Below are 57,548 nucleotides of genomic sequence, written 5' to 3'. Positions count from 1 at the left end.
CGGCCATGAGCCAAATCATTCGTTTTTCCATACGTTCTATAGTGTAGCACTGTATTCATAAAGAGGTTGTATCTTCTTAAAAAATCTGTAAAATACCCATACCTGATTGATTCAGGTAGAGCTACACATATATTCCGCGGTAGCTCAGCGGTAGAGCAGTCGGCTGTTAACCGATTGGTCGCAGGTTCGAATCCTGCCCGCGGAGCAAAGTAGGATGAGAGGTGCCGAAAGGCACCTTTTGTCTTTCATTAGAGCCACTATTTGCAAGTTCGAAACTCTGGTTTACTGCAGGTACCCATTTTTGCAGATATTCGAACGCTGGAGTGTACTCAACTTCGATGTTGCCTCTTTCTAGTGTGACTTTGTTGAAGGCGTAACTTAACAGCAGGCGACGATCATCGTCTGTAACGTGTTGACTCTCGTAGATCTCTCGGGTTTTTGTAGCCAAGACATGGATTGAGAAACCAGCGTCGTAATACTTTGACTTATCGTTGCTAAGACGAGTCAGTTCGTTCAAGATCGCTTTTCTTTCTGCATCCCATTCAGCTTTAATACCGTCATATCGTTCTGTGCCGATACGTCCATCTAAGCGGTCCGTGTAAGCTGTGTCGACTCTTAGGTCGCCACGGCGTAGGTTTTCTTCCAGCTGGCGTTTACTGGTTTCGTAAGCATGTATTTCCTCCTCAGCGTCCTCTTTTAACGCTTGGTTGAGGATGTCGAGCACCTTTTGGTTCTTAGGTGCTACTTTTAGCACTTTCTCGATGATCTTCTTGTCTAACTCTTCTTCTCGTAAGTACTTGGATGATGCTCCTAGAGGGCTCTTACAATGCTTACAAGAGCCATAGACGTGTCCTTTCTGTCTTTCCCAACTCACCAAGAAGCCGCAAGTGGCACAAGTGACCTTCGCTTTGTATAGCAGTGGATGAGTTCGGTAGTATGGGCTAGCAGTACCTCGACCTAGCTTCTCCTGAACCTTGTTGAAGAGCTCCAGAGTGATCAGTGGTTCATGAGCTCCTTTGAATATCTTGTCGTTCCAACGCATGTCTCCGTAATAGAATGGGTCTGAGAGAAAGTCATGAACTCGTGTCTTGCTCAGCTTGTTCCCGTTTCGATTACGGAGACCTATCAGATTAATTCGTTTTGTTAGTTCGACGACAGAGAAGTTCCCGGTGGCATACATCTCAAACATTTTCTTAACCAGCGGGGCTGTGTTGTCGTCAATAACGTGCACCTTCTTACCTTGCTCCCCGACGGTTCGGTATCCAAGCGGTGGTTTGGTGGGGAGGTGGCCGGCAGCAATCTTGGCAGCCTGACCTTTACGAACCTCCTCAGATAGATTGTCGGTGTAGAACTTAGCGATAGCTACTTTCATGTTCCAAACGAGGTTCTCGTGCGCTTTGGTTTGCTTACTGAGAATGAAGCCTTCTTTGGCAAAGTGGACGGTCCGGGTTTCAGTTGAGCGCACCCAGTCGTCAATTACACCTGCATCTTTAGGGGTCCTAGTGAGTCGGTCGATCTTTTCACAAATGATCGTGTGTATTTTCTTCTGGTTGGTGTACGCAAGCATTGCTTGGAAGGTCTTACGACCGCTTTGACTCGTCGCAGACTCAGCAATAGAAAACTCTTTGCAGACCTTAAAACCATTTTTCTCAGCGTATTTACGAAGTAGGTCCAGCTGGGCTGGTAAGGAGTAGCCAGTTTCTTCTTGTTCTTTTGATGATACTCGTGCGTAGATTACTGCTTTTTCCATAGTTACTTATTTAGTTTATCAATTATTTTTAGGTCTTTCTTTGTCTGTTTATTAATTTCCTGTTGAGCACTAAGTTTTTTCTTAGGTTTAAACTTGAAGTCAATATTGTTCCAGCGGAAGTATGATAAAAGCATTTGTTCGACGAGGGCAGCGCAGGTTATCTTCTTTTCAATGGCCATGCCCTTTAGTTTCTGGTGTATATCCTCGTGAACCCTTATTAATCGAGATCGTACCATAGTTTTTGTATAAAACGTTACATTTTTAAATTAGGGTTTTGTTCCCCTCATACTATGTAAAAGGGGAGGTTTATGTTCTATTGACCAACCTTATCTTCTATTTACCCTCTAACTTTGATAGAAGCAGGAAGATTAGTGACGTGCAGATGAGGTCCCCCGTTGACAACCCTAAAGTCAGAGCGGGGGATTGGCATCTGCACACCACCTCCAAGTTACTTTTTTAGAGAGGAGCCACTTACCACCTCTGGTCAATGTGCATTAGCCTTCACTAGCTTGTTTGATCTTCTGGTCAAGCTGATGAAGTAGGCGATAATACTTGACGAGATCGTTTAGTAGAACAGCTGCTTCAGAAGGACTAAGTTCTAGCCCACACTCTTTAGCTGCGATGTCTCTAAACGACTCTTTGGTGCCATGTTTAATAGCCATGTCACAAAAATAACAAAAGCCTGGTCCTGTTATGACCTGGCTTTTTTGTAGTCTTTTCCACTTCTTTTAAGATGACTGACCCTGTTTTGACCCTGTTTTAAAGTAGTTAGTCGGCAATTTCAGTATTGTACTTTTCGTTGATGCGGTACCCTGAACCCCACTCACCGATAATCAATTTATCTTCCAATTTGAGTTCTTCTATGAACCTATTGTTGATGTGTCTCACAGCGTCTTCAACATCATAATCATTATCGCTTCCATCGGGCGTCAAATCATTTGTAAGATCAGATGTTTTTGTTTCTCCGTATTTGAATAAGTGAAGGATCAGATTAAGTCTGCGCATTTTGTATTTCACAATAAGCCCCGGTTCATTCTTGAAGTAAATACCTTTAAGACTTCTACTTGCTACAAGTGTGTTTGTGGGCGTCGATGCTAGTTTGTTTGCGCCGTCCTCTTCAGTGCTGTTAGACAGTGCAGAGATAAAGGGGTGATAATCGAAAAAAGTATTGAGTACGACTTTTGAGCCTTGGATATACGGTCCTTTAAATTTAGGTCCAAATGATGGCCTTTCCATTACACTTTTTCCAGACCAACCAATGTCGGCCAATGTTCTTATTCGTGTTAAACAGTCTTCAATAAACTGCAAAATTTTGTCTAAGTCCTCTTCTGAAAGTTCCGTATGAGTGAGTTCTGTAACAGATACCTCTTTTTTGTGGTGTGAAAGTCTTGGGTTGCTGACCCTGCTTAGTGTCTTTAGAAGAAGATATGTTTTGTCACGTAAAATGGGGTTCAGATGAAGTTCTGCAGCCTCCTTTATTATTTTTACTTTGTCTGTTTCGATGTTTTTTGTCACTTCTGATACAATACTCGAACAACTAAATATTTCAATGACCTAACCCGCAGTCGTGAGATAGCGGCATGGTCGAAAAACGATAGACACAAGAGAACCCGTTATTAAGGGCGTGTCTATCGTTACCAGTGGAAACGCTGGTAGAAGTTTCCGTAAGGAGCTTTCCTTAGTAGCGGGCTTTGTTGTGCCTGCTGCCAGAGTAAACTAGTCACTTTTTAATATGAAAGACCAGCAAGAAAAGCCGGTTAAGACCCAGGAGCAGATAGGCAAAGAGGTAAAACGGCATAGAAACTTCCAGGCATCTGTAGTAGCGTTGATCACTATTTTTATTATCGGTAAGATATTTCCTTTAGGGGTGCTCGGATATGTTATAGGAACCCTCCTATTACAACGCTTCTTTTTTGCGATTGATATTGTCGAAGCTATCAAGCGTAATAATCCAGACATTGGTCCAAAGAGACAATCAAAAAACGGAGGCAATAGTGTTGATGGTAATGGATCTGATGAGCCTAGAACTCAGAGTAAAGTTTTTAAATACCTGTTCATATTTATTGGGGTTTGGGCGTTGATTGGTTTAGTTATTAGTTTCTTTGACGCTGTCTCTGGGACTTAAGAGGTTTGATATGACAAAAGTGATCTGTCCCAAATGTGGTGGAAATGAGGCAACGAGTGTAGAAGACATGTGTGATCTCATGGATATATCCAATGAGGTCCAGAAACAGTGGATGTGTGACTCGTGCCAACATTTCTTTGATGGGAAAGCAGAGCACTGGTACGACAATCAAGATCTTTCAGAACTAACGTTGAGTCAACTGGCGGACATTATTATGGAGGATTGGGGTGATAGTGTGTCTCGAAGTGCCTACCCGTATGTGACGGCGATGATGGAGATAGAGACTATGGCTGACAGCTACGGGTCTGACTCCGCAAGGTCAATTGTTGCGTATTTTTTATCTAATGCTGAAGGGTGGGAGTCAGAGATAGCTGGTCGGGTAAAAGAAGAGTTCAAACTACGTCTAGAAAAGTAAAGATATGGGATACATATCATTCAGCTATTGCAACAATTGTGGGCACTGTCTAAGGTCCGGGACAGGCATCCCGATTGCGCTTAATGAGAAGGGGGAGTTAGCATCTCTTGAGAGGAGAGCTCCTTTTGATGGCGTTTTCTCTACCGAAAAGATCTGTAAGCACTGCAAGACAGATGTAAAGACGTATCGCTTCAGAACAGACTTTGACGAGCTGTGGGAGCAGGTCCAAGCCTTAAAGGCTTATGAGTATGTGTGCGAGCAGGATCTTGAAGATGTCGGCATTTGGTATGACGCTGTACCGTATCTAGAAAAAAGGGGGATACTTGGTCCAGAGGAGCAACATCACTACTTTTTCAAACATCGCAAGGTGTTGCTTACTGATGAGTTCAAGAAGGATGATCTGGTCCCGAAATTTGTATATAAAGCAGATGAGTCGTGCATACATTGCGGCAATAAGGACTTTTGTGAGAGTGGAGACACCTGTCCTTTTTGTGAAAATGGTGTTTTTGAGTACGATGAAGACGGTGATATGCACTATCAATAGTGTTTTAAATTACAACATAAATGTGAGTAAGTTGTGTCTGTACAAGCAGCTTGCATAAAGTCTAGTACCACGACAAGGGGCAAAAATGTAAATGTGCTAATTTAAGCATTCTGGGCTTATTTATCAACCTATTTTAGGTGTTTGACTGGTAGGGGATAAGTTTTGTGCGTGAGGGACCTTTTGGGTGTAAAGTTAAGGTATGTTAAAAAAGCATACCCCCCTTGCTCAGAGTAGGGAAGTGGTTAAGAAGATGGCAGAGACCATTGTGAGCATGTTTAAGGAGTTTAAGGTGCCAGTTGAGGTGGTGGAGGCGGTTGATGGGTTTAGTAGTTACCATTTCTACCTTCAACCAAAGAAGCCGATGCGGATGAAAGCCTTCGCTAGCTTTGTGGAGGACCTCAGGTATGAACTAAGTAATGACGGCGTAGAGATCCAGGCTCCGGTCCCTAACAAGAAGCTGGTTGGTATAACGGTACCTAAGAAGGAAGACTTACCAGCCATACCCTTTAGCGATGCACTCAAGTGGGAAGAGTTCAGAGAAAGTGGCCCTCTAGTGGTGCCACTCGGTATTGATGAGTTTGGTAATCGACACTTAATGAACATTGCCCGGATGCCACACATCCTGGCTGCCGGGACCACTGGTTCGGGTAAGTCTGTCTTGCTTCACTCACTCATTAACGCACTGATTGAGAAGAACACACCCGAGCAGGTCCGTTTTATGTTCATTGATCCTAAGCTGGTTGAGCTTACTTTATATGATGGATTGCCACACTCGCTCACTAAGCCTGTTACACAGGCCAAGAAGGCTGTCCAGGCGCTTTCCTGGGCGGTAAAGGAGATGGAGCGGCGATATGACATTCTGGAAGCAGAAGGAGTAATGAACATTTCTGTCTACCACAAGGATGTGTACCAGCCTGCTAAAGAAAGCTGGGAAAAAGCAGGAGCTAAGGAAGCGGATCGTGCTGAGCTGCCTGAAGCCCTCCCATTTATTCTGATCATTGTAGACGAGCTCAATGACATTATGCAGACATATCCTGCCGAGTTTGAAGCTTGTGTGGTCCGCTTAGCACAAATGAGTAGAGCAGTCGGTATTCACCTTATTTTGACCACCCAGCGACCATCCACCAGTGTTATTACAGGATCTATTAAGGCCAATATCCCAGCTCGTATCGCTATGATGGTGGCTTGTCAGGTGGACTCACGAACCATTCTAGATGTCGGTGGAGCAGAGAAGTTGCGAGGCGAGGGGGATATGCTCTTACAATCTCCCGAAGACTTCAGACCACAACGCATTCAGGGACTCTATATTTCAGAGGATGAGATCATCGACCGGGTCAAAGTTTGGAAGAAGTATGATGAAGGGGAACTGGACACCTTAGACTTCGATCATTACAACGGAAATGATGCGATATTCAACGCCATGGTGGGTGGAGATGGAGAAGAAGATGATCTGTATGAAGATGCTAAAGCGGCAGTGATTAAGGCAGGTAAAGCTTCTACGTCGTATATACAACGTAGTTTACGTATTGGGTACTCCCGAGCGGCTCGATTGCTGGATCTTCTAGAGGATAGTGGGGTGATAGGTCCACAGGATGGATCGAAGCCACGGAATGTATTAGTGGACCCTGAATAACATGAAGGTTTACTTAGATATCGACGGTACTCTTATACATGAGGACTTAACAGAAAATTACGGTAAACCAGCAGCTGGTCTTGAAGACTTTATTTTGGCCTTACAAACACATGAGCTTTATTGGCTTACAACTCACTGTAGAGAAGGTGATCCGACAAGAGCGCAGGAGATAGTAAAGCGAGTTACTTCGCCTGACATACACCGGCTTATTGACGACATTAAAGGCACAGTCTGGGATGTAAACAAAACCGAAGGGATAGATTGGGACTATGACCTCATTTGGTTTGATAATGAAATCTTTCCTGAAGAACGTGCCCGTTTTGATAGCGTGGAGTTAGACCAGCAGTTTATAGAAGTTGATCTCAGGTCCAATCCAAACCAGTTGGTCGAGATAACCCGTGACATTTTAATTTGAAAACACCCCTTAAAATGGTACTCTTTTAGCTATGTCACTCCCAAATATCATTGATAACAATCGTCGCGTAATGCTAGATGCTTTTCTTGAAGCAAGTAAGCAGCACGATCATCTTTCCATTGCGACTGGTTATTGGGATATTGAGGGGATGAAACTAGTGATAGATGCTCTGAAAGACTATAAACAGGTGCGTATTCTCATAGGGAGAGAACCGTTACTCAAGCGCGATAATAAAAAGGATATTGAGGAACCTGAGCTTGATTATCCTGATGAGGACTTTTTCCAGGATCTACAACGCATTGATCCAACTCCAGAGTTACGAGAGGTGGTGTTTCATCTGAAGAGTTTGATTGATGAAGGGAAGGTTCAAGTTCGTGTCTATCGAAAGAGTTTTTTGCATGCTAAATGCTATATCTTTGGTACATATGAGTCGCCAGAAGCGGTGGGGATAATTGGCTCATCAAACTTCACGAGAAATGGCCTCACAGACAACGCAGAACTGAACGCACTTGAGACTGATTACCGTGTAGTCACATATAAGCCTAATAGTCCTGAGCAGGAAACAGGTCATTTATCATGGTTTGATGAGATGTGGTCAGATGAAAAAACAGAAGATTGGACTGGTGCATTTATTGAGCTGGTCCGCACTTCTCCGGTTGGGGATCTCACACCCAGCCCATACGAGATGTACATTAAAACCCTACTGACTTTATATTCGGAAGAAATTGCTGATAATGTTGAACTCTCGGCCGACGTAGAAAAAGTGCTCTATGCGTTTCAACAGCGAAATGCTCAATTACTAATAAATAAGCTAGAAAAGCATGGTTTGGCCATGCTTTCAGACTCAGTAGGTCTTGGTAAAACTATCACCGGTGGGGCAGTGATTAAGCATTATGTCGAGCAAGGTTTTCGGCGTATCAATGTAATCGTTCCCAAGAGACTGGAGTCGCAGTGGAGGGAAGAGTTGGCTGATCATCATGGGTTAGTGAACGGTTACGAGTTGATATCGATGCAAAATCCCGATGCGATCGAGAAAGCTCGTGTGATTGATAAGTATGCGCCTGTAGACCTCTTTGTGATTGATGAAGCGCACAACCTTCGAAATAACGCCAGTAAACGGCATCAGCAGATACTAGAGTGGCTGGCTGCCAATCCAGACAGCAAGGTGCTTCTGTTGACGGCTACGCCAATTAATAACCAGCTTGAAGACTTTGTTAACCAGGTCCAGCTTGCAGCAAAAGGGAAACTGACTTCATTTCCTGTTGTATTTAAAACGACCAAGAAAAATGAAGTGATCGACTTCTACGATGCTGTTAGTCGACTTTCAACTGAGATAAAAAAGTCAGAAAAAGACAGCCAAGAGCCTGATTGGGACCGGATACATCGAGTGATGAGACAGGGGTTGAGGCAGTTTTTGGTGCGTTCAACTAGAGCGGGTATTGAAAAAGAGTTCGGTGGTCTGTTAGGAAACGATGGTGTGCTTCGAACATTCCCTAAGAGTGAGGTTGTACCCTCTCCTTACGAGTATGGTGGTGAGCGAGATCGGGTGGTATATGAGACTCTGCAAAAGTGTGTAGAACATTTCGAGGGAGTGTCGGTGACCAATCTTGACCACGACCGTTTTCTGGAAGTGACCCAAAGAACACAGCATCCATTAGATATTGTGAAAGGAGACCAATCACTAATAGTAGAGGGAGAAGGAGTTCCTGACACATTTGTGTCACTCTTCCGCTCTCTTCTTACTCTTGGCTTCACTCCGTATCGATCAGAGACATACAAGCATCAGTTTTATGCTAAAGACATTGAGGTGGTGAAGTCATACGACCTCAATGAGCGAGAGAGTTTTAAGTTAATGAGTGCACTTAGTATCCACAATATGCTGCGGGTGAGTCTCCTAAAGAGGTTAGAGTCTTCTCCGTATGCATTACGTCGTTCGCTAGAGGCATACATCGGTAAGATTGATCTCTTCGAAGAGTGGCTCACCAAGGGGTACATTCTTACCTTCAAGCAAATTTATGACATTGTGAAGGATCAGGGTGATGATGTTGAGGCCGATGCAGCAGTAGAGCTGGATACTGATCATGTTGAAGCAGACGATAATGTATTCAATATCCCAGCAATCCGCACAGACCTTAATCGCGATCGAAAGATAATCGAAGCCCTCATCTCTGTTTGTAAACTACTTGAGGAACAAGACGATAAACTCCAGGCATTTGTTTCTTTGATAAATGGTTTACGGGAAGAAAAATTAAATGGTGGTAAGGTGCTTGTTTTTAGTTTTTATGCAGACACGATTGCGTATCTTCAGGACAAATTGCCAACTATTCTAGGTGAGGACTTTGCTAAGAAGGCGGCATTTATCTCAGGAGCTAACATAAAAGAAATTGAAGATCTTACTAAGAGGTTTGCGCCTAGAGCAAAGAAAGCGGAAGTCTCCCCGGAGGATGAGTTGCAATACCTATTTGCTACAGATGTACTTTCTGAGGGTCAAAACTTGCAGGACTCTGGTATTATCATAAACTTTGATCTCCACTGGAACCCGGTCCGCATGATCCAGCGTAACGGCCGTATTAATCGTTTGGGTTCTCCGCATGAAAAGGTTTGGATCTACAATCTAAATCCTGCCGCACAGCTAGAAGCTTATTTGAAACTAGTAAAACGTCTTGAAGGAAAAGTCGAACGTATTCGTCGTTCCATAGGAACTGACCAGTCCGTCTTGGGGGAGAAAGAAAACCCAATTGAGTACGTCGAGAACTTATACTCTGAAAAAGCCACTGAGTATGCTGAAACTTTGGAGGATGATGATGACTTTTTGTCTGAAGATGAGTATGTAAATGACTTGAGGGCGTTTAGTAAAAACGCAACAGAAGAAGCCTTCCGACAAATGGAACGTATACCTCGAGGTAAATGGGGTTATTTTCCTAGCCATGCACGAAATGATCATGATTGCCCGACAGTACTTTCTCTTACCGAAGTATACACGCAAAATGGTACTGACGAGCTGCGTGCAAACATTTTTGTGGCATCAGATGGTGACGTGTCAGATCCGGTTGAGACGCTAGAGGCCCTTACATATCTGCGTACAACTAGTGAAGAAAACAGCCGTCAGATAGATACTATTACTGCAGACAGGGGAGCTGTACGTCGGCTGGTAGAAGCACAGGCTTCAAATGAAGCTGTTTCAGTATCAACCCCAGGTAAGCTCAAACCATCCCAAGTTAAGGTGCTTGATGAGCTGGCTCGTGTTTTGCCTGGTTTGCAGTTCCAGTCAGTTGTTCAGAACATTATGACGATCCAATCTAAGACAAAATGGAATAAGTTGTTTACAGCTGCAAATCGAGACATTAAGGAAAGTGGTCAGCTGCTGCCTCAAACAATTAACGCTTTGAAGGAGGCGTATGAAGAACAGTCATCTGCTGCTCATACACCTGAAGACCTAACGGTAGAGTCTTCTGAAGCATTATTATTTTATGCAAAATAATACTTTTGAAAAAATTGATGCTGCGCTAAGTAAATTAAGTAGCGAAAGAACCATAGAGGCTGGATTGGGAGTCGCTCGTGAGGTATTGATGTTGGCTGACGTGAATGGAGTTAAGACAGATGACCCCTCAAGTAGTGATTATGTACTACTTACAGCACTTAAATTGCCCAATGCCGAGCGTTATGATCATTGGTTTCAGGCTCATCCTAAGTTCAAGAGTAATCGTGCATGCTTTGCCCTTAATGACACAAAAGAAGGTCCTCTCGAAGCAAAGTTGTATGCACTTAAGAAGAAGTCAAAGCTCTACGTGTCTGGCGCGGTGCATTTTACGCCAAACTATGAAGACGCCTTATTTACAAGACAGGACCCTGCTTCGAAGATAGGAGTGGACTTTTTCTTAACTCCAGAAAATGATGCGTTGCTGATAGTATTGTCTAACAATAAGTCTCTTCGTATTGTTGAACTGAAAGATCAGCTCTCAAATACGCAAAAAGACATCTTCTCCAAATGGGAAGGAGTAGCCAATTTGGGTCGTGAAGCCCTCCATCTAACTATTTGGGATAGTTTCAAGCTAAAAAGCATTAACGAAGCTTTTTATAAGGGTATTGCCAACAGTTTTAAACATCTGGTCTCTCATCTAGAGGAGGGTGGTAAAAGTTCTGACGAAGCTCGCCATTTTGCTAATCGTCTACACGGTCGTTTGCTCTTTTGTTGGTTTCTAGACAAAAAAGGTTTTATCTCGAGAGACGTCAATTATTTTGATACTACACACACGGATGCCAGTTCGTACTATAAGGAAAAACTCGAGCTGCTCTTCTTTGGTGTTTTAAATACTCCACAGAATGATCGTGAGCGTCCGCATCCTGACCTTAAGACACCGTACTTAAACGGAGGACTCTTTGAAGATCGCCCAGATGATTGGAGGGGAAGTGACATTCCTTTCCCAAAGGGTTTTTTTGTTAATCTCTATGAACATTTCAGCGAGTTTAATTTCACAACAGATGAGTCAACTCCTGACTATGAGCAAATTGCGATTGATCCTGAAATGCTCGGACGTATCTTTGAAAACTTGTTAGCTGAGATTAATGAAGAAACAGGAGAGCAGGCTCGAAAAGCGAAAGGTGCCTTCTATACACCAAGAGAGATTGTGGCTTATATGTGTCGAGAGAGTGTCAGGGCATACTTGTGTACTGCACTAGAGGCTGGAGATAAGGCTAAAAACTCTATAGATAGATTGCTTGATACTCCTGATAGTGATTGGGCAAAGTCAGGAACAAACAGTAAGCGGGACGTGGTAGAGCCTGTGCTGCGAGAGAAGATTGTAAAGGCGCTGGATGGTATGAAAGTGCTTGATCCTGCTTGTGGGTCTGGGGCTTTTCCAATTGGTATGCTGCATCTTCTGGTCCAGATATACGAACGACTCGATGCTCGTTTTGATCCGTATCGGACCAAGCTTGGTATTATGGAGCGTAACATTTACGGAGTAGACATCGAGCCACTTGCTATTGAGATCGCTCGACTTCGAAGTTTTCTTGCTCTTGTGGTTGATCAAGAGTATGTTGAAAAGAAACCAAATGGTGGTGTGGACACCTTGCCAAACCTAGAGTTTAAATTCGTCTGTGCCAATACACTTTTACCTCTGAGTGAAGAAGCGGCTTTGGATGATGGTGGTAAATATGAGACCTTGTTAGAGATCAAGAAAGAGTATTTTAAGGCAACTCCTAAGCAACGTGAAAAGCTTGAGACAAAATACTCAACTCTTCGTAAACAAGGGACTATGTTTGGCTCACAGCTTAACGACCAGCTTCATACTTATGATCCGTTCAGTAATGAGCATCCTGCCAGCTTCTATGACCAGTTGCTTATGCATGATGTGGAAGCTAAGTTTGATGTAGTTATAGGGAACCCACCATACGTTAGTATTTGGAAAATAAAGCCAGAACAGAAAGATAAATATCAAAATATATACACTACAGCGAAAGGTCATTATGACCTATACGTTCTTTTCTATGAGCGAGCTTTTGGCCTTTTGGCAGTAAATGGCATCATATCGTATATAACAAGTAACAAGTGGCTTGCGCAATCGTACGGTAAGCAATTAAGGGCACTTTTGCTTGGAAAGAGAATATTAAGATTACTAGACTTCTCAGCCCATCAAGTGTTTGACTCTGCTACAGTGGACACACAGATAAGTATTATATCTAATGCTGACGATGATGCTGAAGGAGGAGGTGAGTTTGAAGCGTATGTCCACAAGACGAAAAAATTACCCAATCTATACTCGTTACCATTCAGTACTGTTAGCAAGGAGGTTTTTAAAATACATCCAGATTACAATTTCAAACTTGATTTAGATGACGGCAAGGTCCAGATAATCCAAAAGATCATTAAATCAACGATCAAGTTTGAAAATGCATTTTATGTATCAAAGGGGGCAGAGATACATAACACAAAACTCAAAATTGGTAAGGGTGACTTTATACACGATGTTTATGCAGACGGATATAAGCAGTACTTGGAGGGGAAGAACTTCGAGAGGTATGTGGTAAAGAAAAAGCTGTATCTAGACTATCAACCAAGCAAACATAAAGCCCCCTGTTTCCCGGAGTTGTTTGAAAGTCACAAGATCGTTGTGAAAAACGTTGTTGGAAGGACTGGTATCCAAGCGGTGTATGACGATGTTGGTTATTACAATAACGACGCTCTTATTAATGCTGTGCCATATCACTTGTTAGAACACTTAACCTACTCCCAAGTCAAAGGAAAATTAAGTCAGGAACGGATCAAGTTGTCACAAAAGTATGATATGAAAGCGGTAACTGTAATTCTGAACTCAAAATTACTTAGCTGGTTTTTCAGTGAACTGTTGTCAAATGGATTGCATTTTTACCCAAGACACTTGAGAGATATGCCATTACCAAGTTTAGATCATGATCCCGTGAGCATTGATAAGCTAAAAGTGTGTTATGAAGAGATAGTTAAAGCAACTACGCAAAACATTCCGGCAGAAAAGTATTTGAATGAAGCTGACGAGTTAGTTTACAAGCTCTATGACCTGACCCCCGAGGAGATTGCTACTATTGAGAACTCATGACTAGCCCAGAGGAGAACAATCTTTCTGCTGAAGCAATAGAACACGTCAAGAAGCATCAAAAGGAGCTTGTTGATCATTTTGTGGGTAAGGTTACTCCTGTTGGAAGACCAGTATCAATTTTCATGGCTGGATCTCCGGGTGCAGGAAAGACTGAGTTCTCGACTCGGCTGATCAATGAGATTATGGGAGCAGAAGATAAGATTGTTCAGATTGATCCAGATGCAATTCGCCTTTGGCTCCCTCAGTATGAACCGGGGAAAGCTCATTTGTTCCAAGGTGCTGTTGCGCTTGGGGTTAATAAATTACATGACTATGTAAAGAGTAAATCGTATAGTTTTTTGTTAGATGGTACTTTTTCAAAAATTGATCAAGCCAGAAACAATATTGATCTATCGCTCAGTAAAGATAGACCTATATTCATTGAGTATGTACTTCAGCCTCCAGAGATTGCTTGGAAGTTTACTCAAGACAGGGAAAAGGTGGACGGTAGAAATATTCAAAGAGAAGACTTCATTGAGCAATTTATTGCCGCGCGAGACAATGTGGCTACGATTAAGCGGGAGTACGGTAATCGTGTTCGGGTTGATCTTATTGAAAGAAACCTTAAGACCAAACAGTATAAAATTACATTCAACATCGATAATCTTGACACATACCTGCCAAAAAAGTACAGTAAAGATGAGATTGAGAGTTTGATATGACACACCTAGTCGCAACTATAAAAGGGTTATTCTATAAGCGTCCAGAGACGTCAGCTGACCCTGTGTACAAGTTTTTTATTGAAACGAAGTCACGAGAACGCAAACGAGTCTACAACAGCGCTTTAAAAAGAGCGCAGGAAGATCAGGAGACTATATCAAATAAAGCAGAAAAAATTCATGCGTAAAGCATGAGTTTTTGTATCAAATAGTTTTGGCAAAAATATCTAACGAGCACTTAGATCAATTTATTGAGCTCTATCAAAAGCATTACGGTGAAACTTTAGAGCGAGATGTGGCGTATGAAAAAGCGTCTAAATTACTGCGTTTAGTTGAAATTGTTGAGAAGGGAAACGGTCTAGACCAATGCGACTAATCTATTGATCTCTCTAATGTCACTTTCAACAGAAACAAAGCAATTGTGCCAATCATAGCTTCGGAAAGCATCCCGCCAGGCGAGCATCACTTGACACAGTATAAATACTGTTTTATTATACAACCAGTCTAAACAACCTTCAGGAGGTATGTCGTGTTGAACAAAATCCACGTCCAACCTCTTGGATGGTTGGAACGTATTGCTGATGTGCTAATGCTTCCCATTATGTACATCATCTCAGGAACTTTCAGAGAAACTCCTCAGCAAACCCATCGCTGGAACAACACTAAGTTGAAATCTGGTCAGGTTGCACACCTGAAGGATGATATGCAAGTGTTCTGCGAAGGGAACAAATCTGCTGGAGCACGCTTTTGGCTTAAGATGCCATTCTTTCATATCCCTCTTCTTGGAGGATGGAAGGATTACGTCGTTCTGCAACCCACCCATGTTGACCAGGAATGGCACATTGGTTGGCTCGCTCACGATGTGGCAGGTGTATCACGAATCAAGGTTCGTGGACCCGTGCGGCTTCTACTTGGCCCAGGAGATGTTTCATTCTTCGGAGTCAATTCCGAAGGTGATCAACTCAAGCTTCAAGAAATTTCACGAGGACGTATCGGAGATGGTGGTGAATATTCAAAAACGCCACTGCTCTGAACCGCCCACAACGAGAACCGTTGGAGGGCGGTTTTCATTTTGTCAGATCACAATACAGCAAATCCTTTTCTATACTTATCCAGTCCAATGTTCGAAACTCATCCAACAGGCGGAGCATTACTTGACATAGCAAGTTATACGTGCTATCATTCGATTTGAATTCAACGTCTTAGGAGGCGCAAATGTTCGGTCTATTCAAATCGAAGGAAACCTGTCAAAACTGTGGCGAGAATAGAACTCGTCGCAAGGATGAGTCTGGAAATCCAATCTGCTCGGATTGTGAAATCGAGTTGCGAATGCAGGGCGAAGAAGTGAGGAACTGCCCTGTCGATGGTATGGCGATGAAAAAGGAACCCATCCTTGATGGAGTCATCATTATCGATCGCTGTCCAAAGTGCAGTGGCGTCTGGCTGGATCACGAGGAACTCGAATCAATCCAGGAAGCTGCAGAGGATGACGGCTCAAACTTCGCTACAGGTCTTGCAGTCGGTATAGCTATCGGCTAGTCGCCACTTTGGCGGGACGGGGAAGCCAATCTTTCGTCTCGAACGAAGGGGCGGCTTTTTCATTTTGCAAACTCAACGAACCGCAAATCTTTTTCAATACCCAACCAGTCTAATGTTCGAAACTCGTCCAGTACGCGGAGCAAATCAGAAAAAGAAGCATTTACAGGGGTCCGTGCGAGCATTTCGTACGGACTTTTGTATTATTTTAATGATACTCGATTGAGGTAGCCAAGCTTTGTAATGCTTCAAAGTAATTGACATTACTAAATATAATTGTATTATTTTATTTAGTTTGTTATTGAACCTGAAGGAGAACTAAGTGAACGCTATTAATTGGACGGTGGTTTCCGCTCTCGTCTTGGCGGTCTGGGGTATTCGCTACGCAGTGCTGGCTTGGAAACGGGAGGTGTATCCCAATCCGGTGAGTTTCTTTGTGTGGGCGGTGGTAGGGGTGGCCCTTTTCCTGACCGCTGAAGCTTCAGAGGCAAAAGAGGTCTACTACGCAGCATTGGTCAGTGCAGTAGCGCCGGTCATCATTTTTGTGATTGTTTTGCTTCGAGAAACTAATCGCGTCTACACGCTCACGCGCCGAGAAAAAGCTTGCCTGGTGTTTGCGATTGTTGGTTACGTGCTCTGGTTTGCTCTTAAGGATCAGCCCGAGCTGGCTCAGTGGTCTTTGTACTGGATGATTGGGGTGGATGTTCTTGCGCTTTGGCCTACTCTAGAGCAGGCATTTAAGAAGCCAATGTCAGACAAGCCCGGGGCGTGGCTCGTCTTCGGTCTCGGGTATGGAGTAACCGGTTTTGCCATTTCTGATCATACGGTGGTCAATTGGGCTTTGCCAGGGTACATGTTCATCGGCTCTTGGTCGGTCGCTGCGCCTTTGGTGTGGCGAAGGATTAATGAAAAGATTCCGCTCAATGAGTGGTACTAACCGCTTTCTAGAAAACCAATTCTACGGAAGCGGTTTTCTTTTTTTAGAGCATAGCTTTGGTTGGTGTGTCCGGTATGCTTTGTATATGAAAAACACGTATATTAATCTGCCAATTAGAAATGTCGCAGATACGGAGGTTCCCTTTGCGAAAGCCGAGCGGGCGTTTACTGCGAGGATGACGATGTAGAAAATCTATGTGGCAACAATCGATACTGTGCAGAGAGGCGTGGTGACGAGTGTGATAGATAATATTGACTTACCGAAAAATAATTGTATCATAAAAACAGATAGCCCAACATCGGGGTATTACTCATCGTTACAAAAGGAGTTACAGATGAACGACATTTCTGGTGTGCAAGCAAGAAGCCATGAAGATGGTCTTCGGCTGTTCTTTCTTTACACGTTCTGGATCATGGCCGCTGGATTGCTTGTGACCGCTCTGGTCGCAAACTATGTTCAGGGCAACGAAGTGCTATTTGCCTCGCTCACACATCTCACGGAGGTCGTCAATGATGATGGTGAAACCGTGCAGAAGTTCGGCGCTTCAGGGCTGTGGTGGACTGCGGCGATTCTCGAGTTGGTGCTGGTTGTTGTTTTGGCAACATTCGGTGCTTCCAAAAGAATTGGTTTCGGCATGGCGGTGTTCTTGTTTGCGGTATATGCTGCACTCAATGGCTTCACCTTGGCACCGGTCTTGTACATGTACACCGAAGCGAGCGTGGCAAAGGTCTTCTTCATCACTGCTGGCACATTCGGCTGTTCTGCGTATTGGGGGCATGTTACGAAACGCAGTCTTCTGTCGCTGCAAGGATTTTTCATGCAGGCCCTTATCGGGTTATTGATTGTGTTGGTCGTCAACATGTTCTTTTCATCTCCGATGATGGACATGCTGGTGAGCGGAGCAGCGGTCCTGCTCTTCATTGGCTTGACCGCTTTTGACATGCAGAAGCTTCGTGCGATGTATGACGAAGAGGGTTGGTCGCCGGGATTGGCGGTCTACGGTGCGCTGACGCTGTACCTCGACTTCATCAACATGCTCATTCATCTATTGCGCCTGTTTGGACAGAGAAAGTAATGTCCGACTAAGCTAAGACGCCTTTCAGAGAAAGGCGTCTTTATTTTTGGTAGGGAAAAACGAATGAAGCCGCCGCCAGCTATGCTGGCGGCGGCTTAATGCTCTACATTATCCATACCCAGAATCATTATGCATGACGGTGATGCCGCATCATGCGACCTTCTTCTCGCTCATCGGCTGTTTCCTGCGCACCCCAAATACTAAACACCGCCACCGCTGCTCCTAGTGCTGCGAGTGTCCAGGTTGCCTGGTTGCTCATGTCAGTGAAGAGGGATACTGTAAGTATGACGAGGCCGAGAACGAAGTTCATCCATTGTTGCCACATAAGCCACGTTTGGTTAAGGGCTGATAAATGTCGACCAGTGCATCGCTGCAATTTGCTGGTAAGCAGACACGATAGAGAGGGAATGTCATGCGACACACTCTTGTCTATCAGTATATTCCTATTGTTTGTTCTGTAAATAGGCTGCTTTGCAGCAGAGTGGTAGCCGCCGTGTGGTTATGTACGATTGGCGAGGAGCTCATGTTCCACCTCCGCCAAGAACGCGTTTATGTCATTGAGATACGTTAGCTCCTGGAGCGCTTCTGGATCATCTTCGCTGCTACCAGAAAAGCTGTCGATAAGCCCAACAGTTTCGGTGGTGGTGTCGCTGGTGCCGTGGAGTTCGCTACGAATCCATGAATAGGCTAGGTGGGTGTCGAGCTGATGGTGTCTGGCGTGATCAACTAAAATGTCGAGTGAGTGCAATAGCGAGAGTGATTGTTTGTAGGAGCGATGCGCGCTGGTGAGAGCCTCCTCCACATCAGCGGCATGCAAGAGACCGATAGCATTTTCGCCCAAAGTAACCGCACTAATGCGCAAAGCCTCAGTACTTTGTGGGTACCGCAGCTTCTCACGATGTAGGTTGTGATGGTGTCCGGCTAGCTCAGCTTCAATGTGATAGCCCTGAGCGCTCAGGATATGAGCGGAGTATGTTTCATGACTAGCGATAATTTCAGCTAGTGTTTCTTCGCCGGTGTAGCCGCGTTCAATAAGGGCTGCCAACTCAGCTTCAGTTATAGCGATACGCGCCGGTACGACTGAAATTGGTCGGAGCCACTGCTCTTTGAGTGTGGTGGTGACGGTCTCTGTCGTGTGAGCCTCCTCAGGGTTGAGGTTGAGTTTGCGAAGTATCGAGTTTCGGTCAGTTGAATCGAGTGCACGTTCTAAGCAAGTCTCCCACTCTGATTCAGTAAGCTGGTTCATGAGCACTTCGTATGGCACCTCAATTTTGCCAATATCGTGAAAGAGACAAGCATGCAAAAACACAGGCATAGAAACACCCTCAGCAGCAATTAGTTGTTCTATGTTTCGCACTGTACCGTCAGGTCCGATGAGATTTTCACGCACTTTTCGCGCAGCAATCTCGTAGACACCGATTGAGTGCAGGAGTGTAGTGCGGTCAAAAGCACCCAGTACGGCCAGCATTTCCCAGTCTGCTTCTGTGAGCCATGGTTCAGAAATACGTTCACCAAATTCTTCTTTTGCCTTTGTTACGAGTTCAGTGAGATGGTTGTGCTCTTTAAGGCGCGTCAGGATGGTTTCATAATCACCCTGACGCGCAATTACTTCTGCGGTGGGAGTGCTTCGAATTGCTTCAATTTCAGTAGATGAAAATTTCATAGGAAAATTATGTAATGTCCCCAGTATAACAAGTATTAACGAGACAGGTTTTGTTTGACTAATTTTTCGTATTATTACATAGTATAATTTGCATTGTTCTTGCTGGAGAGACAAATGGCTAGTGAGTATCGGTATTTTATTGAGCCGTGTGATGATGGGGCAAATGAGCTGATCGCACAATTTCTGAATGATCTCGGGATGTCGAGCTATACGCTTGAGCAGCGTGCCTTTGTGACCGACACGGGGTGCGAAGTGGTTGGGGCGTATCAGGTGTCTGATCATACGATTGTCACGCGGTTGAAGAAATCTGAGTATCGTACGCGGTTTCGTGTGTATGTGCAGGAAGGGGCGGGGCAGATACGTTTGTACAATCTGTATCACCAGTCACGCCGTCGCTTGGCCCGTACCGCTGCTGTTAAAAAGGTGGCTGGCAGGCTGCGTTAAATTCAAAGAACGGTTCCAACCGTTCTTTTTTTTTGAGTGCAGCGGCTCGGGTAATTGGCTCACCGTTAAATGTTAATTTGAGTTTGTGTAAGTGCATCGCCATCGCGTCTAGCAAAGTGCATTGACATTTTGCGTTAGAGGGGACAAGCTGAAGACAGAAACTTGGAAAGGAGGTTATCAGATGGCGCAAAAAATTTTTTGGTTGCAGCGGTCATTTGGATACTGTGCATATTTTGCCGGTAATCACGCAAGATACGTGCATGGTTCCAGCAAAGCGATTGCAATCGGACGATTGTTAGCCGCGCGCGACGTGTCTGACGTGCAAGCTTTTGGGCAAGCAGTACTTGATTGTCCTGCTGCACATGGGGTCGTCATTGCGTCGGTTAGGTATGGAGATCTGACTGTGACTGTGGATGGTATGCCGCGGTTCCCTCGCAAACAAAATGGCTACACTGATACGGGTTCTGTCCTTGAAAATTCAGGTAATCAGCGCTGTCCAAACTGCCATGGACCTCGGTATTTCCAGACGGTCTCAGTGGAGTGTTGCCCGGATTGTGGAATCTTGCACGACTACTGGGGCAAGGGAAGTAACGCTGCATACGAGCGTATGTATCAAGCGCAATGTGCCGCAAAGCGCACAACCGACGATTCTGACGAGTACTATTGACACATTTGTTAAACAATGCATAATTTAACCGTTCGTTCACAAAGGAGAGGTGTGGAATGTATCATATGACTCATGACAGCGTCGTAGCGCATGCCGTTACGCAAGCTGCGGATTCCTCTGCCATGCCCGATGTACTGCTCAGCCTTCTCGTTCTTATCATCGTGGTGGCTGTTGTGCTACACTGGCTGAATCGGCAAGGTAAAGTGCCGCTTCGCGACGATTGAGAGATGCTCTTTCAATAAAACCGTTCCCTTGGGAACGGTTTTTCATTTGACACGAGCGGTATATGTTTCTGATTTGGCTTTGAAATGGGAGGATGGCTTAGCGCGTAGTATACTGTGTGAGGTTACCAATTAATCAATCAATGAGAACATGTTAACACTGTACATGAAGTCAACTTGTCCATTTTGTCAGCGCGTTATGCAAATGGCTGAGAATCTGGGCGTTACCCTCGAGCTGAAAGATATTACAGAAGACGGAACGGCACTGGCTGAGCTTGAGGAAAAATCTGGAGGGACACAGGTGCCATTTTTGGTGGATAGTGAAAAGAGCGTGTCGATGTTGGAATCAAGTGACATCATTGATTACTTGCGAGAAAATTATGTTGGTTCTGGAGCAAGTGAAGCTGCGGTAACTAAGCCGCGTGTACACGTGGGTGGATCTACCTGCGAATCATGCGAGGGTTAATAGTCTAAGACATATACTGCATATGGCATTCCCAACTATCAACTATAAATTTAATGATCTGCATGAAGCGCAGGAGCTCACGACAATTGTTGAGCAAAAGTGCGCTTCGCTAGAAAAATACATGCATGGCGTTGGGTCAGCTTCGTGTGATGTTGAATTTCAGAAAGTTGCTCCGCAGCAGAATGGTGCGGTGTACCGGGTGGAGGTGAATCTGCAGCTTGAGGGTACGCTTTATCGAGCTGAGGCAACTGAAGAAAGTTTTGAGAAGGCAATCGACGAAGTACGAGATGAGCTAGATAAGGAATTGCGCCGCGCAAAAGATAAGCAGGAAACTTTGGTAAAACAAGGTGGCCGAGAAGCGAAGGAGCAAATGATGTCGGCTGAAGTGTAAGGAGTGTAATAACAAAAAGCGGCGGGCCCGAAGGGCCCGCCGCTTTTTGTTATATTTGTTTCAAATACTCACTAAAATCTATTTCTTTCTTGCCTTCAGGAATGACTCGAAGAATCTGGAGGGAATTGTTCTCGAAGCGGGCTGCTTTGATTTTGATGCGCTTGCCTTCGTGCATGAAGAAAGTGTCGCCGATACCGGTAAAGGCGTTGATTTTTAGCCACATGTTCCAAGCTTTATCTCCAGCAGGCAGTCGCGTCGGGTCTATAGTAAGTTCATTCTGACCTTTTTCAAAGCGTGAGCAGTAGGTGGCGAGTTCGTGGTCTTGTTCTTGTGGAGAGAGTTCGCCAGCTACCCAGGCAGGAATAATTTCGGCCAAGAGTTCGCCGCCAGTGGTGGCCAGAAGTTGGTCGAGGTTAGGTCCTGAGAGGGGCCAATTCTCGTCCTCTATATAGACCTGCTCCTGGTCGAGAATTGGCCCATGATCCATCTCACTGTCGAGCAACATTACTGTCACACCAATATCTTCACGCAAATCTTTTAAAATTGCCGTGCGAATCGGACTGGCGCCACGCAGCTTTGGTAAAAGTGAGGGGTGTACATTGAGAGTTTGGTGCTTTGGGAGGTGCAAAAACCATTCCGGCAAAATGAAATTATAGGCTACCACCACAAAGACATCCCAGTCTTCTGCTTCTAGGCGTGATTTCGCGACGTCATCCTTGTAGTTGGTTGGTTGAAAGACTTCGATCCCATTTTCTTCCGCCCAGACTTTGACTGGGGGCGGTGTGAGCATGTGACCGCGACCGCTCGGCCGATCGGGGTTGCAAACAATGAGTGATGGGAGTAAATCGGCCGCCTTAAGCGCTTCAAGGACTGGCACGCCAAGTGGTTCACCACCAAAATAGGCAAATTTAATTTTGTTCATCTTCGGCTTCGGTTATACCAGCTGGGCGGTCGTCTTTATGCCAGGTCTCTACAGCGCGGTCGATAAAGAGTGTGCCGTCGAGATGATCGCATTCGTGTTGGAAAATTTGTGCCAAGAGGCCGCCGGCCCCGCGAGAAAATGGCTGACCATGCTCGTCGAGCGCTTCTAGTACGACATTTTTGTGGCGCTCAACCACGCCGTATTTATTCGGTACGGAGAGACAACCTTCACCCACTTCATGGACTTTCTTAGAGTATTTTACAATCCGCGGGTTAATTGCGATGACGGTAGGTAAGGCTTCATCACGGTCTTGGTTTTGATCTTCTACCAAAAACATCCGCTTGGCGACACCGACTTGTGGTGCTGCAATTGCAACAGCTGCGTAGCCGTCTACATCGTAGGTTTTGATAGCTTTGCGCATGCCAGCGAGAATCTTGGCGACTGAGCCGTCAGCAAATTCTTCGGGAGTGATTTCCTCAGCAATACTATGGAGAGCTGGGTGGTTTTGGGCGACTAACTTATTCATGGTTTGTACTATACAAATATACGAAGAAAAAGGAAAGCGGCGCCCTTTGGGCGCCGCGCTCATCAGCTGCTTTGACCGTGGATCATCCCGGTATCAGCTATAATCAAGAGACCTGTTTCCGTCATTGAAAAATTGAGAGTCGAGCATCCACTGTAGGTTACACAAGGTCCGTCACCAGTTTGGTGAATGATCTCATAATCGCACCAAACCAGTGCAAGATTGCCAGCTTCATTGATTTGGCATAGGCGTACCTCGTGCGTTTTTATGAAATTGTTTTGCTCCTGTGCCGCCCCCCCCCAGTACTTGCGCTCTGCCGCGGTTCAGCAACCCGTCTTCGATGAGTACGGCATCTTCGGCGTATATCCATGAAGCTTTTTCATACTCTCCTCTGTTAAACAGGTGGACAAAAGTTGCAATCGCATCTTCTATCATGCTGGCATTAATGCTGGTAGACATTAGTGGCTCCTTGAGAATGGTACAAGTGACTTGCTGGGCGGTATTTAAGCACGCTGCGCTGTAAAAGCAAGCTAGACAATACGTTCTGGATTGATTTCTACTTTTACGTATGGTGGCAAAGCGCGTAGTTTCGGGAGTAGCTCGGCGTAGGTTTTGGTATCGGATTTAGGAATGCGAATGAGGCCGTGCCGTTCGATTTTTTGGGCGGTGGTGGTTGGGTTGTTGTAGTACTGCACGTCAAAGGCAGCGAGTTGCTCGACAATCGGCTGGCTCATGCTTTCTAGTGAAGTGTTGTTTACAATCCAGGTGAGCAAAATAAACGTACTGTACGGCGGGTACTGAAGCATCTGCCGGAGTGCAATCTCGTCATCATAAAAACGCTCGACAGCGCCGCGGGTGGCGTACATGAGGAGGTGGTCTGGTTCGGTACGGGTTTGAATCAGTACTTCTTTGCTGGTGCATTCACGCAGCCGAAGGAGTAGGCGAAAGAGTGCTTCGTCAGCGCGCCAGGTCGGAATGGTGCGCGCAGCATCAAGCGAAATAATCGCGCTAACGTCCACGCCGGCGGTAATAAACGGCAGGGCTACTTGTGTGCCAATAAGCACGCCAGACTTCTTTTCAAAAAATTCTTTAGCAATCTTGCTCGCGGCCTTGGCATTGGGAGCGGTGTTGTTGTCCATGATGGTGACGTCGCAGTCAGGCATGAGCTCTTTCCATTCGTCATAGACGTGTTGGATGCCGATGCCGCGTTCGCGCAGGCGCCAGGAGCCGCATTGCTCGCAGACGTCCGCCGCGCGAACGCGGCGACCAGAGGTGCTTGATACAAACCAGCGTTGTTCCTCGCCGTTTTTCTCAGTGCGCATGAGTGAGTAGGGAGTGTTTGAGTCTGGGCAGCGGAAGATGTGGCCACAGTCGATGCAGGCGACTACCGGCGCGAGGCCACGCCGCGCGGCATAGAAAAAGACGTGGCCTCGCGCTTCAAGCGCACGCGTCACGCTAATCTCAAGCTCCTTAGAGAAGAGTTTGAAGGCTTGTTCGGGCTTTGGTTTATCATGTTGTGACACGATGGTTAGTGGGGCAGAAAAGGCAATCCGCTTCGCTTCTTCACCGTAGGTTAGATAGATTTCGTCACGACGACGTGCCTCGTCTTCGGTGCGTGGGACAGTGTCGCCAAGGAGTATCGAACGTCCTGAGACTTTGGCGTAGGCGATGAGCGCATCACGATGATCGAGGTATGGCCGCTGGCGGCTGACATAGTGCCCGCTGGCAGATTGTTCAACAATGATGGTTAGGAGGTCGGCTCGCTCCAGGTATGCATGTGATGGGGTGGTAATAATGAGCTTGGCGCAGGTGGTGTCAGCTAGCTTGTCGTATGACGCATCTCTCTGACGCTTGGTTTGGCTGGGTGAGAAAACGACCAGTCGGTCTTTGATGCCGTTTGAAAGTAGGTCTTTAGCAACTTCCACATCTACAGCGGTAGGCACGACAAACATAATCGAACCTTTGTGTGCGAAGGTGCTACGAATAAAGCCTTGGTAGGCTAAGAAGCGGTCGTCAGTGCGGGCGGTGAGGAGCTGTGGGGTGGTCTCTTCGTTGTGTTTGATGTGGTCAGTTTTGGGATACAAGCGACTGCCATTACGTACATCTGGTGGTAGAAGTGAAAATAACAACGCGCCAGCAGACGCCGGATATCGAGTACTGAGTGCTTCGCAAGTGTTCCGGATGCTGTCAGGAATCACGACTGGGTCTGGTTGGTTGGGAAGTTTGCGAAGAGAAAACGTCGCCGCCTTGAGGGCGGTCTTGGTGCTACTGACGGGCTTTGATTCCGTAACGATGGCGGTTTGATTTTTGCCGCGGATGGGGACTTGGAGAAAGGCACCGGCTGGATAGTCGATTTTTGAGAAATAAGAGAGTGATTCAAGCTGGGTGCCGCGAATTAAGGGAGTAACTTGAACTACAAACATACGTGCTGGCCATTATAGCAAACGGCGGATTTTTGGCAGGCTTGCCAAAAATCCGCCGTTGTGGCTCGTTATAGATTTCTCCTAAAATTCATCGAGATACGAAACATCGGCGCCGAGCGAAGCGAGGCGGTCAACTAATTTTTCGTAGCCACGATTGATGCTGTAGATATTTCTGAGGACAGATTCACCTTCAGCGCCAAGCATGGCAATGAGGAGAATAGTGGCTGGGCGAAGTGCTGGTGGGCACACGAGCTCAGTAGCGCGGAGTTTGGTTGGTCCGGTAATAAAGATGCGGTGTGGATCAGCCAGTACGGTATCGGCGCCGAGTTTGTCGAGTTCAGTGAAGTAAATAGCTCGTTTCTCATACACCCAGTCATGAATCAGTGTCTGGCCAGCCGCCTGCGTAGCAATCACGGCAAAGAAAGGGAGGTTGTCGATATTTAGGCCAGGATACACTGCTGGGTGAATCTTTTCATGCAGAGCCACGAGTTTAGATGGTTTGGTCGTAATGTCGACCAGCTTGGTGCTGCCGTTGTGGCTGAGGTATGGCTTTGACTTGGTGTACTTAAAGCCCATTTTTTCAAGCTTCAAAAGTTCGAGTTCAAGAAATTCAATCGGACAGCGAGTGATAGTGATGGAGGAATTGGTGGTAATAGCTGCCGCCAAGAAAAACATACTATCGGTCGGGTCTTCTGAGAGGGTGTATTCAATATTCTGGTTGATATCTGCAACGCCAGTAACCGTCAGGGTGGTGGTGCCGTGACCTTCAATCTGCACGCCAAGCAAGCGAAGGAAGGTGCACACTTCCTGTACCATGTAGTTGGCGGTGGCGTACTTAATGGTAGTGGTGCCCGTTTTCCCGGCGGCGGCAAAGAGGGCGTTTTCGGTCACGGTGTCGCCCGATTCATAGAGAATAATTTCTTTTGGTTGCTTCGGTTTTACAGTCACGTCAAAGCTGGTGGCAGTAGTGTCGATATTGACACCAAAGTGTTCAAGGGCAAAAAAGTGAGGTTTTACGGTACGACTGCCAAGCTTGCAGCCGCCAGATTGTGGTAGCGAGAATGATTGAAGTTGGTGAATGAGGGGGCCGATGAACATTACAATACTGCGGGTGCGCTCGGCGGCAACACGGTCGATTTTCTTGAGGTCGATTTTCTTCGGTGGGGTAATAGTGACGGTGCTGCCGCTCCAGTCAACTTTAACTCCGATACTCTCAAGCACTTCAATCAGACGGTGTACTTCTTCAATGCGCGGCATGCGGTGTAGGGTGGTGGTGCCTTTGTTGAGCAAAGAAGCACACAAAAGCCCGACGGCGCCGTTTTTTGAAGTGTTGGTTTCGATGGTGCCGGTGAGCTTTTTGCCGCCGTTGATTTTAATATTCATCGTGCCAGGGGAGAGGGTAATGAGGTTTTTCCCTAGGGCTGCGCTGATGCGCTTCAGCATATCGGCACTCACATTTTGCTTGCCGCTTTCAATACGGGCGATGGCGCTTTGGGTGGTTTTGAGCTTTTTGGCTAAGTCTGTCTGGGTAAGTCCTAAAGTTTCGCGCAGGTCTGCGATACGGGTTCCGATATGTTGCATATGAAGCTAATATAGCATATATGCTATATTAATCACACTTAGAGTGTGGATGTGTTTTGTCGTCTACTTCAATCACAATGCGTTCGCGGAACTCTTGGCTACGTAATCCAAAACGGTCTGCTTCCTCAGTACGGTGTGAGCTAGTAACGCGCAGTTGATAGAAGCCAAAAAGTAAGAAAACAACAACGAGCCACTGTTTAAAAACAACCCAGTCGTGTACGCTTCCAAGATGTCGGACGAGTTCATTGGCAATACCAGCTGCGATAAAAATCCCTAAAAAACGTCGTTCGAGAATCTTCCAGCCAGCTTCACTGATGCAAAATACGTGGCCAAAAAAGGTCGCAAATACTTGTCGCTTGTGAAATACGCCGCTGGCGAGTAGCCCGGCAAATAGGAAATAAAAAACAGTGTCCGTAAATATAAGAATATCGGGCGTTTTAAACCAGTAGCTTAAGATTGCACTGCCGGCAGTGATGCCTCCTGAAATGACTACAAACCACGGAATGCGTTGATTTACTAGTTTTGAAATGTAGAGGGTAACTAAGGTGGTGCCGGCCAGACCGAGAGCAGCTTTGCCAAAGCTACAGAGGAAATGGTATAGCGCAAAAAAAACCAGCAGAGGCCCAAACTCAATAATGAGCATGTCCAGAATGAGAAGTTTGAATAATCGGGCGTGACGCAACATGAGCAAGTAGAATACTACTAGTGTACTACGAATGCTAGATTTAGATTAGCAGGTAAAAAGAAAAGGCGCGCCGCTTCGCGGCGCGCCTTTTCTTTTTACATAAGACTGGTACTATTGACCCACTATGTTTGGCAGCCTTACCCCAAAGATTGGCATTGATCTTGGTACCACGAGCATTTTGGTGTTTGTGCCTGGTCAGGGGATTGTGCTCAACGAACCATCGGTGGTAGCAGTGTCGGACGATAATAAAGTATTGGCGGTTGGCACCGAAGCTAAGCTTATGATCGGACGAACGCCGGAGAGTATTAAAGCCTATCGACCGATGAAAGACGGTGTGATTGCTGATTATCGCGTGACTGAGGCAATGCTTCGCTATTTCTTGCGTAAGTCAATGAGTAAGTACAATCTGCTTCGTCCTGACGTGATGGTGTCGGTGCCGGCCGGGGTAACTTCGACCGAGCGCCGAGCAGTGGTGGAAGCGGCGATGAAAGCCGGTGCGCGTAATGCGTTTGTGGTGAAGGAGCCAATTTTGGCTGCGATTGGTGCTGGTGTGCCAATTTATGAGCCGCAAGGACACATGATTGTCGACATTGGTGGCGGGACGATTGATGCGGCAGTGATTTCGCTTGGTGGTATCGTAGCAGCCAACTCAGTGAAATGTGCTGGGAATCGCATTGATGCGGCGATTATTGATTATGTCAAAAAAAGTCGCAATCTCTCTATCGGTGAAAAGACGGCTGAAGAGATTAAAATTACGGTTGGTTCAGCTTTGCCGCTTGAAGAAGAGCTCACGATGGAGATTAAAGGGCGTGACATGGTGTCTGGCTTGCCGCGCACTACTGAAGTGCGTAGTAATGAGATTGTAAAAGCGATTGGCAAGGAACTGCGGGAAATGATTAAGGCAATTAAGGATGTGTTTCAAAATACGCCACCGGAACTCGCTGCTGATATTATCGATGGCGGCATTATCATGACTGGGGGCACTTCGCAGCTGCGTAACTTTCCAGAATTGATTCGCCGGCGTACTGGTGTAAAGGCGCAAGTGGCGGACCAAGCACTCTTTTGTGTTGCTAAGGGAACAGGAGTGGCGCTGGAGCATCTCGATGTCTACAAGCGTGCAGTCTTGGCGAAAAAATAAAGTGAACAAATGCCCACAGGACATATTGTGAACTTTGCTGGAAAATCGTGAGCTAGCGAACATATTTTCTGTATGCATAGCTCCGCCAGTACTTTTCTCATTTTCTAGAGAAAAGTACTGGCGTACTATCATGGAGGCAACGCATTAAATTTTTGAAAAGTGTCTTTATGCCGGACCCTTTCAGGGTCCGGCTATTTTCATTGCGGGGATTAAGTGGACTACTTATCTGCATAAGTGCGTTACTATATAGAGATATGAAGGAAGGGATTCCGCAGCAGTTTTCGTCTCCAGAAGAGGAGATTGCCTTTTTGCGTCAACAGATTGCCGAGCGTGAGCGTGTGCTTTTGGAGCGTACGCCTGAGGTTGACGATGCTGACGTTGAAACAATCGGCCGCGAGCAGTTGCGAGAATATGTGAGCTTTACGCCAAAAGTTATTCTTGATCCAGCCTACGAGCTCAAGGGTGAAGAGCTGGCACAGTCAGTTAGTACGGTTGACACTGCTCATGATCCGGTCACAGAAATCATGCAGTTGGCGGCAGAGCGAGGGGTCCGTAATGCGCTTACGGTGCTCGAAAAAGTTTCCAATGCGTATGTTATTGATGAAGTGCATCGACAGCTGATAGAGCAGATTAAGAGTGGTGTGCAGCTGGCTGATCTTAAGGAAGGTGTACCGCCGTGGCACGTGCTCCACATGACTCTGTACGAAGTGACCATGCCGCCGCAAAAAAGTACCGATGGTCAAGCATCTCATCTCAATGAGCTGGTCGGAAAGATGCAGCAGCTATTTGCCGGGCTCCGTACGATTGGCTCAGCGAAGGAAGGTAATCACTTTGTGATTGAAATTGCAGTGGCTGATAAGAGCGATGACATTATTTTCTACGTGTCAGTTCCAAATGAATTTAAGACCTTGTTCGAAAAACAAACGCTGTCCCTGTTTCCGCAAGCCGTGCTTACTGAACAGCCGCATGATTACAATATCTACGTTGACGGTGGGCATACGCTGATTTCAGATGTGGTGCTGAAGAAGCATCCAATCTATCCACTAAAAACGCACGACGTCTTTGCGACAGATCCACTTGAGGTTGTAATGAATGCGTTTTCAAAAATTGAACGTGAAGGTGGTGGTGCTGCACTGCAGTTTGTCTTGCGGTACCCAAGTAAGGATTATCGTAAACAGTTTGATGGGATAGTGCGAGCAGTCGAAAAAGGGACGAAGCCAAAAGAGGCAATTGCGCGCAGTACGGTAGCAGGGGATTTGCTGGCATCGGTGAGTGACATGTTTTTTGCGTCAAAGAAAAATCCAAATGAACCTGAGCAGCCGAAGGAAATTGACACGGTCGAACTTGAGAAGTTTAAGAAGAAGTTGGAGACGCCAGTTGTTGAGGCAAATATACGAATGGCAGTATCAGCCTCAGAATTTTCGCGAGCCGAGCAAATTATGCGTGAATTACAGGCTTCTTTTAATCAATTCGATCGAGAAGATAGCAATCAATTTTCATTCATTCCACAAAAAGGAGTGCATCTACGGCATGCACAGCGAGCGTTTTCATTCCGTCAGTTGTCCGCCAAAACTATCGTGCCTTTATCGGTAGAGGAGCTTTCAACCATGCTGCATTTTCCGGCCGACGGCGTGGTGGCTGCGTCGCAGTTTAAACAGTCATATGCTAAGACTGCACCAATGCAGACAGAAATGCCGAGCGAGGGTACACTGCTTGGTATCAATAAACATCAGGGAGCTGAAAAGCCAGCATACATGGCCGAGCTCGACCGCATGCGTCACTTCTATGTGATTGGGCAGACGGGTACTGGTAAGTCGGTGTTCCTTAAAAATCTCATCAACCAAGACATCCAGTCTGGTGCTGGTGTGTGTATGATTGATCCGCATGGTACGGACATTGTGGACGTGTTAGGAGCGGTGCCGCCAGAGCGTGAGAAAGATGTTATTTACTTCGATCCGTCATATATGGATCGGGTAATTGGGCTTAATATGCTCGAGTACGATGTGACGAAGCCTGAACAGAAGACGTTTATCGTGAACGAGCTTTTGTCTATTTTCCAGAAGTTGTATGGGGCCAATCCCGAGTCGATGGGGCCAATGTTCGAGCAGTACTTCCGTAATGCAACTATGCTCGTAATGGAAGATCCAGAGAGCGGCAATACGCTCATGGATATTGGTCGGGTGATGGCTGATGCGCAGTTTCGTCGGAAGAAGCTTGAGAAAGCGACTAATCCAGTCGTGATTCAATTCTGGCGTGAGATTGCCGGTAAAGCTGGCGGTGAAGCATCGCTTGAAAATATTGTGCCGTACATTGTCTCAAAGATTGATCCGCTTACCGCCAACGACTACATTCGACCAATTATTGGTCAGCAGACCAGCTCATTTAATTTCCGCCAGCTCATGGATGAGCGCAAGATTCTTTTGGTAAACCTATCAAAAGGTCGCTTGGGCGAAATCAACGCCAACCTTATCGGTATGATTTTTGTTGGTAAGATTTTGATGGCGGCACTCTCTCGTGTAGACGACCCGACCATGTCATTTCCGCCGTTCTATCTACATATCGACGAATTCCAAAATATCTCCACTCCTGCCATTGCCTCAATTCTCTCAGAGGCGCGTAAGTACAAGTTGGGACTTACGGTTGCGCACCAGTTTATTGCGCAGCTCGACCCAGTTATTAAAGATGCGGTGTTTGGAAACGTGGGTTCAATGGCTGCGTTTCGCGTCGGCAACGAAGATGCGCAGGTGCTTGAGCCGCAGTTTGGTTCGGTCTTCTCGGCGAATGATTTGATGAACGTGCCTAATCGCAATGCCTTTATGCGCGTCTTGGCAAATGGTACGCCAGCGAAGCCATTTAGTATCGCGACCATGCCACCACATGAAGCTGACCAAACCAAAGTGGCTCGCATGATTGCAGAAAGCTACGAGCGCTGGGGCCGGCCACGGGCAGAGATTGAGGCGGAAATCCAGGCGCGCTATAAGAAACCGGTGCCACCCGTGCCGCCACCGCCAGGATTTGGACTCTAAGGTAATAACTATGTCCACTGAAGTCACTGTGATAAGCGCCAACAAACAAGACACGATTGATTTGTCTCAACCAGCGGGATTGCAAGCTTTTTTGCTGTCTGTGCGCGAGGTGTATCAAGTTGCGCGACAGTTTGAAACCACCGCGCGAGCAGACAAATATGTGCGACTGGCACTGTCTGGCGTTGCTGGCGAAGAAGTGTTCGCTACGCTCCATCAACTCTGGGGAGATATGCAGCGGGACTCAAGACGCGCTCAAGCAGTCGTTGAAAATGGTGGCGAATTACCCGAGCGTGCGGTTGCGCAAATGCAGCGTTGTTACGATGATTTGATGATTCTGCGTGATTTTATTGAAAGTGTGTATAGCGTTGCAGGAGGGAAGCATGTGCAAAAAATGGAAGCGGAGGCCGGCCAAGAGGTAGATGCGGCGGGGTTGGTGTACCGTGAGATTGAAGAGGCTATCAGTCGGGCGGCGGTGTATCTGGAAGCAGTGAAGGCTCGAGTGTTGAACCAGCTCTCAGTAGAGAAGGTTCCGGTTGGAGCTGTAATTGACCAACTTACAGAATTACAAGGAAAAGTAAAAACTTTGCAAGACCGAATTAGGAACAGTCGATCGAGTGTTCGAGATGTTGATGTTCTGCAACAAGCTAAAGTGCAGTATATTGCAATTTTAAAGCAAGTGTCTGAACAGGCAACTACAATTGAGCAGAATACGCAGCAACGCTTCCAGTCGGTCACGACCGGCACGACGACAGCTGCTGCGCGCCCAGGTGTCGCTGCTCTCTTGGAAGAAGCGGTGGAGATAGAGAGTGCGACACCTTCTTCTTCGGTTAAGGAAACGGCCGATGTGCTTATGCGGACAGTGGTACAACATCCTTTCTATGCACCAATGGAGCGCAGTACGGCAGATGCTTTGTATCTTACTGTGCAGGAAAGTATCACAAGTGGTGCTTCACCCTCTGTGCAGGCTGAGCATTTAGCTGCTTTGACTCAGTATGTGCAGGCATTGCGCGATACACCTGAAGTGTCGGTCTTGTCTAAGCGGATAGCTGAAATTATGCGAAGAATCACCGCCAGTTTGCCGTTTGATTCAGACACGCTTCGGACTGCGCGGATGTTGGAGCGAAAATGTAAAGAGGCTTTTGCCGAATCTTCAAAATCAAAAGCAGAAAAAATTGCAACATATCACTTGCTTGAAGAGTATGTTATAAGTCACGAAGCAGAGTGGCTCGTGGTGTGTGGTGTAGCTATACCTGAAGTGGGCGAGTCTGGCGTGTCCCTTGCTCGTAAAATGCGCGAAGTGTTGCTTATTGAGCGTGATCGTAATCAGGCTTTTATTCAAGACCAGCGTAAGCAAATTATGGTTGATAAACTCATTCGAAAACTGTCGTTTATTCCACCAGCCGGCTTTGATGAAGATGATTTGCTTGAAATTAAAAACCTCATACGAGCGATAGACGTACCTAATCAACAAGTCAAACATCATGAACAATTATTACCAGAAGGAGAAACAGAGCAGCCAGAGTTTGGCGTGCAGGCACCACAGCACTACTCGCTGCCTGTGAGTGGTGACGATGAGTCAGTCGATTTAGCGATTAGGGTCGCACTTCGGGCCGCTAAGCGTAGTAAAACGAGACGGAAGAAGCATTCGGTAGTGTATACAGCTGCTGAGGCTGACGCTCAGATAATAGATACGGAAATGACGTCAGAGCCGTCGGCTCTGGTAGCAAAGCTTGAAAAAAGGGACCCTGTGTCAGCTGTTGTGCCCTCTCTTACTCCAAAAATATTTCCTGCAACACCAGAGCATGATAAGCGCTCTTTAACCAAGCTGTATCTTAGCTCACCGTTTTACCAAGAGTTTATTGTTAGTCACTACACGTCACCTGCCGCGTTTGAGCGCATGCTTGACACCATCGTTACACAAATTGAGTCTAAGACTACTGATGTGTTTGAGCGATGGCTCGGTGAAGAAAAGGCCAGTGCCTTTCTGTTCATGGAGGAGCAGACCGTCGGTGAAATTTTGCAACTTGCAGCTGATCGTGAAGTGCGCTCAATCCTTGCGGAGCAAAATATCAAATACGAAACGTTTCTAGCTTGGATTGATATGATCGAAGAAATGCAGACGGTAGTGGGTGAAGATACAGCTTTGCGTTTTGGTGAGCTCTATGCGCGCTGGGTAATTGAGTCTGAAATGATTTTTGCACGCGAATCAGTTGCCAACAATTCACAGGTTTAGACGCTTCTTATGTTCGCGCACCAAATAAAGAATGATATGATTGCCGTATATGGCGAACGATAGTTCTTTAGCGGGCAGCCCCGCGCAGTTTGCATTTGATCTTGAAACCCAAAAAGGAGTGATGTCTTTACTTGCAGCTATTCGAGCGAGCGAGCTTTCTCCTGTCGAGAAAAATGAGCTACGAGACTTAGTCTTATTGTACACTAACGGCGGACGCGACCATTCGGTGCGTATTACTATTCAACAAAAGGTGCTCACTTATGGAATTACACCATTAGTCTCTACCGCTTCTGCATCTGAAGTGAAAGGTTTTGGTTCGTCTCGACCAGCTCCAAGTTTTTCTGTGTCAGCACCGGCGCAGTTTGTTCCGGTCGCTGCCCCGGGAACTGCCGCTCCGGCAGCTCCAACAGAATCTACCGCGCAAGAATCTGTTGACGTGTCTACCACAGTTCCTGCGGTAGAGTCTTCTCCTCAGCTGGATGCCGTAGTTGCGTCTGCAGAACCAATGCCAATGACACAGCCGTCTCCGGTAGCTGAGTCGGCGCCCGTTGCCGCTTCAGAATCTGTTACACCGGCCACTTCGCCGGCTTCGTCTGCAGCTCCAGCAGCGCCCGCTCAATCGATTGCGCCAGCGGAGACTGCCGTGCCACCTGTTCCGGTTGAGGCTCCGGTAGCAGGATATAGCCCAGACGCAGCGCTCCAAAGAATTCGCGAAATTAAATCACTGGTCAACGACAAGGTTGGCAATCCCGTTAATCTCGTAAATATCGATAATGCCGTCGGCCGTGAGTACATGGCTTCATTGCTTGATGCGATGAAAAAAATAAATAGCGGGTCGTCAGCTATAACTGCCATGCAACGTCTTGAGACAGCGTACCAGGCGGTTGAAAAAACGATCAAAGAGCGAGGAACTGAACCATCGACTAAGCCGGCCGAGAAAACAGAAGTGTCTGCAGTTACTCCTGAACCAGCCGCTGATCCGATTTCGGAGCCAGCTGTAGAATCGACACCTATTGAGGCAGAAGGTTCTCCTTCGTCAGAAGAAGCGCCTATTTCAGCTGTTGTGGAAGAGATACATGAAGCTACGTCTGAAGTTGAAATAGCGGAAAGTCCAAAGGCTGCAGCGAGACTTGAAAAGGTTGAAAATAGTATTTCAGGCTACGACCTTGATGTTTCCGCTGTAAGTAAAGTGTCAGCGACAGCAAAAGTCGAAGCTCCGGCCGGGGCACCTGCTCCGATTCCAGGTAAGCGTTCCGAAGGAGAAATAGAGTCTGCTTGGGGTCCAGCTACTGATACACTTAAACCGCCTGTTAACACTGCATTGAACAAAGCCCAAAAAGCTGCGTCCCTTGCTGATGCCAAGGATAGGCTTCGGTCCCCGGACGACCTTCTCTCGCCGGCCGATATCGCGTCGTCATCTGTAAGTGGTGATCCGTTATTTACCAAAGAAGTTGATGATGGATTGCAGCAGCTGCTCTCAGAGTGGTCGTTATTTAAGAAAAGTGGCTTATTTGGTACTGGTGCAAAAGGACGCGAACATCCACTTTTTAAGAAGATTTCGACACTACAAATTCCGCTCCTTCTTGCCGGACGTTTTGAAGGAGCAACTCAAGAAATAAAGCAAAGTATTACTGATTACATGAACGGCTGGCGCTATGAGCAAGGTATTATTTACGAACAAGGGGAAACGTTCGAACACTATCTTCGTCGCGTGATTCGCCACATTATTGATTTGCAAAAAAAGAAACACCAGCCATAATGTCTGGTATGTCGATGCCTCATCACGCAACTATAGTTAGGTCTGTTTGCCCGTGTGACTATCTAGTAACCAGAAAGCCAGAAATGGAACAGGTTTTTGTGGTGTTAGAAACGTTTGGTATTGACGATGCTCGTCGCTTAATTGAGCGTGCGTATCAACGTCCACAAGAATTGTCGCTCCAGCAATTGATTGTGCAGACAAATTTTATTACGCATGAAGCTCAAAACGCACTCCTTAAAGTGCTTGAAGAACCCCCGCTGTCAACAAGTTTCTTGTTTGTGGTGTCGCCAGACTTGGTACTTTTACCAACTCTTTTATCGCGCTTTGAGCAGTCAACTACGTTGGTTGAGGCAGAAGAAGTCGACCAGGAATTTTCCGTGTTTCTGGCGTTGTCGTATGGAGAGCGTATTGCTGCAATTGAATCCGCGCTTAAGAAGAAAGACGTTGTCTGGCAGCGGGCGATGAAGCGTGGACTTATCCACTATGTCGGACATCAACGAGACATTGCGTTGCGGGATCTCGAATATGTGGCACGTCTATTGCTTACGCGTGGTGCGTCAAACAAGATGTTATTTGAGCACATGGCGCTGACATTGCCACTTTCGTAGGCGGCTGTAATAGTGATACACTGAAGTTTAAAGTTAATGTAAGGAAAGTATGGATACAGATATTAAACAACGTTTAGCAGAAACAAAAGACTGGCTTCAGAAGGAGTACGCAGGTATTCGCACGGGTCAAGCAAATCCAGGTCTACTGGACGGTGTTAAAGTAGAGAGTTACGGATCATTTATGCCACTCAATCAGGTAGGTAGTATTGGGATTGAAGACGCACGAACACTCCGACTTTCACTGTGGGATAGTTCACAGGTGGGGAAGGTTGAACAGGCAATTCGTGATGCTGAGCTCGGTGTCTCTGTAGTTGCCGACTCAGCTGGACTTAGAGTTATTTTTCCAGAGCTCACCTCAGAGCGTCGCGAGCAGCTCCTAAAGCTTGCCAAGGCGAAGCATGAAGATGCACGCATTGCCGTGCGTGCGATTCGTGATGAAGCGATGAAGGCGATTGAAAAGGCTGAAAAAGATGGTGACATCAGTGAAGATGAGCGTTTCACCAAGCGTGACGCGGTGCAGGTGGCAATTGATGCGGTAAACAAGGAGCTAGAAGAGTTGTATAACCATAAAGATCAAGAGCTTAAAAAGTAGTTAATTATGTCTGTTCTGATTTTTCTTCTTGTTCTCTTTGTCTTGGTTCTGGTTCATGAGTGGGGACATTTTATTGTGGCAAAAAAAACCGGCATGCGTGTTGACGAGTTTGGTATTGGTTTCCCACCAAAATTGTATGGCGTAAAGAAAGGGGAAACAGAATACACGTTCAACGCCTTGCCAATCGGTGGCTTTGTTAAAATCTGGGGAGAAAATTATGATGATGTGGTCACCGCTGATGTAGCCGAGGCAGATAAAGGGCGGGGTTTTAGTTCACGACCAAAGTGGGCACAAGCTCTGGTGTTGGTGGCGGGAGTGACCATGAACATTTTGTTTGCTTGGTTTCTCTTTTCGTTGACGTACATGATTGGCGTACCGACCCCGGTTGATGAGGCTGTCGCTACCGACAAGGCAGAGCTGTACGTCGCTGGTACATTGCCTGATAGTCCAGCAGTTGCCTTACCGCCTGGTGCTGTAGTAGAAAGCCTCTCATTTGGCGACAGGGTGATTGATGTGCCTACTCCGACGAACTTTAGCGACCTGGTGCAGCAGGCGGCACCAGAGCCAATTTTTGTAACCTACACATACGGCGAAGAAACAAAGACGGTTTCATTGTCGCCACAGCAAGGACTAATTGTAGACAATCCAGAACAGTATGTAGTTGGTGCTTCTCTTACCCTAGTTGAGTTGCAAAAAGTTGGTTTTTTTGAGGCTGTGAAGGATGGTTTCGTGACCACGTACACCGCTTTTGGTGACATTACAATCGGCCTCTTTACGCTCATTAAAGAAGCGTTTGTCGGCCAGGCCGACTTTTCTCAGGTGGCTGGACCAGTTGGGATTGTGGGGATGGTAGGTGATGCGGCAGCCTTTGGTGTGACAGCGCTCCTTACGTTTACCGCCATCATCTCATTGAATCTTGCGGTCATCAATCTCCTGCCGTTCCCAGCGCTTGATGGTGGACGGCTAGTCTTTGTGGCAATTGAAGCAGTGACAGGAAAGCGTATTCCGGCAGAGTGGGCCGGTCGCATCAATTTAGTTGGCTTTGCTATCTTGATGCTCCTGATGATTGCAGTGACCTACAATGACATCTCCCGTCTCCTCTAGACAACCAAAAGAATATCTATAGAATCCAAACATTATGCGACAAACAAAACTGTTTACGAGAACCAAAAAAGAGGCGCCGGCCGATGAAGTGGCTAAGAATGCGCAGCTCTTGATTCGTGCTGGCTACATTCACAAAAATATGGCCGGCGCCTACACGTTTTTACCACTCGGACTTCGGGTGGTCGAAAAAATCAATCGTATCATTCGAGAAGAGATGAATGCGGTGGGGAGTGTCGAGATGTTCATGCCAAGCTTGCAGGATCCTGAGCTGTGGAAAAAGACCGACCGATGGAGTGATGAAAAGGTGGATGTATGGTTTAAGTCGGAGCTGCAGGCCGGAGGTGAGATTGGTTTTGGCTGGACGCACGAAGAAGTGATTACCGACATTATGCGTCAGTTTGTGTCTTCGTATAAAGATTTGCCGTTTTCAGCGTATCAGATTCAAACAAAGTTCCGCAATGAAATGCGTGCCAAGAGCGGTATTATGCGAACGCGTGAATTTTGGATGAAGGACTTGTATTCATTTGCTGCTACCCAAGAGCAACACGACGAGATGTATGAAGCAATTGCGGCTGCATATGAACGTGTATATAAGCGTTTAGGGATCGGCGACAAGACGTACAAAACATTTGCGTCTGGTGGCGCCTTCAGTAAGTTTAGTCATGAGTACCAGACTCTGGCTGATGCAGGAGAAGATGTTGTGTATGTATCTGAAGGGAAAGGAATCGCAATTAATGAAGAAGTGCTCCAAGAGGCAGATTTATCCGAGCTTGGTGTTACGCGCGATGAGCTCGAAGAACGAAAGAGTATCGAGGTGGGGAATATTTTCTCACTTGGTACCAAGTTTTCTGAGGCCATCGGGCTTACGTATAAAGATGAAACAGGGGAAGTCAAGCCAGTCATCATGGGTTCTTATGGTATTGGCCCTGCACGCTCAATGGGTACGGTGGTCGACCTGCTGTCCGATGAGAAGGGGATTGTCTGGCCTGAAAGTATTGCGCCGTTTACAGTGCATCTGGTAGGGCTCAACCTTGAAGATGAAGAAGTTCGTGATTGGGCTGATGGTATCTACGCTGCGCTTAAGGCGCGTGGCGCGGAGGTGTTATTTGACGATCGTGATGTACGCCCTGGCGAGAAGTTTGCCGACAGTGATCTCATTGGTATTCCATATCGCGTGGTGGTGAGTCGTAAGGGTCGTGAAGCAGGTACGTTTGAGGTGGTGACACGAGCGACTGGAGAAGTGAGGAATTTGACCGAAGAAGAGCTCTATGCTGATTTTGACGATGTGGCAGATAATTAGCCCGCGAAAACAAAAAAGCGGGCGAAGACCGAAGGTCTTCGCCCGCTTTTTTGTTTTCGCGGGCATCTCATAGTACAATAGCCTTCAAATGAACGTTTTTAAGCGACAATTCGACGCGTTACTTTCGACTGTGTCCACTGATGTGGCGATTGACCTAGGTACCGCTAATACGCTCGTGTACGTGAAAGGCAAGGGTATTGTGCTCAATGAGCCCACTATCGTAGCAATTAACAAAAAAACAGGACAGCTGGTAGCGGTTGGTAATGAAGCAAAGGCTATGCAGGGACGCACGCCACAACATATTGAAGTGGTTCGTCCACTCGTAGATGGCGTGATTTCAGACTTTGAGGTGGCAGAGGAAATGCTTGCGTATCTAATAGGTAAGGTGCGTAGTGAAATGCGATCTCTAATCGCACCGCGTATGTTGATTGGGGTACCGTCTGGAATTACTAACGTAGAAATGCGCGCAGCGCGTGACGCAGCGAAAAACGCTGGTGCTCGCGATGTGTTTCTCATTGAAGAGCCGGTGGCCGCGGCAATCGGTGCGAAACTACCAATTCAAAAAGCAGTCGGTAGTATGATTGTTGATATTGGCGGGGGGACGACTGACATTGCGGTGCTGTCACTGAATGGATTGGTGGTCTCTCGCAATCTTAAAGTGGCCGGAGATCATCTTAATGCGTCGATTATGTCGTACATACGTGATCAGTTCAAGGTTCATGTGGGCGAGAAAACGGCTGAGGACGCGAAGATTGCTCTAGCCTCCATCGCGCATGGTGAGTCTGGCAAAGAATTAGTTGCTCGTGGGCGTGATGTGGTGACTGGTTTGCCACGTGAGGTGGTCATTACTGATACGGACGTGCGTGATGCAGTGGCTGGGCAGGTTGATACGATGGTTGAAACGGTTCGATCAGTGCTTGAGACTACTCCTCCAGAAGTTTTGGCCGATATTATGCAGCGGGGAATTCATCTTTCAGGCGGTGGTGCGCTTATTCCTGGTCTGGCCCCGCTTTTGGAGCATGAGCTTCAAGTGCCGGTTATTGTGGTGCCTGATCCGCTTCGCGCGGTCATTCGCGGTGCGGGCATTGTGATTGAAAACATTGATGAATATAAAGAAATCTTAATTGATCATGAAGGTGCGATCGCGACACAGCTCTAAGCGTCAGAAGATAGTCAAGACCGTGATGGTGAGCTTCCTTGCGTTGTTTATCGCAATGCAGGTGCCTCGAGTAGTATCATCGGTTTCAAGCATTCTTATTGCGCCAGTGCATGTTGTACATAGTTGGCTTAATGAGTCATCCAGTCTCGTGCCGGTGTTTTATCGTGATCGCAAAAATTTGGCCGCGGAAATTGAAAATCTTAAATATCAACTGGTTGTAGCGAGCCAAAATACACTTAGTCAAAATCGGTTGCTGGAAGAAAATAATCGATTACGAGCATTGCTCGGTGCAGCCAATGAGAGCCGAGTCGCGGCTGCAGTGATTGCTCGGCCCAATGAGCTGCCGTATGATTTGTTGCAAATTGATCGCGGACGAGACCATGGTGTAGAGGTTGGCTCACCGGTTTTTTTGGGAAAGGATGTTGTGATTGGCTTGGTTGTGCACGCAGCAGATACCTATTCTTTCGTTGAGCTGATTACGACTCCTGGTTTTCGCGCTTCAGCTTTTGTTTCCGGGCCTGATGTGGTGGTGCCGATGGAGGGTGTGGGAGGCGGAGTTGCTCGTGTGCGAGTGCCGCAGGGAGTGCCACTGGTTGTGGGTGATATGGTGTATTTACCAAGCGTTGAGCCTGGTGTATATGGCCGTATTGCGTACGTTGAAAATGAACCAACACAGCCAGAACAATACGGTTACATTTCGCCCGATGTAGCGTTATCTGGCGTATATCAAGTGGCGGTTGGCAAACAGTCACAGGTTGCCAGATCGACTGACGAAATTGACCAGCGAATTCGAAGGCTGATTGAGCAGCGATTGTTGGCGTCCGAGTTGCATTTAGAACCAGTTTCAACCAGTACGCCGACATCTACAAATAATCAGGAAGTACTTCAAGAGTAGTATGAAAAGAGCCATCACTGCAATAACGTTATATTTCTTGCTTGCGCTCGCGATTCTACAGAATTGGTTATTTGCAGCGGTCTTGCTTATAATTATTTTTAGCTATCAATTTGGTGGCGCGTCGTTGATACCACTAGCATTTTTAATTGACGGTTATTTTGGAAACTTTGAAAGTGTGCCGTACCTAAGCATTTTTTCGGTCGTGTGGTATCTGTTGGTGGAATATGTACGACCAAAGGTTGCGCGGCTTGGCGATACTGACTTATGAAAAAATTACGCGATAGATATAGTCGACAAGTAGATGTTGAAGAGGTGTTGTTGGACGCCTCAAACATCCCTGCTTTTAACTATGCGCGTATGGAAGGCAAGCGGGAATTGCCAATCGCAAAGCGCAGCGTGTGGACGATTGGCGCGCTTTTCTTTATCATCGTTGCAGTATTTTTTATGCAAATTTACTCGCTGCAGATTGTCAAAGGTGAGGAGTATCTGAAAATTGCGGAGAATAACAGTGTAGATAAAGCACTCATTATTGCCGAGCGAGGGGTGGTGTATGACCGTCGTGGTGAGATGATGATTTGGAACGAAGTGGACGAGTCCGGCGAGTATGATTTTCCAATTCGTGCGTATACTAATCGAGCAGGGCTCGGTCAAGTGCTCGGGTATGTAAGCTATCCCAAAAAGGACGCACGAGGATTTTTTTTTCGAACTGACTATCTTGGTCGCAGTGGGGTAGAGCTGGCGTATGACGATCTGCTGAAAGGCAATAACGGTAGCAAAATTGTGCAAGTTGATGCGCTCAGTGATGTGATTAGTGAGTTCGCGATTGATGCGCCGGTTTCGGGAGGGGAGTTGGACTTATCGATTGATGCTGAACTTTCAGAGGCGATGTATGACATTATCGCGACTTCAACTATTCAGGCTGGTTTTCGTAGTGGTGCAGGAGCGATTATGGATGTGCATACTGGTGAAATCATCGCGCTTACCAGCTTCCCGTCGTACGACCCAGAAGTAATGGCTGATGGTGATGATATTGAGCTGATTCAGCAGTACAACAATGACCCGCAGATGCCGTTTTTGAATAAAGTGATTGGTGGTGCGTATACTCCTGGGTCGATTGTGAAGCCATTTGTGGCATATGGTGCTCTCGAAAACCATATCATTGATCCCAATAAAGTAGTCTATAGTAATGGTACACTTACCATTCCAAATCCATATAATCCCAGTCAGCCATCATACTTCAATGACTGGCGCGCACACGGCGCTATGACTATGCGGGAAGCGATTGCATTTTCATCAAACATTTATTTTTACATCATCGGTGGTGGCTTGCCTGACATTGCTGCGCCGCAGGCGGGGATTGATTCAGCTATGCAAGGACTTGGTATTACTAAGATGGCTGCCAATTATCGTCGCTTTGGTATGGGTGAAAAGACCGGTATCCCGCTGGCTCAGGAACAGGCTGGAGTAGTGCCGGATCCAGCATGGAAAGAAGAAGTCTTTCATGATGATTGGCGGCTTGGCGACACGTATTTTACTGCGATTGGTCAGTTTGGTTTTTTGGCAACACCAATTCAAATGCTGCGCGCCTACGGCGCACTGGCCAATGGCGGTACGCTCATTAATCCGCATGTAATAAAAGGTGAGGTGGGTGAATCAAAAGACATTGGGCTTAATCCCGACTATCTGCAAATTATTCATGAAGGAATGCGTAAGACGGTGGTATATAACGGTGGTACGGCACGTGGCCTTGAGCGTAAAGATGTAGCGGTGGCCGCAAAGTCTGGTACGGCAGAAATCGGTGCAGGGAATGCGTATGTAAACTCTTGGGCGGCCGGCTTTTGGCCGTATGAAGATCCTCAGTACGCTTTCATCCTCATGATGGACAAGGCGCCGCGTGCCAACCGGCTTGGCGCAACCACTATCATGGGTCAGGTATTTGAATGGATGAGTCAGAATCGTCCTGAGTATCTTGGTTTAGAAGCGGAGGAGGTTGCTGAAGGGGAATAGGAAAGGGCGCACCGAAGGTGCGCCCTTATTTTCAATGAAGCAGGCTCGGATGTACCGGTTTCCCGATATAGTAGCCTTGCTGATAGTCTGCGCCGAGTTTCAAGAGAAGCTCGAATTGCGCAGCTGTTTCAACACCTTCCGCAATGACCAGAAAGCCCGCGGTGTGGATTTCTCTGATGTACCACTTGACCTCACAAGGAGAGTCGAGAAGATGGTCAATCAAGGCTCCTTTGTCGAGTTTGACTCGACAGCCGCGGCGTATTGCGCTGATGCTTGGATGGCGAAGAAGTCGGAAGACATCCTCTGCCTGGCGGCAGCAAGGTACGTCGTCGAGTGCAAAGCAGATACCAGCATTTGCCAGGCGAATCATGTTGTGTACCACTTCGCCATCGAGATTCAAATTGCACTCTTCGAGCACCTCAACGCAGATGCGCTTAGTTCGTACTCCAGAGCGATGAATGTTCCGAATGAGTGTATTCACCAGGAATTCATTCGAGAGGAGTTCTTCGCTTGCGTTGATGCTGATACTAATGCTGCGGTATTTTGCAGCAACGCTGAGTGCTAGGTTGGCGACTGCCAGGTCGAAAGCGGCAACGCTCTCGAGCTCACCAATAAAGGCGGGTGGACTGAGTACGGTGCCGTCCGGGAAGATACCTCTTCCTAATGCTTCAAAATGTGTAGAACTGCCTCGCCGAGAGGCGAGTGGTTGAAGGTTCATTCCTACTTCCATTTGGGTCACCTCTTTTTTGTGAGCGACGTGCTCACAAATCGGTGGAAAAGTGAGCAAGCCAAATCGGATGTAAAGCTGGGTAAACTATATAACTTTAATAAATTATGTCAATAGTATTGGCGGACCTATGAATACAGTGCTTTTTATAACGGAGTTTGTGCACAAGTTGACCCAGCTGTGTTCATGCGTATAATGAGAGAAATTTTTTTGCATATGAATGACACACAAGCCTTTTTGACCCCAGAGAAGTTCGATGAATTAAAGAAAGAACTCGATCACCTTAAAACCGTGCGGCGAAAGGAGGTTGCTGAGTCGCTTGAATACGCCCGCAGCCTCGGAGACCTCTCAGAAAACGCTGAATATCAGGAAGCGCGCGACATGCAAGCAGCCATTGAGGAGCGTATTACGTATCTTGAAAAGACTATCAAGGAGGCAAAGATTGTTTCTCACGATAAGCATGGCGATGTTGTTGGACTTGGTTCGGTGGTGGCAATTCAAAAGTCTGGTGATAAAGATAAAAAGGAATATACAATTGTCGGTTCAGATGAAGCCAATATTCACGAGCGCCGGTTGTCATACCTTTCACCACTTGGCGAAGCTCTGATGGGAAAGAAGAAGGGAGATGAGTTTGAATTTGAAACGCCAGTTGGAAAACAGAAGTACAAAGTGCTGAAGGTTGAGTAATGTGCAGAAAGGCCGGTCGCAAAGCGACCGGCCTTTCTGTTTGACTCTTGATTACTGTGCCAGGTATTATGTAGTTGGTGTTGTTTGTTCATACTACATTTACGTAGAGGAGTCGACGTGGAAAGTAAAAATCTCCAACAAGGCAGCGCAACTGAGCCCCAATTGTACAGCCTGCGGAACCCTCCTCCAGGCATGTTTTGCGGCGGCGTTCGACGGGTTCCCGAGACCAATGAATTTCGAGCGGTTTTTTACCCGATTCAGCAGAAGCAAAAGTAGGTTCTTGCAGAATGGCGCTTCGGCGCCTTTTCTTTTTCCTCAACTCACGCTAGGATAACCACTATGTCAAATATCGAGGATTTACGTGCCGACCGAGAACAAAAGGTCGAGCGAGCCAAGGAGCTTGGGATGAACCCATACCCAGCTGCTGCCGAACGCACACACACTGTTGCAGAAATTGTGGGTGATTTTGATGCGCTGCTACAAGCGGAAACAACACTGGCGATTACTGGTCGTGTGATGGCATTTCGCGAACATGGTGCGATTGCATTTATGGATGTAATGGATGGTACCGGTAAGCTTCAGGCATTCTGTTCAAAGGACGAAATGGGCGAAGAAGCGTTTAGTAACCTTCTCGATGTCATGAGTACCGGCGATTTTGTCGAAGTAGCTGGTCCAGCATATCTCACCAAGCGTGGGACGCAAGCGATTCTCGTAAAAGGCTGGAAAGTGCTTGGCAAAGCGATTCAAAATATCCCAACCGAACACTTCGGTATTAAAGACGAAGATGAGCGCTATCGTAAACGCTACCTCGATTTGCTCCTTAACCCCGACATGCGTGACCTCTTTGTAAAGAAAGCGCTCTTTTGGGATACGATTCGTGACTTTATGAAGCGCCACAACTTCCTTGAGGTAGAGACGCCATTCTTCGAAACAACTACTGGCGGGGCAGAGGCGCGTCCATTTAAGACACATCACAACGACTTCGATATTGATGGCTACTTACGTATTTCGGTCGGTGAGCTCTGGCAGAAGCGCCTGATGGCAGCGGGGTTTGATAAAACCTTTGAAATCGGCAAAGTTTTTCGTAATGAAGGCTCAAGTCCTGAGCACTTGCAGGAATTCACCAATGTTGAATTCTACTGGGCGTACGCCGATTACAAGCAGGGTATGGAGTTGGTGCGGCAGCTTTACATCGAAATCGCTGAGAAGGTGTTTGGAACAACTAAGTTCGAAGCACGTGGACATAAGTTTAATTTGGCAGATGAGTGGGTTGAAATCGACTACGTCGCCGAGATTGAAAAGCAGGCTGGGATTAATGTAATTACGGCCACCGAAGCTGAAATGAAAGCAAAGCTTGAAGCTCTTAATGTCGCGTACGATGGGGATAGTCGTGAGCGACTCACTGACACACTTTGGAAGTATTGCCGCAAAAATATTGCTGGCCCAGCGTTTCTTGTCAATCATCCAAAGCTCGTGGCACCGCTTGCCAAGAGTCGTGCTGATGGAGAAACGGTAGAAATGTTCCAGCCGATTATCGCAGGATCTGAAGTTGGTCGTGGTTATAGTGAGCTCAATGATCCAATCGATCAGCGTGAGCGTTTTGAAGTGCAGCAGCAAATCCTTGAAACTGGCGACGAAGAAGCAATGATGCCAGATTGGGAGTTTGTTGAAATGCTCGAATACGGCATGCCACCAACCTGTGGTTTTGGCTTCGGTGAACGACTCTTCTCGTTTTTGGCAGGGAAGCCAATCCGCGAAACGCAGCTGTTCCCACTGATGCGACCTAAAAAACAAGGAGACGAATAGTCGACTATGATTTTGGAAGTACTCTTGTGGTGCGACCTAAAGAATAAGGAGGGCTTTGCTCGACTATATTCTTGGAAGTTAATGAGTCACAGAGCGAAGCGATAATGACGAATGTATGTTGTGCGTAAGAGAGGGGTGAAACTTTGACAAAATAGTAAAATACTAGTAAAACTTTCACCAGAGTAGTTTTTGAAAATCAAAATATACTGCTGTGTGCAGATATTGCCTGGAGGGTCATCATGAAGGAATTCAGTGTCTTTACTCGCGAAGCGTTGTTGCTGGGGTTGCAAAGGCAGTCATTGCAATCGAGTGCGTCTGCCAGGTCGGGGTCTCGCGAGTACTCTGGCATGAGCGCTGCTTGCCAGCTTATTCTCGAGTACATGAACCAGGAGAGTCGCCTGTACGGCGAGCGTTTCTCGAGTCAGCGACTCATGCATCTCTTCTGTGATGTGCGAAAGTATTACACCGATAACCACCGCATCGTGGTGCCGGGGAATGATTATCAAGTGGTCTTTCTGGCCTGGTACGATACTCATATCACTGAGTTGGCGCCCTTGGTGTGTGTATTTCACCAACTGATGCGACCTCTGTGCAGCACAACTACACTGCGTGGCTTCATACCACGCGCTAACCAAAAGCGCATAGTCCCTAGGGACTATGCGCTTTTACAATGCTAGAATGTGGGCTATGCCATTTCCAGAAGAAAAACTCCGAGTACTACTTACGATAGATAAAGCGTTCGACCTCGGAACTAAAGAAAACTACGTTTTAAATAATATTTTGCTCGTTATTAATGTGTTGTTGGTTGGTGTGTTTGCTGCTGATGTGGCAGAAGGTTTTGGATACATTCACGTGACACACACTTTTCACGAAGTTGTGCGCGATTTAGAAATTATTTTCGGAATGATTTTCCTGATGGAGTTTACGTTGCGATCAGCTTTTGTGTACATTCCTGATAAGAAGTTTTTCTCGCTCTACTCGATTATTAACGCACTGGTGATCGTGTCGCTCTTGGCGCCGCATTTTATCGGTAATCTTGCCATGCTGCGTTTCTTGCAGATTTTTAAGGTGTATAAGGTGTATAAACTCAGGAAGGATAGGGAGAGTTACCATGTAAATGGGTAGTAGGGAAATAAAATAAAATGGCGCGGATTGCGAAGCAATCCGCGCCATTTTATTTACAACTAAACATCATCGGTGGGAAGAAGTGTGCATAAGTGTGATTGCAAGTGGGATGAAGTGTTATAGAATGTAGGAGTGGTGGGAGATAGTGGTATACTTCGAGAGAAGGTACCAGAGCTAGTTTCCGAACCAGTCGCAACTCTCCACACGGAGGGTGATGTGTCTCTCTACTGATTACCAGAGTGCAGAGACATGTTTCAGTGCGACATTGGGCGTTGGAACTAGTGCGTACGAACCTCCGCTGTTGTGGTTGGTTCGGAAGCTGGCTCAAGCTATCGAGTTTATGTTAATTGGCGAATACAAGCATACGTTGGATCCTAAGAAACGGCTGTCCTTGCCGTCTAAATGGCGCAAGGAACTTGGGAAAAAGCTTGTCGTCACACGTGGACTTGATAACTGTCTCTTTGTTTATCCGCTCAAGGAGTGGCAGAAGATCACTGAAAAGATTGGTCAACTGCCACTCGGACAAGCGGACACAAGAAGTTTCAATCGATTCTTCTTATCGGGAGCAGTAGAAGTGGAGGTAGATTCAGTTGGACGTATTCTCGTGCCAGACTTCTTGAAAGATTTTGGCCACTTGGACTCTAAAGTAGTTCTTGCTGGTATCCATGATCGTATCGAGATTTGGGATGAGAATCGATGGGAGACCTATAAGCGCTCAATCGAACAGCAGGCAGATTCACTTGCCGAAAAGCTGGGAGAAATTGGCGTCCTCTAATCACCTTTACGTATGCAACACAAAACAGTACTACTGCACGAAGCAGTTGATGCAATTATTCTGTCACCGTCTGACACTGTGGTGGATGCGACGTTTGGAAGTGGCGGACACGCTCGGGAAATTACAAACAGGCTCACTGAAGCTGGTGTGTATGTCGGTATTGATGCAGATGAAACTGCACTTGATAAGACAAAACTAGAAAATATCTCTCCACAGACTCATCTAGTACACAGCAACTTTAGCGAGATTGGAAACATTCTTAGTTCATTACAAATTGAAGGGGTTGATGGTATTTTGGCCGACCTAGGATGGCGAATGGAACAGTTCGCTGATGGCAGCAAAGGCTTTTCGTTTATGCACGATGGCCCGCTCCATATGACCTTTGGTAAGGCTGAAGACTATTCATTTACCGCTGAAGACATTATCAACGACTGGGAAGAGCATGTTATTGCTGACATTCTCTTTGGGTACGCTGAAGAAAGGTTTGCCAGACGGATTGCGAAAGCAATTGTCGAGCAACGGAAATACTCACGTATCACGTCGACGAAGCAGTTGGTGGAGATTGTTGAAGGCGCGCTGCCGAAGGCAGCGCGCCGAGGCAAAATCCACCCTGCGACGAAGTCATTTCAGGCGCTTCGCATTGCGGTAAATGACGAACTTGGTGTGCTCGAACGCTTTATTAAAGATGCGTTTACAGCACTAAAGCCAGGCGGTCGTTTGGCTATCATTACCTTTCACAGTATTGAAGATCGGGTTGTAAAACACTCATTTCGCGAGCTAAAAGACGCGGGATTAGCCTCACTTACACCCAAAAAACCAATCGTTCCAAGCGAGGAGGAACTCAAAGAAAACCCGCGCGCACGTAGCGCAAAACTACGTGTTATTACCAAAACATAGGGCTACATAATTATCATGGTGGGAAAAAGTCGCGACACAATTACATATTCAAAGGCCACGCTGGCTGTCTTAGGTTGCTTGGTGACGGCAGTGGTGGCATATTTGTATTTTTTAAACATGTCTGTGGTACAAGTGGTAATGAGAAGCGAGCAGGTTCAGAAGCAGCGTGATTTAAACGCAGAAATCGCTACTCTTGAAGCAAAGTATATTGAATCGCAGCACGCGGTAGCTGCTAAGATTGCGTTGTTAGACGGGTATGATCGAACGGACGCTAAAATCTTTGTCTCGCACGATCAGTCTAGTCTGGTGTTAGGCAGGCGCTAACTTTTTATGAGACGTCCACAGTTACAATTTAGAATTCGACTGCTGTCGGGCGTCGTTATTTTGGGAGCACTTTTGCTGGTTGCTCGCTTATATCAGATTCAAATTGCAAATGCTGACTACTACAGCACAAAAGCTGAAAGTCAGTATGTACACACTAAGACTGATTTGTACTCTCGTGGCTCAATTTTATTTACCACTAGGGACGGCACAGCTTTGTCTGCCGCCTCGGTGCAAGCCGGGTATTTGCTTGCTGCGAATCCAGAACACATCACTACATCAGTTGAGGTTTTTTGCTCAAAGCTATTGGCGTACACTGAAATTGAACAAGAGACCTGCGTAAATCGACTTTCCGTGCCTGGTCGTACCTATGCCGAGCTTGCAGATAAGCTCACGCGTGAACAGGCTGACGAGATTGAAGCTCTCGATATAGATGGGGCAATGCTCTATAAAAATCAGTGGCGCTATTATCCCGGTGGCTCTTTAGCTGCACGATCGATTGGTTTTGTTGGTTATGCCGACGATGGTTCTGAACTTCGTGGTAAGTATGGTTTGGAACGCTATTATGACGATGTGTTGTTCCAGAAGCGACAGGTGATGTCGGTGAATTTCTTTGCCGAACTCTTCAGTAATTTAGGTGACTTAGTATACAAAAAAGACGGCGAGCGTACGGGTAACATCGTAACTAGTTTAGAGCCGTCAGTGTCTCGCATGTTGGACACGATATTGCAAGAAACCAATGATAAGTATGAAAGTAAATTAACCGGTGCTATTGTGATGGACCCGCGTACCGGTGAGATCGTGGCAATGAATGCGGTTCCAAGTTTTGATTTAAATGACCGCAGTGGCGCGACAATCGAACAGTTTCAGAATCCGTTGGTAGAAAATGTGTATGAAATGGGCTCAATCATCAAGCCGCTTACCATGGCGGCAGGTATTGATGCGGGTGCAGTGACTGCCCAAACGACTTACTACGACGCCGGCTCCATTGAGTTGAATGATTACACCATTCGCAACTACGACGGTCGTGGACGTGGTACGGTGCCAATGCAGGAAGTGCTTAATCAATCGCTCAACACAGGAGTGTCGTTTGTGGTACAGAGAATGGGAAAGGATGCGTTTCGAAAATACTTTTTAAACTATAAGCTTGGTAGTGAAACAGGTGTCGATTTACCAAATGAAGTGCATGGCTTGGTGCATAACCTTAATTCACCACGAGACGTTGAGTATGCCACAGCGTCGTTTGGTCAGGGTATAGCTACCACACCAATGGAGACCGTGCGTGCACTCGCGACACTTGCAAATGATGGCAAACTAGTGACACCGCATTTGGTGAAGCGAATCGAGTATGATGACGGCGAAGTGAAAGAGATTAGGTATCCGGAAGGTGAGCAAGTGCTTAAAGAGTCTACGAGTGAAGAGATTTCTCGTATGCTCACCATTGTGGTGGACGACGCACTTCGCGGTGGTGCGGTAGCTCTCCCGCATCACACCATTGGAGCCAAAACCGGTACTGCACAAATTCCTGATCCGGTGCATGGCGGGTATTACGAGGATAAGTATCTGCACTCATTTTTCGGATACTTTCCAGCCTTTGACCCGAAATTCATCGTTTTCATGTATACTGTAGAACCACAAGGGGTAAGATACGCGTCTGAAACGCTGACTGAGCCATTCATGGAGATAACCAAGTTCTTGATCAACTATTATTCGATTCCGCCAGACCGATAATAATCCTATGAAACAACTCTTTAAAAATTTTATCGTACGTATTCTAATCATCGAAGCGTCTATATTGCTTCGTCGGCATAAGCCACGCATTGTCGCGATTACCGGTAGCGTGGGGAAAACATCTACCAAAGACGCTGTGTACGCTGCAATTAAAAACAATGTGTTTGCGCGTAAAAGCGAGAAAAGTTTTAATTCGGACATTGGTGTGCCGCTTACGGTGCTGGGACTACCAAATGCGTGGAGCAATCCTTTTTTTTGGCTTCGAAATATTGTCGAAGGGTTTTTTATCGCGCTGTTTTCTCGAAGTTACCCTGAGGTGCTCGTGCTCGAAGCTGGTATAGACCGTCCGGGCGATATGAAGCATCTGACGGCGTGGCTAAAACCAGATATCGTTGTTTTGACAAAATTTTCGAGCGTGCCGGTTCATGTTGAGTATTTTTCTTCACCTGAAGCTGTTATTGACGAAAAACTGCTTTTAGCCTCAGCAATGAAGCCTGATGGTTTGGTGGTGTATAACAACGACGACACGCTCATCACCGATAGACTCCCTGATTTGCTGCAACGCAAAGTGGGGTTTGGTCGTTATTTAGAAACAGATTTTACGGCTCGTACTGATCGAGTAGTGTATCACGATGATCGGCCAGTGGGTGTCGCTTTTTCGCTCGAGCACTTTGGTAATAGCTATAAGGTTCAGCTTGAGGGTACGATTGGTACGCAGCATGTGTACGCTTGTACGGCTGCAATTGCAGTGGCGGACGAACTTTCAGTACCGATTGAAGCGGCTACTATTTCTCTTGGCGCTTTACGCACACCAAATGGTCGCATGCGCTTAATTCCAGGTTTGAAGGCTACGATGCTTATTGATGACACGTATAATTCTTCGCCCATTGCGGCGGAGCAGGCGCTGCAGACACTGAGCGAGTTATCTTACGCCGGTCGTAAAATTGCTGTGTTGGGAGATATGTTGGAACTGGGTAAATTTTCGAGTGAAGCACATCGTAGTCTTGGAGCAAAAGTTGCCGAATCAGCTGATATTTTGTTCACGGTGGGTGTACGGGCGCACGGTATTGCAGATGGTGCATTGGCCGCTGGTATGACCGAAAAGCATATTTTTCAGTATGATGACATTAATCGAGCGGGTCGGGAATTACAATCTCTATTGGCACCAGGAGATGTGGTGCTGGTGAAAGCGTCTCAAGGCGTGCGAGCTGAACGAATTGTAGAAGAGGTGATGGCTGATCCGGCGCGGGCTGAGGAGTTGCTCGTACGACAAGACAGAAGTTGGAAAAAGATTGCATAAATCATAAAAATGTGTTATAATAAAAAAATGAATAAATCAGCAATTTTTCTTAGTGGGGCACTACTCGCAGCTTTGCTAGTGGTCGTTGCGCCACAAACAGTGTCTGCGCAAACAGTGTCATATCAGCCGCGTACGCAGGACGAATTGATGGCCTATTTGTATGGTCGCATTACTATGTTGCTTGAAATCAAGGCCGTCCTAGAAAGAAATGGTTCTCTGTCAGAGGATGATATTGATCGCTTGGGTAGCTATGTTGAGTTTGAAACCAAGGGTGCAGCTGATATTACTCGAGACGGCGCAACCCTACGAGGTGAGGTTGTTCTGTATGGCGACATGACTGCGACAGTGTGGTTTGAGTTTGGCCAAGATGAAGACTTTCTCGATTTACGTAGTAATAGGGTAGGCGTGAAGTCTGCGTATGATCGTGCCGTACGTGTCGGCGTCGGTCGTCTCGAAGAAGACGAGCGCTATTATTATCGTATGGTACTTGAAGACAAAGATGGTCATATCCGGTACGGAAACATAAGAGTATTTCGCACTGATGAAGGAGAGTAGCTGTCTTCGAATAGATGCACAGGCGGCAAAAAACTGGGCCTAAGCCCGGTTTTTTGCCGCCTGTGCAAGTGTGCTACGATGTGAGTATATGCTAAAGGTCAATACGAAAGCTCCGGCTTTCTCGCTGCCGGATGAGACGGGAAGCCCTCGAACCCTTGAAGAGTTTGCGGGGCAGTGGCTGGTGGTCTATTTTTACCCCAAAGATGACACGCCCGGCTGCACTAAAGAAGCGTGTGTAATTGCAGAGACATATGAAGAGTTTACCAAGCAGGGCGTTGCGGTGCTTGGAGTAAGTAAGGATTCGTCAGCTTCGCATATGAAGTTTAAGAATAAGTACAATCTCCCGTTTACACTCTTGTCTGATGAAAGTACCGAAATGATTAAGGCGTATGGTGCATGGCAAGAACGATCAATGTACGGCAGAAAATATATGGGTACTGCCAGGGTTTCATATTTAATTGATCAGAAGGGGATGATTGTAAAGGTCTACCCAAGGGTGACTCCGGCTGATCATGCGCTAGAGCTTTTACAAGACATTGCCAACCTAAAAGTTCAGTAAGCACCTGTGTAATACCGGGCGTCACTTACGCGCGTTGTGGTGTAAAATTTAGCTATGGATTCAGATACAAGGAAGATTGTCGTGCTCGCTGTACTCGCAGTAGGTATTTTGGGAGTTCTGCTGTTTTATATTTTTAGTGGCATGAATACTTCTGAGTCGGAGGTTGGCGATCAGGTGGGAACATTTCCAATTGGTCCAGGAACGACGGGCACATTGCCTGAAGATCCGATTCCTGACATAGCTACTAGCACATACTCTGACGATCAAGAGCAAGCTGTCGAGCCAGAAGTTCCCGTAAAGGAGACTGGCTGGAAAGATGATGTGATTGAATACACAGAAGTCGCGTCAGTTGGTGCAGGAACCTACAATACAGGTTCGAATGCGGGTGAGGCAGTTGAATCCCCGTATAGTCGGAGTGATCTTAATCTAGTTGAATACAATATGGACGTTATGGACTACGCTCCGCAGTTTATTTCACTGGGTGACCGAGGTGTAATTTCTCCAGCTGATCTCCAAGACAAAGATCGTTATCGAGAAGTTATGACGGAAGGCCTTTTTGAGTCTTCTGAAGAAGAATTTGCTCAAGCCAAATCTTGCGGTGCGCTTACCGCAACGCTGAGCCAGGACGCAACACAGTCTGATATCACAAAGCTTGTAGCTAAGCTCTCAAAAGAGGATGAGGCTGAGTGTTTTGCAGAAACGGCTTTGACCACGTGCACTCCGGCCAAGTTATCAATTTCAGTGGCAGGCGTCGATCGAAGCGCCTTTATAGCGAAAAACGATGCAGGAACATGTCTTTTGGGAACAATTAGCACGCCTGAGTATGTGCGCATGTGTCCAGTAACGATGATTCTAAATGCTCAATCAACTTCGATGCGCACGTACCAACAGTGGCAAACATATTACAACGATGAACCTAGTGACGCGTTCGAGGCACTTTTGACAGGCTTATCTTCAATTGATCCGAAAGTAGCAGCGAGCGAATGTGCATTGCACAAAATTTAAAAAACCGGGCATATGCCCGGTTTTTTAGCTATGGTTTGGCAGGTTTTGCCACCACAGTAGTGCAGAGTCTGGGGTGTGGTTGTGTGGCCAGTAGTTGCCGTCCTCGGTTGGGATTGCGGGAACGTAATAGCCAATCATGCTTGTGCGCATGCCAGCAAATCTACCTTCAGTGAGCGTGTGTTCGCCCGATTGGTCAAAATCCTCCAGTGTTCGTCCTTCAAAGAGCGCAGCGTGCGTTGCGCAAGCAAACACAAGGGGTATTTTGTTTATTCTTCGCCAAAGCTTTTTAGGCGGATGGCCCGCTTCGCAGTGTGCACAGCGGTAATCGTTTGGAGCTCCGTTTTCTAAGTAGCTATGCCCAATGGGGAAGTATGCAAATGCCAGCGCAAGCCGCATTGCTTCGGCTCCACTTCTGTCTTTAAAGGTAATGATTGCACCTTTTTCACCTCGGGCAACGCGCTCGAGATAGTCTAGGTATGTATGTTCGGCACTACCGCGTTTAAAAGTGTTGCTGCGGTGACCTCTGGTAAACACTTCCATTTTTTCTTCTCCAGTAATCTGTAAGGTGCTCAAAGAACTTTTAATCAAAATAGCGCCTCAGCAAAAGTACGTCAATTGTAGAGGTGTGAGTGTGTTATGGTCGGTAGACTTCTTGTATACGTGTGATAATTCCGTAAGGATTAATTGTGATTGTGTACGGTGTTTTGTTGGCAGGCTTGTTGACTAGTTGTGAAAGGGGATATTCAGTGCCGGTCCAAGTCTCTACCTGTACACTGGGCGATAGGGCGTAACTACGAATGCTTGGGTCAGTATTACGGTAGTAGACACCGCTTTCGAGACGGCACTTCTGTGGCTCAGCAGCAGGGCAGAGACCGTCAGCAATCATTTGAGTAACAGCAGCGTCATCTTTGTAGATAGCGATGTTGTCGACGCTAATGTATTCGAGTGTTGCTTCAGTGATGTATACAGTGAGTGTCGTTGGGCCAGCTAGTGTTGTGGTGACAGGAGTTGCGACGGTCTTGCTCGGACTTTGTGCCGGTGCTGGGGTGCTCGGTTGATTTTCAGTAATGACAGTATCAACGGTAGATGTTGAAACCGCGGTATCAGCTTCGCTCTCAATTAATTCATCGGTAGGGCAGCTAGAGGCTGGTGTGTATTGCAGTCCAAGCCAAAAACCAAAAAATGGCAATAAAACAAATAGTGCTAAGGCAAGATATTTTGAGAAAGGAGTAACTGTAGTAGTCTTCACTTTCCAGTCGTTGCTCGCCTTTGTGGCTGAGCGAAAATGTTGATTGTTCATAAGTGCATACTAGCACGGAATGAGATTATACATCGCTGTCTTGGGAAGCTACAATTTTAGAGAGATTTGCTTGATATAACGCGCATTCAATTCATGCTCATTGCCTTGAATTATGATTAAATTACCGTCATTTTTTTCTGCCAATGTTTTTGTTCGCCCGATCAGTTTTCTTCCTTCGTGGTCACCGGTAAAAAAGAAGGTTTTGTCTGCCAATGAAGTTCCATATTTTTGTTTCTTAAGGTCTAAAACGGTATCTTTACCAAAGTATTTTACATAAGGTGTGATGGTTTTTGGCATATCTTTATCAAGTAATGGAGACAGTGAACAGAAGAAAGCTTTGTCAAAAGCTACTTTTGTTGAAATTTCGTAGGCAATCAATGCACCTGTAGAAAATCCAAGGATAGCTTTGAATTTACTTTTGTCTTGGCTGATTATTTCAGCACCTTCAGCAATTACTGCAGTGAATCTTTTGTTTTGAATCTGCAAGTTCAGTACTTCAGTAGTGTAACCAGCATTTTCTGCTGCTTTTATAATACGGCCATAACCTTGATTACGAATGGTTTCTTTATAGGCTGGAATTAAATAAAGTTTCATAAGATTAATTATATAAAATGGTGTAGCTCTGCTGCGCCTCAAGACAATTGTTACATTAATCAAAATTATTTTTAACCTGTAGTCTTGGAAGTAAGTCTTAAAATAAATAATTTTTTGCAAAAATTCAAAAGAATTGTATAGTTTTGAATCAAAGTTCTTCGGAGGAAAATATTGTGATTACCAATATCACCCAAGTGGTTGACTGGCTGGTCGCTACTGCCGGACTTTTTACCTGGCTCTTGTTCTTGCCGCAAATCCGACTGCTCATCAAAGTAAAGGATTCAAAATCCATCTCGCTCGGAATGACGTGGGGGTCGTGGATTTTGCAGGTCTTGATTCTGACGCAGTCAATCCTGCATCAGACCTGGACACTGGCGTTTACAATGGGTATGAGCGTGTTCTTTCTGAGCATCACCATCGTATGTATCCATTATTACCGGATACACCCAGGAGGGAAGCCGGCGTGAAGCAAACAACCCGCACATGGATGTGTACGGGTTGTTTTCAATTGGTGACCCAATAGCGTGGCTTTCAGAACTCTACCGAGATAGAGAATATATCGGACTATCTATTGAAAAACTGAAAGAAGCTACGACAGCTCTATAAATCAGGTGTTCTCTTGAATATACCTTTCGGTAAGCTCAACCGTTTGACAA

Annotated in this window: 58 protein-coding genes and 1 tRNA gene (1 of these 59 running past the window's edge); 43 read left to right on the top strand and 16 right to left on the bottom strand. The window is 46.4% G+C overall.

Annotated features, from left to right (window positions below; all coding sequences use genetic code 11):
- On the bottom strand, positions 1 to 31 hold the 5' portion of the coding sequence (locus H6780_00295) for a hypothetical protein (GenBank protein ID USN88851.1). 134 nt of this gene lie to the left of the window's left edge; only the first 31 of its 165 coding nucleotides appear in the window; it begins with the start codon at positions 29 to 31; its stop codon lies beyond the left edge, outside the window.
- A 102-nt stretch (positions 32 to 133) separates the two neighbouring features.
- Between H6780_00295 and H6780_00290 the strand changes: the two genes are divergently transcribed.
- Positions 134 to 205, top strand: a tRNA-Asn gene (locus H6780_00290).
- Here H6780_00290 and H6780_00285 read toward each other — a convergent pair.
- The 3 genes from H6780_00285 to H6780_00275 form a co-directional block, all read right to left on the bottom strand.
- Complete coding sequence (locus tag H6780_00285; protein USN89249.1) at positions 167 to 1,372, bottom strand: recombinase family protein; 1,206 nt, start codon at positions 1,370 to 1,372, stop codon at positions 167 to 169. The genes H6780_00290 and H6780_00285 overlap by 39 nt on opposite strands.
- Before the next feature lie 872 nt (positions 1,373 to 2,244).
- Positions 2,245 to 2,412, bottom strand: coding sequence for a hypothetical protein (locus H6780_00280; protein ID USN88850.1), 168 nt, complete (start codon positions 2,410 to 2,412; stop codon positions 2,245 to 2,247).
- Between the two features lie 106 nt (positions 2,413 to 2,518).
- Positions 2,519 to 3,265 (bottom strand): hypothetical protein, encoded by a 747-nt coding sequence (locus H6780_00275; protein ID USN88849.1) that lies wholly within the window; start codon positions 3,263 to 3,265, stop codon positions 2,519 to 2,521.
- A gap of 217 nt (positions 3,266 to 3,482) precedes the next feature.
- Here H6780_00275 and H6780_00270 point away from each other — a divergent pair, with 217 nt between their 5' ends.
- From H6780_00270 to H6780_00210, 13 genes are all read left to right on the top strand, one after another.
- On the top strand, positions 3,483 to 3,875 hold the full coding sequence (locus tag H6780_00270; GenBank protein USN88848.1) for a hypothetical protein: 393 nt from the start codon (positions 3,483 to 3,485) through the stop codon (positions 3,873 to 3,875).
- 10 nt (positions 3,876 to 3,885) lie between these two features.
- Positions 3,886 to 4,290, top strand: a complete 405-nt coding sequence (locus H6780_00265) for a hypothetical protein (GenBank protein USN88847.1) — start codon at positions 3,886 to 3,888, stop codon at positions 4,288 to 4,290.
- Between the two features lie 4 nt (positions 4,291 to 4,294).
- A complete protein-coding gene (locus H6780_00260; protein ID USN88846.1) occupies positions 4,295 to 4,834 on the top strand; it encodes a hypothetical protein in 540 nt (179 codons plus the stop codon).
- Between the two features lie 199 nt (positions 4,835 to 5,033).
- The gene (locus H6780_00255; GenBank protein ID USN88845.1) at positions 5,034 to 6,467 is read left to right on the top strand and encodes a DNA translocase FtsK; all 1,434 of its coding nucleotides are present in this window, start codon (positions 5,034 to 5,036) and stop codon (positions 6,465 to 6,467) included.
- A 1-nt stretch (position 6,468) separates the two neighbouring features.
- Positions 6,469 to 6,882, top strand: coding sequence for a hypothetical protein (locus tag H6780_00250; GenBank protein USN88844.1), 414 nt, complete (start codon positions 6,469 to 6,471; stop codon positions 6,880 to 6,882).
- A 31-nt stretch (positions 6,883 to 6,913) separates the two neighbouring features.
- Positions 6,914 to 10,363: a hypothetical protein gene (locus H6780_00245; protein USN88843.1), complete on the top strand. Its 3,450-nt coding sequence runs from the start codon at positions 6,914 to 6,916 to the stop codon at positions 10,361 to 10,363.
- On the top strand, positions 10,353 to 13,457 hold the full coding sequence (locus H6780_00240) for an Eco57I restriction-modification methylase domain-containing protein (protein USN88842.1): 3,105 nt from the start codon (positions 10,353 to 10,355) through the stop codon (positions 13,455 to 13,457). Before H6780_00245 ends, H6780_00240 begins: the two co-directional genes overlap by 11 nt.
- Positions 13,454 to 14,158: a zeta toxin family protein gene (locus H6780_00235; GenBank protein USN88841.1), complete on the top strand. Its 705-nt coding sequence runs from the start codon at positions 13,454 to 13,456 to the stop codon at positions 14,156 to 14,158. The genes H6780_00240 and H6780_00235 overlap by 4 nt, the downstream gene beginning before the upstream one ends.
- Positions 14,155 to 14,343, top strand: coding sequence for a hypothetical protein (locus H6780_00230; GenBank protein USN88840.1), 189 nt, complete (start codon positions 14,155 to 14,157; stop codon positions 14,341 to 14,343). Before H6780_00235 ends, H6780_00230 begins: the two co-directional genes overlap by 4 nt.
- A 341-nt stretch (positions 14,344 to 14,684) precedes the next feature.
- Entirely contained in the window at positions 14,685 to 15,188 is a 504-nt protein-coding gene (locus H6780_00225) for a hypothetical protein (GenBank protein USN88839.1), read from the top strand.
- 335 nt (positions 15,189 to 15,523) lie between these two features.
- The gene (locus H6780_00220) at positions 15,524 to 15,694 is read left to right on the top strand and encodes a zf-TFIIB domain-containing protein (GenBank protein ID USN88838.1); all 171 of its coding nucleotides are present in this window, start codon (positions 15,524 to 15,526) and stop codon (positions 15,692 to 15,694) included.
- Between the two features lie 319 nt (positions 15,695 to 16,013).
- A complete protein-coding gene (locus tag H6780_00215) occupies positions 16,014 to 16,628 on the top strand; it encodes a hypothetical protein (protein ID USN88837.1) in 615 nt (204 codons plus the stop codon).
- 334 nt (positions 16,629 to 16,962) lie between these two features.
- Complete coding sequence (locus H6780_00210) at positions 16,963 to 17,703, top strand: Bax inhibitor-1/YccA family protein (protein ID USN88836.1); 741 nt, start codon at positions 16,963 to 16,965, stop codon at positions 17,701 to 17,703.
- Positions 17,704 to 17,830: 127 nt separating this feature from the next.
- Here the strand turns inward: H6780_00210 and H6780_00205 are convergent, their stop codons facing one another.
- Positions 17,831 to 18,028: a hypothetical protein gene (locus tag H6780_00205; GenBank protein ID USN88835.1), complete on the bottom strand. Its 198-nt coding sequence runs from the start codon at positions 18,026 to 18,028 to the stop codon at positions 17,831 to 17,833.
- A gap of 174 nt (positions 18,029 to 18,202) precedes the next feature.
- Positions 18,203 to 19,366, bottom strand: a complete 1,164-nt coding sequence (locus tag H6780_00200; protein USN88834.1) for a hypothetical protein — start codon at positions 19,364 to 19,366, stop codon at positions 18,203 to 18,205.
- A 114-nt stretch (positions 19,367 to 19,480) separates the two neighbouring features.
- Between H6780_00200 and H6780_00195 the strand changes: the two genes are divergently transcribed.
- From H6780_00195 to raiA, 4 genes are all read left to right on the top strand, one after another.
- A complete protein-coding gene (locus tag H6780_00195) occupies positions 19,481 to 19,810 on the top strand; it encodes a hypothetical protein (GenBank protein USN88833.1) in 330 nt (109 codons plus the stop codon).
- A gap of 181 nt (positions 19,811 to 19,991) precedes the next feature.
- Positions 19,992 to 20,477: a hypothetical protein gene (locus H6780_00190; protein USN88832.1), complete on the top strand. Its 486-nt coding sequence runs from the start codon at positions 19,992 to 19,994 to the stop codon at positions 20,475 to 20,477.
- A 372-nt stretch (positions 20,478 to 20,849) separates the two neighbouring features.
- Entirely contained in the window at positions 20,850 to 21,164 is a 315-nt protein-coding gene (locus tag H6780_00185; protein USN88831.1) for a glutathione S-transferase N-terminal domain-containing protein, read from the top strand.
- 22 nt (positions 21,165 to 21,186) lie between these two features.
- Complete coding sequence (gene raiA / locus H6780_00180) at positions 21,187 to 21,555, top strand: ribosome-associated translation inhibitor RaiA (GenBank protein USN88830.1); 369 nt, start codon at positions 21,187 to 21,189, stop codon at positions 21,553 to 21,555.
- A gap of 49 nt (positions 21,556 to 21,604) precedes the next feature.
- Here raiA and H6780_00175 read toward each other — a convergent pair whose 3' ends face one another.
- The 6 genes from H6780_00175 to H6780_00150 all read right to left on the bottom strand — a co-directional run bounded on the left by H6780_00175 (position 21,605) and on the right by H6780_00150 (position 27,689).
- Positions 21,605 to 22,477, bottom strand: coding sequence for a methionyl-tRNA formyltransferase (locus H6780_00175; GenBank protein USN88829.1), 873 nt, complete (start codon positions 22,475 to 22,477; stop codon positions 21,605 to 21,607).
- Complete coding sequence (gene def / locus H6780_00170) at positions 22,464 to 23,003, bottom strand: peptide deformylase (GenBank protein ID USN88828.1); 540 nt, start codon at positions 23,001 to 23,003, stop codon at positions 22,464 to 22,466. Before def ends, H6780_00175 begins: the two co-directional genes overlap by 14 nt.
- 228 nt (positions 23,004 to 23,231) lie before the next feature.
- Positions 23,232 to 23,459 (bottom strand): hypothetical protein, encoded by a 228-nt coding sequence (locus H6780_00165; protein ID USN88827.1) that lies wholly within the window; start codon positions 23,457 to 23,459, stop codon positions 23,232 to 23,234.
- A gap of 71 nt (positions 23,460 to 23,530) precedes the next feature.
- Positions 23,531 to 25,423 carry a hypothetical protein gene (locus H6780_00160; protein USN88826.1) on the bottom strand — a complete coding sequence of 631 codons (1,893 nt, stop codon included), beginning with the start codon at positions 25,421 to 25,423 and terminating at the stop codon, positions 23,531 to 23,533.
- A gap of 81 nt (positions 25,424 to 25,504) precedes the next feature.
- Entirely contained in the window at positions 25,505 to 27,004 is a 1,500-nt protein-coding gene (locus tag H6780_00155; protein ID USN88825.1) for a UDP-N-acetylglucosamine 1-carboxyvinyltransferase, read from the bottom strand.
- Between the two features lie 28 nt (positions 27,005 to 27,032).
- Positions 27,033 to 27,689 carry a septation protein IspZ gene (locus H6780_00150; protein USN88824.1) on the bottom strand — a complete coding sequence of 219 codons (657 nt, stop codon included), beginning with the start codon at positions 27,687 to 27,689 and terminating at the stop codon, positions 27,033 to 27,035.
- 124 nt (positions 27,690 to 27,813) lie between these two features.
- Between H6780_00150 and H6780_00145 the strand changes: the two genes are divergently transcribed.
- From H6780_00145 to H6780_00090, 12 genes are all read left to right on the top strand, one after another.
- Positions 27,814 to 28,827 (top strand): rod shape-determining protein, encoded by a 1,014-nt coding sequence (locus tag H6780_00145; GenBank protein USN88823.1) that lies wholly within the window; start codon positions 27,814 to 27,816, stop codon positions 28,825 to 28,827.
- Positions 28,828 to 29,081: 254 nt separating this feature from the next.
- Positions 29,082 to 31,853 (top strand): DUF87 domain-containing protein, encoded by a 2,772-nt coding sequence (locus H6780_00140; protein USN88822.1) that lies wholly within the window; start codon positions 29,082 to 29,084, stop codon positions 31,851 to 31,853.
- A gap of 10 nt (positions 31,854 to 31,863) precedes the next feature.
- Positions 31,864 to 34,086 carry a hypothetical protein gene (locus tag H6780_00135; GenBank protein USN88821.1) on the top strand — a complete coding sequence of 741 codons (2,223 nt, stop codon included), beginning with the start codon at positions 31,864 to 31,866 and terminating at the stop codon, positions 34,084 to 34,086.
- Positions 34,087 to 34,135: 49 nt separating this feature from the next.
- Entirely contained in the window at positions 34,136 to 35,845 is a 1,710-nt protein-coding gene (locus H6780_00130) for a hypothetical protein (protein USN88820.1), read from the top strand.
- Positions 35,846 to 35,928: 83 nt separating this feature from the next.
- On the top strand, positions 35,929 to 36,453 hold the full coding sequence (locus tag H6780_00125) for a hypothetical protein (GenBank protein ID USN88819.1): 525 nt from the start codon (positions 35,929 to 35,931) through the stop codon (positions 36,451 to 36,453).
- A gap of 49 nt (positions 36,454 to 36,502) precedes the next feature.
- Positions 36,503 to 37,045 (top strand): ribosome recycling factor, encoded by a 543-nt coding sequence (frr, locus tag H6780_00120; protein ID USN88818.1) that lies wholly within the window; start codon positions 36,503 to 36,505, stop codon positions 37,043 to 37,045.
- Between the two features lie 6 nt (positions 37,046 to 37,051).
- Positions 37,052 to 38,149 carry a site-2 protease family protein gene (locus H6780_00115; protein ID USN88817.1) on the top strand — a complete coding sequence of 366 codons (1,098 nt, stop codon included), beginning with the start codon at positions 37,052 to 37,054 and terminating at the stop codon, positions 38,147 to 38,149.
- A 34-nt stretch (positions 38,150 to 38,183) separates the two neighbouring features.
- On the top strand, positions 38,184 to 39,449 hold the full coding sequence (locus tag H6780_00110; GenBank protein ID USN88816.1) for a prolyl-tRNA synthetase: 1,266 nt from the start codon (positions 38,184 to 38,186) through the stop codon (positions 39,447 to 39,449).
- A gap of 88 nt (positions 39,450 to 39,537) precedes the next feature.
- A complete protein-coding gene (locus H6780_00105) occupies positions 39,538 to 40,608 on the top strand; it encodes a rod shape-determining protein (protein USN88815.1) in 1,071 nt (356 codons plus the stop codon).
- Positions 40,580 to 41,503, top strand: a complete 924-nt coding sequence (locus H6780_00100) for a rod shape-determining protein MreC (protein ID USN88814.1) — start codon at positions 40,580 to 40,582, stop codon at positions 41,501 to 41,503. The genes H6780_00105 and H6780_00100 overlap by 29 nt, the downstream gene beginning before the upstream one ends.
- A 1-nt stretch (position 41,504) precedes the next feature.
- Positions 41,505 to 41,771 carry a hypothetical protein gene (locus H6780_00095; protein USN88813.1) on the top strand — a complete coding sequence of 89 codons (267 nt, stop codon included), beginning with the start codon at positions 41,505 to 41,507 and terminating at the stop codon, positions 41,769 to 41,771.
- Positions 41,768 to 43,510, top strand: coding sequence for a hypothetical protein (locus tag H6780_00090; GenBank protein ID USN88812.1), 1,743 nt, complete (start codon positions 41,768 to 41,770; stop codon positions 43,508 to 43,510). Before H6780_00095 ends, H6780_00090 begins: the two co-directional genes overlap by 4 nt.
- 31 nt (positions 43,511 to 43,541) lie before the next feature.
- Here H6780_00090 and H6780_00085 read toward each other — a convergent pair whose 3' ends face one another.
- Entirely contained in the window at positions 43,542 to 44,228 is a 687-nt protein-coding gene (locus H6780_00085; protein ID USN88811.1) for an EAL domain-containing protein, read from the bottom strand.
- A gap of 225 nt (positions 44,229 to 44,453) precedes the next feature.
- On the opposite strand from H6780_00085, the gene greA reads away from it, so the two are divergent.
- The 12 genes from greA to H6780_00025 all read left to right on the top strand — a co-directional run bounded on the left by greA (position 44,454) and on the right by H6780_00025 (position 54,998).
- Positions 44,454 to 44,924 (top strand): transcription elongation factor GreA, encoded by a 471-nt coding sequence (greA, locus tag H6780_00080; protein ID USN88810.1) that lies wholly within the window; start codon positions 44,454 to 44,456, stop codon positions 44,922 to 44,924.
- A 339-nt stretch (positions 44,925 to 45,263) separates the two neighbouring features.
- On the top strand, positions 45,264 to 46,730 hold the full coding sequence (locus tag H6780_00075) for a lysine--tRNA ligase (protein USN88809.1): 1,467 nt from the start codon (positions 45,264 to 45,266) through the stop codon (positions 46,728 to 46,730).
- Between the two features lie 239 nt (positions 46,731 to 46,969).
- On the top strand, positions 46,970 to 47,407 hold the full coding sequence (locus H6780_00070) for a hypothetical protein (GenBank protein ID USN88808.1): 438 nt from the start codon (positions 46,970 to 46,972) through the stop codon (positions 47,405 to 47,407).
- Between the two features lie 10 nt (positions 47,408 to 47,417).
- Entirely contained in the window at positions 47,418 to 47,855 is a 438-nt protein-coding gene (locus H6780_00065) for a hypothetical protein (GenBank protein USN88807.1), read from the top strand.
- A gap of 340 nt (positions 47,856 to 48,195) precedes the next feature.
- Positions 48,196 to 48,630 (top strand): division/cell wall cluster transcriptional repressor MraZ, encoded by a 435-nt coding sequence (gene mraZ / locus H6780_00060; GenBank protein USN88806.1) that lies wholly within the window; start codon positions 48,196 to 48,198, stop codon positions 48,628 to 48,630.
- A 12-nt stretch (positions 48,631 to 48,642) separates the two neighbouring features.
- Complete coding sequence (gene rsmH / locus H6780_00055) at positions 48,643 to 49,527, top strand: 16S rRNA (cytosine(1402)-N(4))-methyltransferase RsmH (GenBank protein ID USN88805.1); 885 nt, start codon at positions 48,643 to 48,645, stop codon at positions 49,525 to 49,527.
- Positions 49,528 to 49,542: 15 nt separating this feature from the next.
- The gene (locus H6780_00050; GenBank protein ID USN88804.1) at positions 49,543 to 49,851 is read left to right on the top strand and encodes a hypothetical protein; all 309 of its coding nucleotides are present in this window, start codon (positions 49,543 to 49,545) and stop codon (positions 49,849 to 49,851) included.
- Positions 49,852 to 49,857: 6 nt separating this feature from the next.
- A complete protein-coding gene (locus H6780_00045; GenBank protein ID USN88803.1) occupies positions 49,858 to 51,579 on the top strand; it encodes a penicillin-binding protein 2 in 1,722 nt (573 codons plus the stop codon).
- A 7-nt stretch (positions 51,580 to 51,586) separates the two neighbouring features.
- Complete coding sequence (locus H6780_00040; GenBank protein USN88802.1) at positions 51,587 to 52,879, top strand: UDP-N-acetylmuramoyl-tripeptide--D-alanyl-D-alanine ligase; 1,293 nt, start codon at positions 51,587 to 51,589, stop codon at positions 52,877 to 52,879.
- Between the two features lie 27 nt (positions 52,880 to 52,906).
- Positions 52,907 to 53,434 (top strand): hypothetical protein, encoded by a 528-nt coding sequence (locus H6780_00035; GenBank protein USN88801.1) that lies wholly within the window; start codon positions 52,907 to 52,909, stop codon positions 53,432 to 53,434.
- An 88-nt stretch (positions 53,435 to 53,522) separates the two neighbouring features.
- Entirely contained in the window at positions 53,523 to 53,993 is a 471-nt protein-coding gene (gene bcp, locus H6780_00030) for a thioredoxin-dependent thiol peroxidase (GenBank protein USN88800.1), read from the top strand.
- Between the two features lie 54 nt (positions 53,994 to 54,047).
- Positions 54,048 to 54,998 carry a hypothetical protein gene (locus H6780_00025; protein USN88799.1) on the top strand — a complete coding sequence of 317 codons (951 nt, stop codon included), beginning with the start codon at positions 54,048 to 54,050 and terminating at the stop codon, positions 54,996 to 54,998.
- Positions 54,999 to 55,022: 24 nt separating this feature from the next.
- Here H6780_00025 and H6780_00020 read toward each other — a convergent pair whose 3' ends face one another.
- The 3 genes from H6780_00020 to H6780_00010 all read right to left on the bottom strand — a co-directional run bounded on the left by H6780_00020 (position 55,023) and on the right by H6780_00010 (position 56,892).
- A complete protein-coding gene (locus H6780_00020) occupies positions 55,023 to 55,571 on the bottom strand; it encodes a hypothetical protein (GenBank protein USN88798.1) in 549 nt (182 codons plus the stop codon).
- A gap of 61 nt (positions 55,572 to 55,632) precedes the next feature.
- A complete protein-coding gene (locus tag H6780_00015) occupies positions 55,633 to 56,298 on the bottom strand; it encodes a hypothetical protein (protein USN88797.1) in 666 nt (221 codons plus the stop codon).
- A gap of 48 nt (positions 56,299 to 56,346) precedes the next feature.
- A complete protein-coding gene (locus tag H6780_00010; GenBank protein ID USN88796.1) occupies positions 56,347 to 56,892 on the bottom strand; it encodes a hypothetical protein in 546 nt (181 codons plus the stop codon).
- A 143-nt stretch (positions 56,893 to 57,035) separates the two neighbouring features.
- Here H6780_00010 and H6780_00005 point away from each other — a divergent pair, with 143 nt between their 5' ends.
- Positions 57,036 to 57,359 carry a hypothetical protein gene (locus tag H6780_00005; GenBank protein ID USN88795.1) on the top strand — a complete coding sequence of 108 codons (324 nt, stop codon included), beginning with the start codon at positions 57,036 to 57,038 and terminating at the stop codon, positions 57,357 to 57,359.
- The last annotated feature ends 189 nt before the right edge of the window (positions 57,360 to 57,548 follow it).

It is taken from the genome of Candidatus Nomurabacteria bacterium (assembly GCA_023898565.1).
Lineage (GTDB): Bacteria > Patescibacteriota > Minisyncoccia > Phycocordibacterales > UBA918 > OLB19.
Note: the sequence above shows the minus strand (reverse complement) of the source record. Positions and strands in the feature narration are given on the sequence as shown.

What these genes read in the sequence shown, in the direction of transcription:
- H6780_00100 (USN88814.1), top strand. Translation starts at nt 40,580, where the DNA reads ATGAAGGTGCGATCGCGACACAGCTCTAAGCGTCAGAAGATAGTCAAG.
- H6780_00240 (USN88842.1), top strand. Translation starts at nt 10,353, where the DNA reads ATGCAAAATAATACTTTTGAAAAAATTGATGCTGCGCTAAGTAAATTA.
- bcp (USN88800.1), top strand. Translation starts at nt 53,523, where the DNA reads ATGCTAAAGGTCAATACGAAAGCTCCGGCTTTCTCGCTGCCGGATGAG.
- H6780_00125 (USN88819.1), top strand. Translation starts at nt 35,929, where the DNA reads ATGGAACAGGTTTTTGTGGTGTTAGAAACGTTTGGTATTGACGATGCT.
- H6780_00245 (USN88843.1), top strand. Translation starts at nt 6,914, where the DNA reads ATGTCACTCCCAAATATCATTGATAACAATCGTCGCGTAATGCTAGAT.
- H6780_00110 (USN88816.1), top strand. Translation starts at nt 38,184, where the DNA reads ATGCGACAAACAAAACTGTTTACGAGAACCAAAAAAGAGGCGCCGGCC.
- H6780_00150 (USN88824.1), bottom strand. Translation starts at nt 27,689, where the DNA reads ATGTTGCGTCACGCCCGATTATTCAAACTTCTCATTCTGGACATGCTC.
- H6780_00145 (USN88823.1), top strand. Translation starts at nt 27,814, where the DNA reads ATGTTTGGCAGCCTTACCCCAAAGATTGGCATTGATCTTGGTACCACG.
- H6780_00115 (USN88817.1), top strand. Translation starts at nt 37,052, where the DNA reads ATGTCTGTTCTGATTTTTCTTCTTGTTCTCTTTGTCTTGGTTCTGGTT.
- rsmH (USN88805.1), top strand. Translation starts at nt 48,643, where the DNA reads ATGCAACACAAAACAGTACTACTGCACGAAGCAGTTGATGCAATTATT.
- H6780_00220 (USN88838.1), top strand. Translation starts at nt 15,524, where the DNA reads ATGGCGATGAAAAAGGAACCCATCCTTGATGGAGTCATCATTATCGAT.
- H6780_00075 (USN88809.1), top strand. Translation starts at nt 45,264, where the DNA reads ATGTCAAATATCGAGGATTTACGTGCCGACCGAGAACAAAAGGTCGAG.
- H6780_00045 (USN88803.1), top strand. Translation starts at nt 49,858, where the DNA reads ATGAGACGTCCACAGTTACAATTTAGAATTCGACTGCTGTCGGGCGTC.
- H6780_00085 (USN88811.1), bottom strand. Translation starts at nt 44,228, where the DNA reads ATGAACCTTCAACCACTCGCCTCTCGGCGAGGCAGTTCTACACATTTT.
- H6780_00280 (USN88850.1), bottom strand. Translation starts at nt 2,412, where the DNA reads ATGGCTATTAAACATGGCACCAAAGAGTCGTTTAGAGACATCGCAGCT.
- H6780_00050 (USN88804.1), top strand. Translation starts at nt 49,543, where the DNA reads ATGGTGGGAAAAAGTCGCGACACAATTACATATTCAAAGGCCACGCTG.
- H6780_00270 (USN88848.1), top strand. Translation starts at nt 3,483, where the DNA reads ATGAAAGACCAGCAAGAAAAGCCGGTTAAGACCCAGGAGCAGATAGGC.
- H6780_00200 (USN88834.1), bottom strand. Translation starts at nt 19,366, where the DNA reads ATGAAATTTTCATCTACTGAAATTGAAGCAATTCGAAGCACTCCCACC.
- H6780_00065 (USN88807.1), top strand. Translation starts at nt 47,418, where the DNA reads ATGCCATTTCCAGAAGAAAAACTCCGAGTACTACTTACGATAGATAAA.
- H6780_00040 (USN88802.1), top strand. Translation starts at nt 51,587, where the DNA reads ATGAAACAACTCTTTAAAAATTTTATCGTACGTATTCTAATCATCGAA.
- def (USN88828.1), bottom strand. Translation starts at nt 23,003, where the DNA reads ATGAATAAGTTAGTCGCCCAAAACCACCCAGCTCTCCATAGTATTGCT.
- H6780_00105 (USN88815.1), top strand. Translation starts at nt 39,538, where the DNA reads ATGAACGTTTTTAAGCGACAATTCGACGCGTTACTTTCGACTGTGTCC.
- H6780_00140 (USN88822.1), top strand. Translation starts at nt 29,082, where the DNA reads ATGAAGGAAGGGATTCCGCAGCAGTTTTCGTCTCCAGAAGAGGAGATT.
- H6780_00285 (USN89249.1), bottom strand. Translation starts at nt 1,372, where the DNA reads ATGAAAGTAGCTATCGCTAAGTTCTACACCGACAATCTATCTGAGGAG.
- H6780_00025 (USN88799.1), top strand. Translation starts at nt 54,048, where the DNA reads ATGGATTCAGATACAAGGAAGATTGTCGTGCTCGCTGTACTCGCAGTA.
- H6780_00260 (USN88846.1), top strand. Translation starts at nt 4,295, where the DNA reads ATGGGATACATATCATTCAGCTATTGCAACAATTGTGGGCACTGTCTA.
- H6780_00135 (USN88821.1), top strand. Translation starts at nt 31,864, where the DNA reads ATGTCCACTGAAGTCACTGTGATAAGCGCCAACAAACAAGACACGATT.
- H6780_00035 (USN88801.1), top strand. Translation starts at nt 52,907, where the DNA reads ATGAATAAATCAGCAATTTTTCTTAGTGGGGCACTACTCGCAGCTTTG.
- greA (USN88810.1), top strand. Translation starts at nt 44,454, where the DNA reads ATGAATGACACACAAGCCTTTTTGACCCCAGAGAAGTTCGATGAATTA.
- H6780_00070 (USN88808.1), top strand. Translation starts at nt 46,970, where the DNA reads ATGAAGGAATTCAGTGTCTTTACTCGCGAAGCGTTGTTGCTGGGGTTG.
- H6780_00250 (USN88844.1), top strand. Translation starts at nt 6,469, where the DNA reads ATGAAGGTTTACTTAGATATCGACGGTACTCTTATACATGAGGACTTA.
- H6780_00095 (USN88813.1), top strand. Translation starts at nt 41,505, where the DNA reads ATGAAAAGAGCCATCACTGCAATAACGTTATATTTCTTGCTTGCGCTC.
- H6780_00210 (USN88836.1), top strand. Translation starts at nt 16,963, where the DNA reads ATGAACGACATTTCTGGTGTGCAAGCAAGAAGCCATGAAGATGGTCTT.
- H6780_00205 (USN88835.1), bottom strand. Translation starts at nt 18,028, where the DNA reads ATGTGGCAACAATGGATGAACTTCGTTCTCGGCCTCGTCATACTTACA.
- H6780_00010 (USN88796.1), bottom strand. Translation starts at nt 56,892, where the DNA reads ATGAAACTTTATTTAATTCCAGCCTATAAAGAAACCATTCGTAATCAA.
- H6780_00090 (USN88812.1), top strand. Translation starts at nt 41,768, where the DNA reads ATGAAAAAATTACGCGATAGATATAGTCGACAAGTAGATGTTGAAGAG.
- H6780_00195 (USN88833.1), top strand. Translation starts at nt 19,481, where the DNA reads ATGGCTAGTGAGTATCGGTATTTTATTGAGCCGTGTGATGATGGGGCA.
- H6780_00255 (USN88845.1), top strand. Translation starts at nt 5,034, where the DNA reads ATGTTAAAAAAGCATACCCCCCTTGCTCAGAGTAGGGAAGTGGTTAAG.
- H6780_00155 (USN88825.1), bottom strand. Translation starts at nt 27,004, where the DNA reads ATGCAACATATCGGAACCCGTATCGCAGACCTGCGCGAAACTTTAGGA.
- H6780_00160 (USN88826.1), bottom strand. Translation starts at nt 25,423, where the DNA reads ATGTTTGTAGTTCAAGTTACTCCCTTAATTCGCGGCACCCAGCTTGAA.
- frr (USN88818.1), top strand. Translation starts at nt 36,503, where the DNA reads ATGGATACAGATATTAAACAACGTTTAGCAGAAACAAAAGACTGGCTT.
- H6780_00015 (USN88797.1), bottom strand. Translation starts at nt 56,298, where the DNA reads ATGAACAATCAACATTTTCGCTCAGCCACAAAGGCGAGCAACGACTGG.
- H6780_00165 (USN88827.1), bottom strand. Translation starts at nt 23,459, where the DNA reads ATGTCTACCAGCATTAATGCCAGCATGATAGAAGATGCGATTGCAACT.
- H6780_00130 (USN88820.1), top strand. Translation starts at nt 34,136, where the DNA reads ATGGCGAACGATAGTTCTTTAGCGGGCAGCCCCGCGCAGTTTGCATTT.
- H6780_00230 (USN88840.1), top strand. Translation starts at nt 14,155, where the DNA reads ATGACACACCTAGTCGCAACTATAAAAGGGTTATTCTATAAGCGTCCA.
- H6780_00235 (USN88841.1), top strand. Translation starts at nt 13,454, where the DNA reads ATGACTAGCCCAGAGGAGAACAATCTTTCTGCTGAAGCAATAGAACAC.
- raiA (USN88830.1), top strand. Translation starts at nt 21,187, where the DNA reads ATGGCATTCCCAACTATCAACTATAAATTTAATGATCTGCATGAAGCG.
- H6780_00190 (USN88832.1), top strand. Translation starts at nt 19,992, where the DNA reads ATGGCGCAAAAAATTTTTTGGTTGCAGCGGTCATTTGGATACTGTGCA.
- H6780_00175 (USN88829.1), bottom strand. Translation starts at nt 22,477, where the DNA reads ATGAACAAAATTAAATTTGCCTATTTTGGTGGTGAACCACTTGGCGTG.
- H6780_00265 (USN88847.1), top strand. Translation starts at nt 3,886, where the DNA reads ATGACAAAAGTGATCTGTCCCAAATGTGGTGGAAATGAGGCAACGAGT.
- mraZ (USN88806.1), top strand. Translation starts at nt 48,196, where the DNA reads ATGTTAATTGGCGAATACAAGCATACGTTGGATCCTAAGAAACGGCTG.
- H6780_00185 (USN88831.1), top strand. Translation starts at nt 20,850, where the DNA reads ATGTTAACACTGTACATGAAGTCAACTTGTCCATTTTGTCAGCGCGTT.